General features: G+C 45.1%; 47 protein-coding genes (1 of these 47 running past the window's edge). 32 read left to right on the forward strand and 15 right to left on the reverse strand.

The window, feature by feature from the left end; genetic code table 11:
* The first annotated feature begins 203 nt into the window (after positions 1-203).
* Together RIG66_RS27340 and RIG66_RS27345 are read left to right on the forward strand one after the other, a co-directional pair.
* Positions 204-1,373 (forward strand): esterase/lipase family protein, encoded by a 1,170-nt coding sequence (locus RIG66_RS27340; protein WP_446382244.1) that lies wholly within the window; start codon positions 204-206, stop codon positions 1,371-1,373.
* A 32-nt stretch (positions 1,374-1,405) separates the two neighbouring features.
* Positions 1,406-5,611 carry a tetratricopeptide repeat protein gene (locus tag RIG66_RS27345; RefSeq protein ID WP_446382246.1) on the forward strand — a complete coding sequence of 1,402 codons (4,206 nt, stop codon included), beginning with the start codon at positions 1,406-1,408 and terminating at the stop codon, positions 5,609-5,611.
* A gap of 291 nt (positions 5,612-5,902) precedes the next feature.
* Here RIG66_RS27345 and RIG66_RS27350 read toward each other — a convergent pair whose 3' ends face one another.
* Positions 5,903-7,198, reverse strand: coding sequence for a SpoIID/LytB domain-containing protein (locus tag RIG66_RS27350; RefSeq protein ID WP_446382248.1), 1,296 nt, complete (start codon positions 7,196-7,198; stop codon positions 5,903-5,905).
* A 986-nt stretch (positions 7,199-8,184) separates the two neighbouring features.
* On the opposite strand from RIG66_RS27350, the gene RIG66_RS27355 reads away from it, so the two are divergent.
* The 4 genes from RIG66_RS27355 to RIG66_RS27370 all read left to right on the forward strand — a co-directional run bounded on the left by RIG66_RS27355 (position 8,185) and on the right by RIG66_RS27370 (position 15,187).
* Entirely contained in the window at positions 8,185-8,331 is a 147-nt protein-coding gene (locus tag RIG66_RS27355) for a hypothetical protein (RefSeq protein ID WP_446382429.1), read from the forward strand.
* A gap of 65 nt (positions 8,332-8,396) precedes the next feature.
* The gene (locus RIG66_RS27360) at positions 8,397-11,774 is read left to right on the forward strand and encodes an NB-ARC domain-containing protein (protein WP_446382250.1); all 3,378 of its coding nucleotides are present in this window, start codon (positions 8,397-8,399) and stop codon (positions 11,772-11,774) included.
* Positions 11,775-11,887: 113 nt separating this feature from the next.
* Positions 11,888-12,055, forward strand: a complete 168-nt coding sequence (locus tag RIG66_RS27365) for a hypothetical protein (protein ID WP_446382252.1) — start codon at positions 11,888-11,890, stop codon at positions 12,053-12,055.
* Positions 12,056-12,328: 273 nt separating this feature from the next.
* The gene (locus tag RIG66_RS27370) at positions 12,329-15,187 is read left to right on the forward strand and encodes a COG1470 family protein (RefSeq protein WP_446382254.1); all 2,859 of its coding nucleotides are present in this window, start codon (positions 12,329-12,331) and stop codon (positions 15,185-15,187) included.
* Between the two features lie 174 nt (positions 15,188-15,361).
* On the opposite strand, the gene RIG66_RS27375 is transcribed toward RIG66_RS27370, so the two are convergent.
* The 4 genes from RIG66_RS27375 to RIG66_RS27390 all read right to left on the reverse strand — a co-directional run bounded on the left by RIG66_RS27375 (position 15,362) and on the right by RIG66_RS27390 (position 17,301).
* Positions 15,362-15,583 (reverse strand): hypothetical protein, encoded by a 222-nt coding sequence (locus RIG66_RS27375; protein WP_446382256.1) that lies wholly within the window; start codon positions 15,581-15,583, stop codon positions 15,362-15,364.
* A 194-nt stretch (positions 15,584-15,777) separates the two neighbouring features.
* Entirely contained in the window at positions 15,778-16,410 is a 633-nt protein-coding gene (locus RIG66_RS27380; protein ID WP_446382258.1) for a glutathione S-transferase family protein, read from the reverse strand.
* 193 nt (positions 16,411-16,603) lie between these two features.
* Positions 16,604-16,843 carry a hypothetical protein gene (locus RIG66_RS27385; protein WP_446382260.1) on the reverse strand — a complete coding sequence of 80 codons (240 nt, stop codon included), beginning with the start codon at positions 16,841-16,843 and terminating at the stop codon, positions 16,604-16,606.
* 266 nt (positions 16,844-17,109) lie between these two features.
* On the reverse strand, positions 17,110-17,301 hold the full coding sequence (locus RIG66_RS27390; RefSeq protein ID WP_446382262.1) for a hypothetical protein: 192 nt from the start codon (positions 17,299-17,301) through the stop codon (positions 17,110-17,112).
* A gap of 114 nt (positions 17,302-17,415) precedes the next feature.
* Between RIG66_RS27390 and RIG66_RS27395 the strand changes: the two genes are divergently transcribed.
* The 3 genes from RIG66_RS27395 (at position 17,416) to RIG66_RS27405 (ending at position 20,491) form a co-directional block, all read left to right on the forward strand.
* On the forward strand, positions 17,416-17,661 hold the full coding sequence (locus tag RIG66_RS27395; RefSeq protein WP_446382431.1) for a helix-turn-helix domain-containing protein: 246 nt from the start codon (positions 17,416-17,418) through the stop codon (positions 17,659-17,661).
* Positions 17,662-17,923: 262 nt separating this feature from the next.
* Positions 17,924-19,222, forward strand: a complete 1,299-nt coding sequence (gene eno / locus RIG66_RS27400) for a phosphopyruvate hydratase (RefSeq protein WP_446382264.1) — start codon at positions 17,924-17,926, stop codon at positions 19,220-19,222.
* Positions 19,223-19,507: 285 nt separating this feature from the next.
* Positions 19,508-20,491, forward strand: a complete 984-nt coding sequence (locus RIG66_RS27405; protein ID WP_446382266.1) for a hypothetical protein — start codon at positions 19,508-19,510, stop codon at positions 20,489-20,491.
* Between the two features lie 71 nt (positions 20,492-20,562).
* Here RIG66_RS27405 and RIG66_RS27410 read toward each other — a convergent pair whose 3' ends face one another.
* From RIG66_RS27410 to RIG66_RS27425, 4 genes are read right to left on the reverse strand one after another with little or no spacing between them, the layout of a single operon-like run.
* A complete protein-coding gene (locus tag RIG66_RS27410; RefSeq protein ID WP_446382268.1) occupies positions 20,563-21,330 on the reverse strand; it encodes a DUF928 domain-containing protein in 768 nt (255 codons plus the stop codon).
* A 4-nt stretch (positions 21,331-21,334) separates the two neighbouring features.
* Positions 21,335-23,674: a CHASE2 domain-containing protein gene (locus RIG66_RS27415; RefSeq protein WP_446382270.1), complete on the reverse strand. Its 2,340-nt coding sequence runs from the start codon at positions 23,672-23,674 to the stop codon at positions 21,335-21,337.
* A gap of 17 nt (positions 23,675-23,691) precedes the next feature.
* On the reverse strand, positions 23,692-24,633 hold the full coding sequence (locus RIG66_RS27420; protein WP_446382272.1) for a DUF1822 family protein: 942 nt from the start codon (positions 24,631-24,633) through the stop codon (positions 23,692-23,694).
* Between the two features lie 20 nt (positions 24,634-24,653).
* Positions 24,654-25,304, reverse strand: a complete 651-nt coding sequence (locus RIG66_RS27425) for a sigma-70 family RNA polymerase sigma factor (RefSeq protein WP_446382274.1) — start codon at positions 25,302-25,304, stop codon at positions 24,654-24,656.
* A 345-nt stretch (positions 25,305-25,649) separates the two neighbouring features.
* Between RIG66_RS27425 and RIG66_RS27430 the strand changes: the two genes are divergently transcribed.
* Both RIG66_RS27430 and RIG66_RS27435 read left to right on the forward strand, forming a co-directional pair.
* On the forward strand, positions 25,650-25,892 hold the full coding sequence (locus RIG66_RS27430) for a hypothetical protein (RefSeq protein ID WP_446382276.1): 243 nt from the start codon (positions 25,650-25,652) through the stop codon (positions 25,890-25,892).
* 113 nt (positions 25,893-26,005) lie between these two features.
* Positions 26,006-26,215, forward strand: coding sequence for a DUF6812 domain-containing protein (locus RIG66_RS27435; RefSeq protein WP_446382278.1), 210 nt, complete (start codon positions 26,006-26,008; stop codon positions 26,213-26,215).
* Positions 26,216-26,562: 347 nt separating this feature from the next.
* Here RIG66_RS27435 and RIG66_RS27440 read toward each other — a convergent pair whose 3' ends face one another.
* Together RIG66_RS27440 and RIG66_RS27445 are read right to left on the reverse strand one after the other, a co-directional pair.
* Positions 26,563-27,630: a tetratricopeptide repeat protein gene (locus RIG66_RS27440; protein WP_446382280.1), complete on the reverse strand. Its 1,068-nt coding sequence runs from the start codon at positions 27,628-27,630 to the stop codon at positions 26,563-26,565.
* Between the two features lie 440 nt (positions 27,631-28,070).
* The gene (locus RIG66_RS27445; RefSeq protein ID WP_446382282.1) at positions 28,071-29,195 is read right to left on the reverse strand and encodes a tetratricopeptide repeat protein; all 1,125 of its coding nucleotides are present in this window, start codon (positions 29,193-29,195) and stop codon (positions 28,071-28,073) included.
* 332 nt (positions 29,196-29,527) lie between these two features.
* Here RIG66_RS27445 and RIG66_RS27450 point away from each other — a divergent pair, with 332 nt between their 5' ends.
* From RIG66_RS27450 to RIG66_RS27485, 8 genes are all read left to right on the forward strand, one after another.
* Positions 29,528-29,998, forward strand: coding sequence for a hypothetical protein (locus tag RIG66_RS27450; protein WP_446382283.1), 471 nt, complete (start codon positions 29,528-29,530; stop codon positions 29,996-29,998).
* Between the two features lie 282 nt (positions 29,999-30,280).
* Positions 30,281-30,463 carry a CsbD family protein gene (locus RIG66_RS27455; protein ID WP_446382285.1) on the forward strand — a complete coding sequence of 61 codons (183 nt, stop codon included), beginning with the start codon at positions 30,281-30,283 and terminating at the stop codon, positions 30,461-30,463.
* Positions 30,464-30,653: 190 nt separating this feature from the next.
* Positions 30,654-31,082, forward strand: coding sequence for a hypothetical protein (locus RIG66_RS27460; protein WP_446382287.1), 429 nt, complete (start codon positions 30,654-30,656; stop codon positions 31,080-31,082).
* 20 nt (positions 31,083-31,102) lie between these two features.
* Complete coding sequence (locus RIG66_RS27465; RefSeq protein ID WP_446382289.1) at positions 31,103-31,624, forward strand: hypothetical protein; 522 nt, start codon at positions 31,103-31,105, stop codon at positions 31,622-31,624.
* A gap of 198 nt (positions 31,625-31,822) precedes the next feature.
* Complete coding sequence (locus tag RIG66_RS27470) at positions 31,823-33,415, forward strand: SpoIIE family protein phosphatase (protein WP_446382291.1); 1,593 nt, start codon at positions 31,823-31,825, stop codon at positions 33,413-33,415.
* An 18-nt stretch (positions 33,416-33,433) separates the two neighbouring features.
* A complete protein-coding gene (locus tag RIG66_RS27475) occupies positions 33,434-33,583 on the forward strand; it encodes a hypothetical protein (protein WP_446382293.1) in 150 nt (49 codons plus the stop codon).
* Positions 33,584-34,216: 633 nt separating this feature from the next.
* Positions 34,217-34,816 carry a DUF6272 family protein gene (locus tag RIG66_RS27480; RefSeq protein ID WP_446382295.1) on the forward strand — a complete coding sequence of 200 codons (600 nt, stop codon included), beginning with the start codon at positions 34,217-34,219 and terminating at the stop codon, positions 34,814-34,816.
* Between the two features lie 58 nt (positions 34,817-34,874).
* Positions 34,875-35,228: a slr1659 superfamily regulator gene (locus tag RIG66_RS27485; protein ID WP_446382297.1), complete on the forward strand. Its 354-nt coding sequence runs from the start codon at positions 34,875-34,877 to the stop codon at positions 35,226-35,228.
* Between the two features lie 377 nt (positions 35,229-35,605).
* Here RIG66_RS27485 and RIG66_RS27490 read toward each other — a convergent pair whose 3' ends face one another.
* Positions 35,606-35,773, reverse strand: coding sequence for a hypothetical protein (locus tag RIG66_RS27490; RefSeq protein WP_446382299.1), 168 nt, complete (start codon positions 35,771-35,773; stop codon positions 35,606-35,608).
* Positions 35,774-35,818: 45 nt separating this feature from the next.
* Positions 35,819-37,777, reverse strand: a complete 1,959-nt coding sequence (locus RIG66_RS27495) for a BamA/TamA family outer membrane protein (RefSeq protein WP_446382301.1) — start codon at positions 37,775-37,777, stop codon at positions 35,819-35,821.
* A gap of 287 nt (positions 37,778-38,064) precedes the next feature.
* On the opposite strand from RIG66_RS27495, the gene RIG66_RS27500 reads away from it, so the two are divergent.
* From RIG66_RS27500 to RIG66_RS27540, 9 genes are all read left to right on the forward strand, one after another.
* Entirely contained in the window at positions 38,065-39,858 is a 1,794-nt protein-coding gene (locus RIG66_RS27500; protein WP_446382303.1) for a sodium:solute symporter family protein, read from the forward strand.
* A 51-nt stretch (positions 39,859-39,909) separates the two neighbouring features.
* The gene (locus tag RIG66_RS27505) at positions 39,910-40,074 is read left to right on the forward strand and encodes a hypothetical protein (RefSeq protein ID WP_446369710.1); all 165 of its coding nucleotides are present in this window, start codon (positions 39,910-39,912) and stop codon (positions 40,072-40,074) included.
* A 447-nt stretch (positions 40,075-40,521) separates the two neighbouring features.
* A complete protein-coding gene (locus RIG66_RS27510; RefSeq protein ID WP_446382305.1) occupies positions 40,522-41,013 on the forward strand; it encodes a GNAT family N-acetyltransferase in 492 nt (163 codons plus the stop codon).
* Between the two features lie 144 nt (positions 41,014-41,157).
* Positions 41,158-41,916 carry a HEAT repeat domain-containing protein gene (locus RIG66_RS27515; RefSeq protein ID WP_446382307.1) on the forward strand — a complete coding sequence of 253 codons (759 nt, stop codon included), beginning with the start codon at positions 41,158-41,160 and terminating at the stop codon, positions 41,914-41,916.
* Between the two features lie 380 nt (positions 41,917-42,296).
* Positions 42,297-42,875, forward strand: a complete 579-nt coding sequence (locus RIG66_RS27520; RefSeq protein WP_446382309.1) for a general stress protein — start codon at positions 42,297-42,299, stop codon at positions 42,873-42,875.
* A 458-nt stretch (positions 42,876-43,333) separates the two neighbouring features.
* Positions 43,334-44,839, forward strand: a complete 1,506-nt coding sequence (locus tag RIG66_RS27525; RefSeq protein WP_446382311.1) for a pentapeptide repeat-containing protein — start codon at positions 43,334-43,336, stop codon at positions 44,837-44,839.
* Positions 44,840-44,928: 89 nt separating this feature from the next.
* Positions 44,929-46,719, forward strand: coding sequence for an AAA-like domain-containing protein (locus RIG66_RS27530; RefSeq protein WP_446382313.1), 1,791 nt, complete (start codon positions 44,929-44,931; stop codon positions 46,717-46,719).
* Positions 46,720-46,950: 231 nt separating this feature from the next.
* A complete protein-coding gene (locus tag RIG66_RS27535) occupies positions 46,951-48,132 on the forward strand; it encodes an aldo/keto reductase (protein ID WP_446382433.1) in 1,182 nt (393 codons plus the stop codon).
* A 315-nt stretch (positions 48,133-48,447) separates the two neighbouring features.
* The gene (locus RIG66_RS27540; protein WP_446382315.1) at positions 48,448-49,251 is read left to right on the forward strand and encodes an EAL domain-containing protein; all 804 of its coding nucleotides are present in this window, start codon (positions 48,448-48,450) and stop codon (positions 49,249-49,251) included.
* Positions 49,252-49,390: 139 nt separating this feature from the next.
* Here the strand turns inward: RIG66_RS27540 and RIG66_RS27545 are convergent, their stop codons facing one another.
* Positions 49,391-51,703: a CHASE2 domain-containing protein gene (locus RIG66_RS27545; RefSeq protein WP_446382435.1), complete on the reverse strand. Its 2,313-nt coding sequence runs from the start codon at positions 51,701-51,703 to the stop codon at positions 49,391-49,393.
* A gap of 103 nt (positions 51,704-51,806) precedes the next feature.
* Positions 51,807-52,652 (reverse strand): DUF928 domain-containing protein, encoded by an 846-nt coding sequence (locus RIG66_RS27550; protein ID WP_446382317.1) that lies wholly within the window; start codon positions 52,650-52,652, stop codon positions 51,807-51,809.
* Positions 52,653-53,072: 420 nt separating this feature from the next.
* On the opposite strand from RIG66_RS27550, the gene RIG66_RS27555 reads away from it, so the two are divergent.
* The 4 genes from RIG66_RS27555 to RIG66_RS27570 all read left to right on the forward strand — a co-directional run.
* Positions 53,073-54,833, forward strand: coding sequence for an NAD+ synthase (locus RIG66_RS27555; RefSeq protein ID WP_446382318.1), 1,761 nt, complete (start codon positions 53,073-53,075; stop codon positions 54,831-54,833).
* A gap of 98 nt (positions 54,834-54,931) precedes the next feature.
* Entirely contained in the window at positions 54,932-55,627 is a 696-nt protein-coding gene (locus RIG66_RS27560; protein WP_446382320.1) for a PEP-CTERM sorting domain-containing protein, read from the forward strand.
* A gap of 161 nt (positions 55,628-55,788) precedes the next feature.
* Positions 55,789-57,642 carry a response regulator gene (locus tag RIG66_RS27565; protein ID WP_446382322.1) on the forward strand — a complete coding sequence of 618 codons (1,854 nt, stop codon included), beginning with the start codon at positions 55,789-55,791 and terminating at the stop codon, positions 57,640-57,642.
* Between the two features lie 27 nt (positions 57,643-57,669).
* On the forward strand, positions 57,670-57,671 hold a 2-nt sliver of the coding sequence (locus RIG66_RS27570) for a hypothetical protein (RefSeq protein WP_446382324.1). The gene runs 178 nt beyond the window's last position; just 2 of its 180 coding nucleotides fall inside the window; its start codon straddles the right edge of the window (only 2 of its three bases are visible, at positions 57,670-57,671); the stop codon falls past the right edge of the window.

Raw genomic sequence — 57,671 nt, forward strand, 5'->3', positions numbered from 1 at the left:
CAGGAATTTTGCCACACAAAGGCTGTAGCTTTTGATCGCCTCAAAATAAATTGAAATTCGGGTAAAAACGGTTAAAGCTATTACTGTCCAATACTTGGGCAAATCCAACTAACAATTTAGCACACTAACTACGGAAGACCCCTACTGTACCGGGTATTATAGCTGGACTCATCAAGACAGGGGACTATAAAGCTATCCGGAAAATGTTCACTGAGAACTTTCAGATAATACCCGGTGAGATTGATAGCAATAAGCCAGCCAATTATTTTGAATTTCCTTATGATTGGCGGCGTGATAACCGGGTAGCTGCACGCCGTCTCAAAAAGCTGATTGATTGTAAACTTCGGCTATGGCGCGATCATAGTGGAGCTGAAGATGCCAAAGTGATTCTACTCGCTCATAGTATGGGTGGGCTAGTAGCTCGTTATTACCTAGAGGTTTTAAATGGATGGTACGACTGTCGCCTATTAATCACCTTTGGCACGCCTCATCGGGGATCTATACTGGCACTTAACTATCTATCAAACGGACACAAAATAGGTCTACAGGATTTGACGGCTTTGGTTCGCTCTTTCACCTCTATTTACCAATTGTTGCCCATTTATCCCGTAATCAATGCTAATGGGGCTAGTTATCGAGTGTCAGAACTAGCAGGGCTGCCTTATATCGATCAAAAAAATGCTGAAGAAGCTTTGGCTTTTCACCGAGAGATTGAAGCGGCTGTTGAGCAACACGAGACAGATGCCGATTATTTAAAGAACAGATATGAGATTATTCCTGTTGTTGGGATAGGACAACCCACTCTACAATCCGCTACCTGGTTTCAGGAAAAACTTTTCTGTGATGAAAGTCCTGCCCCTGATATGAGTTTACCTCTGAACACTGGAGATGGAACAGTTCCGAGGGTGTCTAGTGTTCCTATTGAACTAACAAATAAATTTCGGGAAATAGTAATTGGAGAGAGACACTCCTGCTTACAAGAAAACAAAATTTTGTTATCACACATATATCAGCTATTGAGTCGCCAACAAGCCCAGCATAAGATAATTCGAGGACCAGAGGATTTGTTAATTGCTCGAAATCGCCCAATCTTGAGTGTTTCTCTGGAAGATTATTATGTAAGAGAGGAACCTATAGAGTTCAAGGCTTGGCTAAACAAAGATGAGCAACCTATCGAGGGACTTGTCGGACAGATAGATGCTGTTAGCTCAGGGAGTACCATAGTAGAAATGCCTTTCCAAGCAGATGAGGAGGGTTGGCGATTGAGTATTCCTGATCTCGCTCCAGGAATTTACCGTTTGACAGTCTCGCCACACTTGGACAGACGAGACTCACCAAACGCTGTTCACGATTTCTTTGAAGTTGGGCTATAACTATATATTTTGCACTCACAGGTAAGTAACTGATGAACTGGGAATGGCATCCAATTGACAAAGTGGGTATAGCTCGCTTTATTGACCCAGATGTAATTAACCTGCTCCGTTTAGAGCAGAATGTTTTTGATCTCAGACAGCAGTCACCTGATGATTTTACCCCTGTAATCGAACTTCTGTACAACAGATTGCAGGAACAAGGGATTTGGTATGCGGCTGAGAAAGGCATTACTGTAACTGAAAGTCAGAAAATCCGTCGCCCAGATGAGATTCTCCATGGCAATAGAGAGGGAACCTGTCTGGATTTGGCTCTGCTGTTTTGTGGTTTATGCCTTGGGCATCGATTATTACCTATCTTCGTACTACTTGAAGGTCACGCTCTAGTTGCCGTTTCAGTAAGATACGATAGTTCTCAATCAGATAGCTTAGAACGTCCACAACTATTCAAGCTCAAAGAGGGAGCAGTAACTGAGGTTGATGTCCTACGTAAATTAATCGATACTGAAGAATACATTCTTGTCGAATGTACTGGCTTTGACAGCTCAAACATGATACCAGAAAACTTACCAGAGGGGCAAGGACGTGTTGATGGTCTACTGACTTTTGAAAAAGCTGTAGAAGCAGGAGAAAAACAACTCAATTACCAAAATCGTCCCTTAAAATTCGCCCTTGATGTGGATATGGCTCATCGACTCTGGGGAGTTAAGCCTGATCACGCAAGCAGTCAGGAAAAAGCTCATTTTGTACAAGAACAATCCTTAGCTATACTAGACAAGATTAACCAAAGTCTAATTTCTCCAATCGGGGGTACACCGGAAAACCTCACTGATGAAAGGCATTCCCGAATTGAGTATGGGTGCAACTTGCTCAACCAAGATAAACCCAAACAAGCTCTAGAATACTTGACTGACCTCAAGACAGAGCTATGGCATAAAGCGGACGCTATTATCAAGTATCGCCTGCTAGCCAATATTGGCATGGCTAGACAGGAACTTGGGCAGATTGCTGAAGCTGCTGCTGCCTTTCTAGAGGCTCGGCAGTACAACGAAAAAGATGAACAAGCTCTTGCTTTGGCAGCAGTGGGATATATGTTCCAGAAAGAGTACAATCTTGCGGAGAAACTGGTTCAGGATGTCTTACAGAAAAACCCAGCCAATTCTATAGCCCATTGTCTCCGCGTCAAGATGTGTCCTGCCACTGATTCCTTAGAAAATATTATTAATAAAGTTCCTTCCCCATACCGAAATAATTACTCTGTAATGGCAGCTTTGGGTCAGGCAGCTTTGGATAGAAATCTCTATACTCAGGCAGAGGAATGGTTTCAAACTGCCATTAATCAGAGCGAAGGAAATGCCAATACTATTAAGGTTTTATTGGGCATTACCTTGATGAAGCTTGTCGTTCATGATTGTCCTATCATTGGGGCTGGACAGGTTAATGAAGTCAATCGGAAAAAATTGGAACAAGCTAGAGAATTATTTACTGAAGTGTTAGGTCATACTCATCCCATTACCAGTGATTTAACTTCTACAAAGTTTACGGCAATTGTTAATAGAAGCAGTGTTTTAAGGCTTCTCCAAAACCCAGACGAAGCGATACAGGATATTGAGATAGCTTTACAGGTAGAACCGGAAAATCCTAAACTGATCAAGCAGCGTGCTTTACTTGCCTATGAAAAAGGGGACAAAGTACAGGCGATTAAGTATCTACAAAGAATTCTGGCAAATCGGGAAACGTCTGAAGCCTCTTTGCTCGCTGCCAGTTTGATGATTGGAGAAGGTCAATTTACAGAAGCGCAGAATGTACTTGATGATTTTCTGTCAAAAGATAATGATGAATACTTTAAAACCACAGCTAAACAGTTGTGGTTAGAATTATATATAAAAACAACGGATTACGAAAATGCCAAACATCTTTCTAAATCCTTACTTGATGAAGAGCCGAATAACATTCTCTATCTCGTCAGTAAAATTCGACTGTCTCTACGTACTGGTGAAGAGGAAAATATTTCAGAATTAATTGATCGAGCAAAATCCTCGGTCGGTAAAAATAACGATTTACTCGGACAGATGGAATTTGCGGATCTCCTGTTTTATGAATTGAAAGACTATCGCGATGCCGCAGAAGTGTATGAACATTTTGTCGATAAAACCTTAAATAATCCGTTAACCCACAGATTACTCACCGCTTACTACAATGGTGGTGATTATGGGGCTGCTCTTGACCTTTGCCAGCAACTGCTTAACCGATACGGAGCTATTGCTGAAGTATCAGAGATGGCAACAATTATCTATGAGATTATCGATGACTTACCCAAAGCTCGCCAAGTATGTACCGAGTATTTAAGACTATTTTATGATGATGTATCCATGCAATTGAGGTTAGCTTTAATTAACTATTATACCGATTGCCTAGATGATTTAGATCGTTTCCTTGATTCAAGTCCGAGCATCGATAATCTATCACTAGAAGCTTGCCAGAACCTAATTTGGCTCTACAAAGTTAGGGAGCGATGGCATCATTGCTTTGAAGTTCTTTATGAAACAAGGCGACGCTTCTTTAAAGAAGGTCAGGTACACGCCTTTTATGTCATTTCCTACTCCGAGGGAATGCAACGTCAGTTACAAATACCGAATATAGACGAGTCTGATATAAACACGCTACCCGTAAAAATGCTTTTTAGTGGAATGACTATAGCAACGTCTCCGTTGCTGGAAAAATCTTGTAAAGATAGCCTAGAACGGGTAACGAATGGTTGTGGCGTACTCCTAAGAGATGAATTCAACAGTGAGAGATGGTATATCCTTGATGACCGCCCGGATGTTGAACTCGCACGACAAGAGTTGGATAGGAATCAACCACTATACCAGAAATTACTGGATAAAAATCTGGGTGATGAGATTGTTCTGGCAGAAGATGAATTTGGCATTCTGGACAAAAAAACAGTAACTATAGTTGCGATAAAAGACAAGTATTTTGCGGCGGCAAAGCAAAGTTTAGATTTACTCGATACACTTCCTAATATTAAAGGATTTAGATCAGTCCCTGTCCCGATATCAGAGGATTATGGAATTGATCCTAAGTTTTTCCAAGGTTTGCAGGAAATGCTAAAACAACATGAAGAGAATTTCAATAGAGCGAAGTCGGATTATCGCACAGGAAAAATCCCCTTGCCCTTGAATACTTTGGCTATTGTTATCAACAAAAACCCAGTTAAATTGTGGGAGATGTTGGTTTACGGTTCTGAGCCATACATCCATTGTTGGTCTAATTTCCAAGAAAAATTTGATGATTCCCTTGCTCGACTCAAGAAAGGGGGACTCGTAATAATTGATTTAGTATCCTTGTTAACTTTTTATATTCTGGGAATAGCAGATAGTGTTGTACAAACGCTAGGCAAGTTTGGCATTGCTCAGTCTACACTCAATCTCCTACGCCAGGAGGTAGAAAAATGTCAAGGCATTAAGTCAGACGGTGAATCAATCCTTTGTACAATTAACGGACAACTTGTAAGGCAGGAATTTACCCTAGAAAATGCGGCTAAAAGGAAAGCTTATTTTGAGCAACTTATCTGCTGGGTACGAAATAACTGTTATATTTTACCCTGTCGGCAAGCCTTAACTATTAGTAGAGATGAACGGGCAAAGCGTAATGAAGTACTAGGCTTTTCTTCTGTCGATACTCTACTGATTGCCAGTGAACCTAATCGTATTTTGTACTCTGATGACCAGTGGCTGCGCTACTTTGCTTATACAGAGTCAGGTGTAGGAGGAGTTTGGACTCAAGTCGTTCTGAAATATTGTCTACAGCAAAAGTCTATTAATGAAGAAAAGTACCGTAATGCAATCTTACAATTAATCTACTGGGGATATAACTATACTATCGTTGATGCAGACATTCTACTGGAAGGGGCTAGGCAGGCAGAATGGAATATTAAAACTCAATACCTAGCCGTGCTGAAGGTTCTTGAGGATCAACGAACTTCAGCAGATTACGTCATTTTTGTGGCAACGGATTTTCTCGATAAGCTTTACAATGAGGATATAATTCCTCACTACAGAGATTATCTAATTTTGAAATTGCTCACAGCTATTACGGCTAAAAGATCTAAGAGTCGCATACTTAAGAGGCTGAAATTGAGGTTAAAGGATAGATTTGGGTTATTGTATATATCCCGGTATCAAGAACTTTTACAATTGATCCAAATATGGCAAGATACCCAAAATATTGTTACTTAAACAGGACTTACGCAGCACCACCATAAGTGATGGTCAAGGTGCGTTACGCTTCGCTAACACACCCTACATATAGATAGATTCTGTGTGTAAGCCCTATTAACTTAAACAATTTTTATAATTAGCCTTGGCTGTAAATAATTTCACCTTTCGAGAGCAACACTTAGGGCTTGTTGAATAAGTGCTGTGATGAGGGTAGGCAAAAGTTTCAACCCCCAGCCCAATGTGTAGAGACGTTGCATGCAACGTCTCTACAACGGAAATTTATTTCCTGGTTATACAAATCAACGCTCCCTAATTTGTATCCCCTTCATGATCCTCAATCCACGACAACCCCGCACCCGGATAATAATGGGCTAAAATTTGTTTGTAATCATACCCCTGCATCGCCAACTGATAAGCACCCCTTTGGCTCATTCCTTGACCGCCAAAAACATTACTGACAATATCATCTGAAGCGGCGTATAACGATTCCACGACGCCCCCTTTATAACTGAGAAACATTCCCTGGGTTTGTTGAACCGCTTGAGTTGTGGTATTCCACTCCGACTCAATTCCTTTATACACTTGCCAACGCTGAGTATTACCCAAATCGTATAACTGATTAGCCGGTCGAATATAATGCACGATCGCATAGGAACGAGCGGCGATCGCTTGGGCTTTCAGAGCAGCGGGGGGCCAATTGGGATAAATTTCTGCACCGACGACACTGGCTAGATACGTCTCAAGCTCAATATAATTAACGGCAAGTAGACCATCCCCTCGTGATACTAAGAGTAAATCCCCCCGATACCACCGTCCATTGACAAAAACAAATCCGCCACCTGTGGGTTTAAGCCAAACGCCCCCTGGGGTTTTCCATTCACCGATGCGAAGATAAGAACCATTGGGTTGAGCGTTAACTCCTTCGTTCGCCTCAAGTTTTCCTAATGTCTTGCCATTCGCATCCACCACGATTCCGGCGGTAGATGTGCCAACATTTAGGGAACTCACCCCAGTCGCGATCGCAACTCGCATCTCTAAGCTGGCTGCATTGGCTGGAGGAGTTTCTGATTTGGCTGAGTTTTCGGAAGCGGCGGGAGGGGATTGCGGGGGTGGGCTTTGGGCTTGAGTCTGGGCGTTAGGTTTGGGCGGTAGGGGGGTGGGGGGTTTTTGGGCTGAGGTTTGAGTGGTTTGGTTCGCTGTCGGTGATTGAGCCGCCGAGGTTGGAGTTTTGGCGGTATCTTGAGGAGTAGAGGATTGAGATGGGGTTGCCTTGGGAACAGGAGTTGAGGGACGTTGCCAGGAAAGACTTTGGGCAACCAGACGATGACGCCATTCCACTTCAGCCGGGGACGGATTTGGCGGCGGTGGGACTTCCGATTCAGGTGATGGCTCCGAAGAGGGTTGGGGAGAGGATGCGATCGGTTGAGAACCGGAATAAAAGGATTGAGCTAGCATCAAGGGCAATACGAGGGATGCTGAAACCACAACCATTGACCATAGTCTCGAACCCTTGAAAATTGGGTGGTTGTTAGGCAGGCGAATCATCAATACTTGCTCCTGAGCGGGTTGGGAGAGGACGATAACGACAGATGGCGAGTCTTGCACCGCCTCTTAGTTTAATCTGCGATCGCCTGTTTGGATATGGCACTCCCTGGCTGAATAAGGATGGTAACACTGATTTCTCTGATTGGTAGGAACGGTAGAGGTGGGAGGTGGGAGGCTGGTAGCACTGATTACACAGAGGCGTTAGTTCTCAATGGGGAGACGATGTAAGAATTGTTGGGAGATTATTTACCTCTCTGTGTCAATCTGTGTCTCTCACGATTCAATGTTCTGTCTGCGCCAGACTATCGGTGTAATCTGTGTTTTTGTCAAGACTTAGTAATGATTTTTATCTAAAGTTTAAAAAAATACATGCGTCGAAGGGGACATGGGGAGTGAGACGAAAACCAGACGATTATACAAAGTGTTACAAAGCTTCAAGGATTTTAGCCGTGTAGAGATTAATTTTGCCTAAAATAAACCCACCATAGATAATATACCTGAAAATCGCACACTCATCTCACAATGGCTGTAACCCTTGAAAATTCGTAGATAATTTCGCAAAAGGGGTCAAGAAAGAGCAATTATGACGTTTTGTTGAGATGGAAGCATGATTGAAAAATTTAAACCGTTCTGGGGGAAAGAATAGTTTAAATTATCATAGATTGACAAATTTAGCCGAAACGGAATTGAGCCAAGCTAAAGATAATGTCAGTAGCGAAAGATACAGAAATAGGAAAGGGGTATGTCGTGAATCGTGGTTATCAAAAGAAGTGCGATCTAGCTTGTAGTAAGGGATGCGAGCCCTAGAAGAACCCGCAGCCAGGTGAAATGCCGTAGTGGAGAGTTGTTATCCTCACTCCACACCCAGTTTGGAGGGAATACTTAACCGGGGGCGATAACACTTCAACCACGACTTAAAGCTAGACTAGAGGATAAAGATAACGCAATTAATCGATGATTCTTTGGCTTAAATCAAGCTCAATAACAACTCGGTGAGGTTTTAACACGAATGGCAGACTCTAAAAAAGAATATACCTTTGGTGACGATGTTGGCAGTGTTGATAATCAAGGTCATATCGGTAGTTCTGGCAATCAAAACACAATTGGTACGGCGGTTGGTGAGGTTCATGGGAATCAAAACAGCTTCCAGAATTATGGGACTGTTAATTTTGGCACTAAACCCAAATGGGTAGGAAAACCCTTCCAAGCTCCCCCATTACCTCCCAACTTTGTCGAGCGCTCCCAACCGCGTCGGGACGTGAAAAAATTCCTCCTAGAAACGGAAGAAACCACACCGGGAACGTTAGTGGTGAGTGCTATCTATGGACTGGGTGGTATTGGCAAATCTGTGTTAGCCACAGCACTGGCTCATGATCCTGATATTCATCAACGCTTTTCCGATGGGATTCTCTGGGTAACGCTGGGTCAACAACCGGATATCCTCTCATTTCTGGCGACTTGGATTCACGCATTAGGAGACTTTGACTACAAACCAACCACTCCCCAAGCCGCTTCGACGCATCTAAGAACCCTACTTTATGACAAACGTAGTTTATTAGTTGTCGATGATGCTTGGAAATCGGAAGATGTAGAACTGTTCCAAGTGGGTGGGTCAAACTGTCGGGTTTTGGTAACTACTCGTGAGGCTCCTGTGCGGGGAGCTATTCGCTATGACTTGGACATTATGAGTCCAGCCGAGGCGCTGGAGTTGTTGAATAAATGTAGACCGGGAATGCCGATGTCAGAGGAGGAGCAGAAACAAGCTCTAGACTTGGCAAAGGCGTTAGGGTATCTGCCATTGGCTTTAGAACTGGCGGCGGCTCAAATTGCTGAGGGTGTGGATTGGTGGGAATTATTAGAAGATTTCCAGGCTGAAGTTGCACGACTGGAGACGTTAGATAATAGTGGTGCTGGGAGTGCTAGTTGTGAAGAGACTCGTAAGCGTCTGAGCTTAAACGCATCATTTAACTTGAGTTTACGGCAGTTATCTCCGGAACAATTACAGCAGTTTGCTTGGTTAGGCGTTTTACCCGAAGATGTTTCTATTGGACAACAAACAGCCGCCGTTCTCTGGCAGGTGAAACCGCGACAAGCTGGAGCGATTCTGCGAACACTGCGTTCTAAAGCACTGTTGTTATCTGGAGCCGTGCAGCCGGGAGAGAAACCGACTTATCGCATCCATGATTTAATGCATGACCGGGCTAAGGAGTTGTTAACCGATAGTGTTAACCCGGTTTATTCTGAGGATTTACCAGGACTGGGATTAAGATTAAAAGAGGCTCATGCTGCGTTTCTAGAGCGTTACCGTGCTAAGACTGAAAATGGACAATGGTACACGTTATCGAATGATGGTTATATTCATAACTATTTGACATGGCATTTAGAGAAAGCAGGTCAATCCCAAGAATTACATCAACTTTTACAAGCCTCAACACCTCAAGGGCGTAATGCGTGGTATGAGGCGTGCGATCGCATAGGAAAACTGGGCAACTTTGTCACAGATGTGGCACGAGCTTGGCGATTAGCAGAACAGATGTATGAGGAGAAACCATCAGAATCCATTGGACTCCAGTGTCGCTATGCCTTGATTTTCGCATCTCTTAATTCTTTAGCAGACAATATCCAACCTGAGTTAATGGCAGCGCTGGTGGAGAAGCAGATATGGACTCCAGAACAGGGTTTAGCTTATGCTCAACAGAAACAAAATCCTGGGAGACGAGCAGAAGCTCTGGGTGAGATTGCACCCCATTTACCTGAGACTTTACTACCTGAAGCCCTAGAAGCAGCACAGGCTATACAAGATGAGAGATACCTCGCCCAGGTTCTGGGTGATATTGCACCCCATTTACCTGAGACTTTACTACCTGAAGCCCTAGAAGCAGCACGGGCTATACAAGAGGAGCATTACCGCGCCCAGGTTCTGGGTAATATTGCACCCCATTTACCTGAGACTTTACTATCTCAAGCCCTAGAAGCAGCACGGGCTATACATTCTGAGGGAGACCGCGCCATAGCTCTGGGTAATATCGCACCCCATTTACCTGAGACTTTACTATCTCAATCGCTAGAAGCAGCACGGGCTATACATTCTGAGGGAGACCGCGCCATAGCTCTGGGTAAAATTGCACTCCATTTACCTGACATTCTACCTGAAGCGCTAGAAGCAGCACGGGCTATAAACTCTGATTATTTACGCGCCTATGCTCTGGGTAAAATTGCACCCTATTTACCTGACATTCTACCTGAAGTGCTAGAAGCAACACGAGCCATACATTCTGAGAGATACCGCGCCTATGCTCTGGAGAAAATTGCACCCTATTTACCTGACATTCTACCTGAAGCGCTAGAAGCAGCACGAGCTATACATTCTGAGAGATACCGCGCCATAGCTCTGTGGAAAATCGCACCCTATTTACCTGAGACTTTACTATCTCAAGCGCTAGAAGCAGCACGAGCTATACAAGAGGAGCATTACCGCGCCTGTGTTCTGAGTTTAATTGCACCCCATTTACCTGAGACTTTACTATCTCAAGCACTAGAAGTAGCACGAGCTATACTCTCTCAGAGAGAGCGCGCCTTGGCTCTGGGTAAAATTGCACTCTATTTACCTGAGATTCTACCTGAAGCACTAGAAGCAGCACGGGCTATACAAGATGAGGAATACCACGCCAAAGCTCTGGGTTTAATTGCACCCTATTTACCTGAAATTCTACCTGAAGCACTAGAAGCAGCACGAGGTATACAAGATGAGGAATACCACGCCATAGCTCTGGGTTTAATTGCACCCCATTTACCTGACATTCTACCTGAAGCGCTAGAAGCAGCGCGGGCTATACAAGATGAGGAAGACCGCGCCATAGCTTTGGGTAAAATCGCACCCCATTTACCTGAGACTTTACTATCTCAAGCGCTAGAAGCAGCGCGGGCTATACATTCTGAGAGATACCGCGCCATAGCTTTGGGTTTAATTGCACCCCATTTACCTGACATTCTACCTGAAGCGCTAGAAGCAGTACGGGCTATACAAGATGAGGAATACCGCGTCATAGCTTTGGGTAAAATTGCACCCCATTTACCTGAGACTTTACTATCTCAAGCGCTAGAAGCAGCACGGGGTATACAAGATGAGTTTTGCCGCGCCATAGCTTTGGGTAATATTGCACCCCATTTACCTGAGATTCTACCTGAAGAGCTAGAAGCAGTACGGGCTATACATTCTGAGGAATACCGCGCTTATGTTTTGGGGCAAATTGCACCCTATTTACCTGAGATTCTACCTGAAGCGCTAGAAGCCGCACGGGCTATACAAGATGAGAGAAACCGCGCCGTAGTTCTGGGTAAAATTGCACCCCATTTACCTGAGACTTTACTATCTCAAGCCCTAGAAGCAGCACGATCTATACATTCTGAGGAATACCGCACTGAGGCTTTCGGTAGATTACTACCAAACCTTAAACCTTCCTATTTTGACTTTCCATTCTGGAAAGAGAGCCTTGACGTTTTAGCTTACCGTACTCGTAAAGACCTACTAGAAGATATCTCAGCATTAAGTCCTGTTATCATCGCTTTTGGTGGCAAGGAAGCATTAGCCGCCACAGCTCGTGCGATTCAGGAGGTTGGGCGACAGTGGACTTAAAACTGTTTTCTTGCCAAGCTAGAACTCAGATTAGGGATGTGATTGGCTGGGTTTAGGTGAGACTGTGCGATTTTAGCCCGCCTGTTTCCCCTAGAACTTTTAGGCGACTGCTCATGAAAAGAGCGATCGCACTCCCTCCCAAAACCCGTCAAACCCCCAACGCGAAAGCGTTTCAAGTTTTGAGTAAAGTCGCGATCGCATTCCCTACCCCAGACTTTACAATATCTGAGAATGAGAATCTGCGATCGCACTCTTGTACAATGGATCGACTTGTTTCTTAATACCAGCCACTCTCGTTCATCGGTTAAGGACAACCTGCGATCGCGTAGTTTGGAGTAAGCGCTAAAGCGCTTTTGGTACGCTTCGTGCCTACTACTAACCTAGGATAGATGACAATAGCTGACATTCCGTCTCCCTTGCGGTTTAATTGTCAGAGTGAACGCTGTAAACATTAATACAGTTGTCGCTCCACCCATGCTGAACGTAGAAAGAATCGGTTTAGCCCTTGGAAGTCAGCAGGAGGAGAGGTCAAACCCAGAGGGGAAAGGGAAACTATGAATAGCAATCCATCCAATCCTTCGGCAAATGGTGGTAAAACAATAAATATTGCTGATATCTTGGCACTTCCGGAACGTCAACGGCAAATTGCTCTGTTTATCCGTCGCGAGGAAGGGCATACCCTACCCGAAATAGCCGATCACCTGAATGAAGACGAACAGATGATCGCCATAGAACTAGATGAGTTAGTTCAAGAGGGTTTTGTCCGAGAAATACAAGTTGAAGGCATTCCCCGTTACTATCGCAGTGAAATGAGACGACAAGGTAGCCCGTTTTCCGAGATGATTCAGCAAGCGCTGACACCGGGAAAACCTCTGTCCATGATTGTGAATCCCTCTGGGGATGCGCCAATTACACCCGGTTCGACGTTTGAGTTGTGCGTCACGATTACCAATGAGGGGAATCAAAGTGCCTTAATTGAGATTTATATCGATGAAACCTCCCAATTCCTGCACGAGTGGTGTATTTCCCCTTACGAACGTCTGGCATTAGGGCGGGGACAAAGTAGTGAGGTGGTGTTCCAGATTCCGGTACCACTGGATGCAACACCGGGTACCTATAATTATCTGCTGATGGTTGATGCCCAGCAGCATTACCCGGAAGATACACCCATCCAGCATCAAGCACGGCTGCAAGTCTTGCCTTTTGTCCAAGAAGCCATCCGGGTTAATGATCCCACCTTCTCTCTACTCCCGATCACAAGTTCCGCTGTCCCGGCGGTGGTGCAACCGGGAGAACCTTTAGAGGTTCAGGTTCTGGTTCACAACCGATCGGATCGTGTGGATCAATTTCGCTTAACCTGTCCGGATTTAGCCCCGATTTGGTATAGGGTGATTTATCCCGAAGGCTATACCGACACCGGAGTGGTGCGGGTGATGGATGGCTTAGAGTTGAATCCGGGTGAAAAGGGTCTAATCCAGCTCATTATCACCCCACCTGTAGATACCTGGGCGACGATTTATTCCCCCACCGTGCGTCTCTATTCCCTGAATAATCCCGACTTGGTGCTACTCGATGCGATTTACCTCCAGGTAATGCCGATTTACCTGTTAACTGTCGAGTTAGTCACCCTAGTCAGTAAAGTCAGCCATCAGTCTGGTGTTTTCGAGTTACAACTGTATAACGGCGGCAATATTACCCGCGACATTGCCCTCATCGCCAAAAGTGCCGATGGTGATGATCTTTGCACCTATACCCTGATACCCACCCAAGTGCGCCTCGCCCCTGGCGGGTATGCGATCGCGAATTTAGAGGTGCAACCCAGCCAGAAATGGTGGCGTAGACCCTTCTACGGGCGAGTTTTAAACTTTGTTATTGAAATTGAAGATCTACAACAGTTTCCCCTAATTAACAATCGTTTCCAAGGTACTTTAATTTGGGAAGGGCGTCCGTGGTGGCAATTTCTATTAGTTATTTTAGGTATAGTCGGACTGATTGGGGCATTAATATTCCTGCTGTGGTTTTTCTTGCTTAGACCTAAACCTCGCCCGGAAATTATTGAATTTGCGCCAGCAGGAAAAAATTACTCGGCGGCTGATCAGGAAAATGTTCGCCTGAATTGGGAAATTACCAACCCCAAACGCATCCAAACTATAAAAATACAAGGCGTATCGCCAGATGGGGTGGTCACCAGTGGTCCAATTGCCTACAATTTTAGCCAGGGGATTCCCAACGAGTTAGAGCGTTTCTGCACAACCGATGAGATTCTCAATTGCCAGAACGTGCCAACGGATGCTCGCGAACCGGGGGATTATGTATTTGAACTGACGCTAATTTCTGAAGGGAAAAAGAGGGGAGAATTAGAGGAACTGCAAACGAATACAGTTAAAATTACACCGTTTCCAATTCCTGAGATTGAAGAATTTGCCTCAACTCAACCCGTCTATCAAGAAGTCATTCAGCCCAACCCAGAAGCAGCAAACCAAGAAGCTAGTCCAACGGCTAATGATGATAACTCACCTGAAGATCAGCCGCAACCGGAAGACCTAGGTATTTTACTGAATTGGAAAATTAATCACCCCGAACAAATCAGACTCTTAAAACTGGTAGGGCGCAATCCTGAGGGAATTGTCACCTTTCCCATGCAATCAATTGATTTTAGCCAAGGAATTCCTCAACCCCTCCAAGACTCCTGTGAAATACAAGATGAGGCATTAGTTTGCATGAATCTTGCCACAGGTGTGCGCCAACCTGGAACCTATATTTTTGAATTAATCGTGGTTCCCCAACAAGGAGAAGCCGAAGAATTACCCGCTCAAAAAACTGATCCGATTAAAATTGAAGCCCAACCTGTTCCCTTTGATATTGTTGAATTTACAGTTGGTGGTGTAGAAACCCTAACTCGTCCTAAGTTTGTGATACCAATTTCTGGAAATCAAGCAATACCTGTACCCTTATCCTGGAAAGTTGAGGGAGGCAGAGATCTCAAAATTGAACTTCTACCCGCACCCGGAACTGTGCCACCCGAAGGCACTTTGCCTTATGAACTTAGTCCAGAACCAAATACGGAAACAATTACCTTGCAAGTGACGAATGAAGCCGGGGAACAAAAAAGCCGTTCAGTCACTATAGAAACGGTGCAACCGCCGCCTCCAGAACCTGTGGAAATGACTCCCTTATCTCCGCCAGGAGACACAGCTAACGGATTACCAACGTTTGATCCTCCACCTCCACCCGGAGACACTTCTGCTGCACAAACGCAGACACCCCCCTCACCGTCACCGTCACCCTCACCGAGAACGACACCCTCTGGAACAGAACCAACACCGCTACCCATACCACCAGGCGGTTCACCTCCCCTTCCTCCAGGTGCAGATTCTCCGCCTCCGGCTGAACTTCCACCTAAGTTTAGGTAAAACAAATTGGGTTTATTCTTCTCTTGGCACTCTTAATCGTAACTCCTCAATTAGAATCGGTATCTCATTTTTAGGACTTACGCAAAAGCTCTATTTGTAGTGGCGTGGCACACCTTATTTGATGAATTAACCATTAGCCGCAAAACCGTAGGGGCGCAAAGACTTGCGCCCGATTCAATGGTCAAATCTATTCCACAATTTTAGCTGTGTCAATCCAGTAGGGTGTGTTAGCGTAGCGTAACGCACCTTTACCCCCATCAGTGGTGTGTCTGCGTAAGTAGAAGGGCGAAAGTCGTCTCGCAAGACAGAACCGAATAAAGAAAATTCTGTCACTTGCCAGCGATCGCAAAATGCTTTAATCTGCTCCATTAGCAGCTTAATATGTTTAACGTTCATAACTTGATCGTAATCCTGTCGTTCTCGTAGGTTGGGTAGAGCGATGGCGAAACCCAACAGGCTAACTGAGAGTTGGGTTGAGGAACGAAACTTAACCTATGAAGGTGACATACTTCCGTTGTAATTTCACTCAAAACTCTACCTTACCTTGTTAAGAGTTCCTTAACGAAGGGCTGAAGGGCTAAGGACGAATGTTAGTCTTTAACATCGAAATCTGCATTAGCTCCCCTAAAAGCTTCCCTTTGCCTGAGTTTCTCAGCATAAGCTTTGAGAATTTGATGATTGTCCAGGATTCCTAATTGAAGTGCCCACATCAAAACGCCTCCAGTCACAATGTCCGCTGTCGTGAATTGGTTCTCGACCAGAAAATCTTGACCCACAAGCGCGGCTTTTAACGGTTCAGAAACTTGGGCAAACCACGCCAAGGTTTCATCCATCGAGAGTTCTGAACGTTTTTTCAGTGGCGATATCTTTTCAGGCAAATCCGGTAGCGCCTGAAATATATAATGCTCCACAGGTGGCTCTAATGTCACCATCGCATAAAAAAGCCACTGATAATAATACGCTCGTGCTGATGTTCCTGGGGCTGGAATTAATCCTTTGTCTGAGTATTTGTCAGTTAGATAAGCACAAATCGCCGCCGACTCAAAAATGGTTACATCTTCATCCACTAGAACTGGAACTTTGCCGTGGGGGTGTAACTTTTGATACTCTTGTTTGTCCGTTTGAGTGATATCTACCCGCACTAACTCGTAGGGAATACCCATTTCTTCTAGACACCACCGAGGACGCATGGCGCGTGTTTTCGGAAAGTAATAGAGTTTCATCAGACCCCCTCAATTTTTAATCTACCTGGAGTTTAGACTACGATGACAGTACCTGCCTTTCAACGTCTTGATTCAAACTTGATTCAAATTAGCGATCGCAAAATGCTTTAAAATGAACCATAAACCGGAGCTTGTTCAACGGCATAAATCACAACAACCGTGTCAATATATATTCTAGAAGAGTCAGGCAAGTTTAGCTGTCCCATGTATCCCTTTCCGCTTGCAAATCTCGATTAATTTCTTCGAGGTTTCGACTAGAGGGGCGCTGAGAGTGAATTTCTGCCAATATTTCCAGAATCGATGGCTCCGTCGATCTGGTTGACTTTTCTGGCAACAGAAGAATTACTTCAATGGTGTTTCCGGCTGTATTTAATACGGTATCAGGTGGTAAGTCAATTTCGATTTTATTGCCGGGTAAAACTTTAGCTTCCATTCGCAAAGCTGATTGCATTATAGGATTCATTTCTTAAGTTTCATCTAAACTATTTAAAGTTTGTTATTTTCCACTATCCATAGATTACTCTGAGCATAAATACTGATAATTGGCTGGGTCTACTGACCTTCATTGTATTACAAAACAACGTGCTTCAATATTTAGGGCTTCTGGTTTCAATATTCACGTAGGGACACGGCAATGCCGTGCCTTATTTTTGACATTGCTATTGCCTGGGAACGTAACGGATGAGCATCCGCATCAGTTTACCAGGAACGGGCGCAGGCACTACTAGGACTCCATTCACTGATTTGGGCGAAGTGGTGGGCGTACAGACTGTGGATGATGTTGGTAATCCCACTGCTGGAACCAATGACTAAGATTTGCACAGGTTCGCGTTCGGGGTTGGGTGAAGTGGTTGAGGTTTCTTGGGGATCTGGGAGAAAGTCTTTAGACATGAGGGTTTACCTTCTATGGGTATTATGACACCGATTGGACTACATCAAGTGTAGCGCAACGTATGCCAATCGGTGTCATTTACGGTTGAATCCACATCTGACACAATTTTGGGCATGGGAAGAGCAGGAAAAGCCCTCAAGCAGGTGTTAGACAATTACGGCATTAGCCAAAACCAAGTGGCGGTAAAGATGGGGATTGGACGTTCCAATATTTATCGCTGGGTACATGAAGTGAGAGATCCCGGCGCTGAGATGGTGATTCAACTCCGAGATGCGCTGTACCAGATTAATCAGACGGCGGCGGAAGAGTTTGTACGGTTGTATTTAGGGAATCCGCCTGGGGATGGCGATGAGGATTAGTACCAACAAGTTGAGTTGTAGGGGTGGGTTTTACCGTTATCGGCGATTGAGAACCCGCAGGTAAATACCAGCTAATAACCGCTAATATGGATACTTTCGCAAATTCTTTGTGAATTACCTTCTAACAAAACTGCGATCGCATACCCGATCATAAGTCCGGATATGAGCGCTGGGGATCGAAAACATCCTTAAGTCTGCTTGTTTGTCCACGACTTCAGACGTATCCTGAACCCTGGAGTCATTGCAACTTAGAGGAAACAGTATGTTAGATAAACCCGAATCTCCGATTGAAGCCATTGACGCCAGAGAAATCCTGGACTCGCGGGGACGTCCCACCGTGGAAGCCGAAGTTCGCCTCGCCAGTGGTGCCCTGGGACTGGCGCAAGTTCCCAGTGGTGCCTCTACCGGCTCCTTTGAAGCCCACGAACTGCGAGATGGTGATTCTCATCGCTACAACGGGAAAGGCGTCCTCAAGGCTGTCCGTAACATCAAAGAGAAAATTACCCCCGAACTCCTGGACATGGACGCCCTAGACCAAGCAACCGTTGACCAGGCGATGATTTATCGGGATGGAACCCAAAATAAAAATGAACTGGGTGCCAATGCTATCCTGGCAGTTTCTCTCGCCAATGCCAAAGCCGCCGCGAATGAATTGCAACTTCCCCTCTATCGCTATCTAGGTGGACCCCTTGCCAATCTTCTCCCGGTTCCGTTAATGAATGTGATTAACGGTGGTGCCCATGCGGATAATAATGTAGACTTTCAGGAGTTTATGATTGTCCCCGTGGGTGCTGATACCTTTCAAGACGCACTGCGTTGGGGGGCTGAAGTCTTCGCCGCCCTGTCTCAAGTCTTGAAAGAGAAAAAGTTGCTATCGGGTGTAGGTGATGAAGGAGGCTATGCGCCGAACTTAGAGTCCAATAAAGCCGCATTGGAATTTCTGATTGCCGCGATTGAAAAAGCCGGGTATAAACCAGGGGAACAGGTGGCGTTAGCCATGGATGTCGCCGCCAGCGAATTTTACAAAGACGGGCAATATCTCTATGAAGGCTCCTCTCATTCCCCTAGCGAACTCGTTGATTATCTGGATCAATTAGTCAGTCAATATCCGATTGTTTCCATTGAAGATGGCTTACATGAAGACGATTGGGATAATTGGAAATTGCTGACCGAAAAACTTGGATCTCGCATCCAATTAGTTGGCGATGATTTATTTGTCACCAACCCCACTCGCTTGCAAAAGGGAATTGATTTAGCGGCTGGGAATTCGATCCTAATTAAGCTCAATCAAATTGGGTCATTAACCGAAACCTTAGAAACCATTGAACTCGCCACTCGTAATGGCTTCCGTTCCGTTATCTCTCACCGTTCTGGCGAAACCGAAGATACCACGATCGCGGATTTAGCCGTCGCCACTCGTGCGGGTCAAATCAAAACGGGTTCCCTCTGTCGCAGTGAACGAGTTGCCAAATACAACCGCCTACTCCGGATTGAAGACGAACTCGGCGATCGCGCCATCTATGCCGGTAAAATGGGGATGGGACCCAAAATTGCCAAATAATCCCTATTTCTCATAACCCAACCCACCATTCAATCCCTGTAGGGGCGCACCGACGTGCGCCCTTTATTCAATGACGCCTTTGACCCCAACGTTTTCAATCTATTCAAAAATAGTTTCGACCTGAATATCGGTGGGTTACGGCGGATTGTTCATGAAAAGGCGATCACCTCAATTATACTCCCGCCTAACCCACCCTACGACTAATGTATCCCCATAGTGCGATAAAATAGGAGTCTTTCTTTGATAGAATCTTTCCGTACCTAAAGTTGAGCATTTTCAGCGTCCATGTTTAGCCAAACCGTGATTAATCGAATCGCTACCCCAGTCGCTATCAGCGGATTCATCTTATCCATTCTTACCCATACCGCCACCGCCGCCACGATGCTAGACAATAATGATAGCGTTAGGGGGTTTATCCAAACCAACTCTTCCAGCTTCCGCTATCGCAACGATTTAGTACCCAACGCCCCCCTGGAAACCGCCGCTGGTGAAGAATACCGATTTAATGCCCAACAAGGAGATACCGTTCGCATCAGCGTTAAACCCGAAGAAGGTAGTACTCTCTCACCCATTTTAGTCCTGAGTTCCTCACAAACGGGCAACCAAGTCGCCTACAATGACAAAACCAATCTGTTAGTTTATCAAGTCCCCATCAGTGGTGAATATAAACTCCTCGTTTTAGGTGACAATAATACCAGAGGTAGATATACGGTTTCCCTTTCCGGAATTACACCTGGAGTTATCGTTAATAATCCCTCAAATCAACCCTCCTCTTCAAATCAAACCCCAGATAAACGAAAACAACTACTACAAAATGAGTATGGATTGAGAGTCTTGGAAAACTGTCCATCGGCGACGGGTTCGTTAGTGGTTGTGTCGTTTCCGGAATCGGATCAAACCTATACCTATTGCGCCAACCCTAACCGTTTTCTAGCAGCGGGACAATATACCTACGACATGAGTACGGAAACCTTAAAGCCGGGACGTCCGGGAACTCAAACCGCCGCTAATCAAACAACCGATCCTCGCCAAGAAAAATTGGAAGACGAGTATGGATTAAATGTACTCGATACCTGTCCTCCAGCAACCAATTCTTTAGTCGTTATCTCCTATCCCGAAGGTAGACAAAGCTATCGCTATTGTGCCGATCCTAACCGAGTTTTTCCGGCGGGTGAATATACTTACAATGCCCGTACTCAGAGTCTAGAACCTGTGAAAAAACCAGAAGCTTGTACCGTACAAGTCGGGGGTGTTTGTATTGTTCGCTAACGGATAGCACAAGCTGTCCTTGTTTCTAGACGTGCCATGGCGCGTCTGGAAGATGACTCCCCCAGATTCCACTATTCCCGGTTTCCTAAGATTTCATTAGAATCACCAATAGGCTGTACGGAACCTGCGATCGGTTCTTTTTTGAGTTCCTCCAAATCTATCGTTCTTAATAAATAACGCCAAGCCAGAGGAAAGTCATAGATTTGGACTAAATCGGCTGAGATATCGTACCAAAGACGATTATCTTGATAAAACTTCATCTGATCCATTACCAACGCTGTTGTTGTCTGAGGTTCTAAACGCTGAGGATCAAGGCGTTCAATTGAGCCGTTATGCCAAATGCTTTGAGATAAATCCGTCGGATCATTGGATGTACAATATAGGGTGAACTGCCAACGATATTGTTTATTCAATTCTAGGGGAATGGCAGTAATCGGTAAGCTGATTTTGACAAAGCCTGGTGTTTCTGGAAGCTGGAAACTAACCTGATAGTTTCGAGTCTCATCCTGTGAATTTTTTAGAACGAATGATCCTCGATTAATTGTGTTACTTGGATAGGGAATATAAAACCAAAATGTGGGGTAAGCTTTTAATGTAAAGCCAGAAAACTTGACGCCGGAGTCGGTAATGGGTAATAACGGTGTAAACGGTTGTTCTGTCTGTTCACAAGGTCCACGAGTTCCGGCAGGTTTGCGATCATTATTCGGTCTATCCCGAACGGGTGGATCTTGTTTAAGACTTGCTAATTTTTGAATAGGATGTGCTTGAACCAGTGGTCGATGAATTGTCAATTCAAGAACGGTTATCGCCAGGATTAAAGCAAGTTTTAGTGCAATCATAGGTTTAAGGGGTTTCATCGGATCGCGACGTTCTAAATGCCTGGTAAGCCACCAGACTTCCACTTGTGGTAACTACAGCTAGCATTACTGGAACCATCGGTAATATACTCCCAGTTTGAAGAAAAATAAACCAGCTAATACCATTAATCGTTATCATAGTAAATCCCACTGCTAGTCCCAGTCGCAACAGGGACTCTCGATAATGCCATGCGATCGCACCTCCAATAAGTGACCCCATCCACACCCAAACCAAATCCCCCCATAAAGGGAAAAACGCCAGCAAGGGGCGTTCTCCCACAGCCGCATTAATAATCTGACTGACCATTTGACTATGCAGAAATAGCCCCCGCATTTCATGATTACCAGGCGTTTGGAATTCATCTTTAATTGTGGGATCAGTTATGCCAATTAAAATAATTTTATCCTGCAAAAAATCAGAATTCACGCGATTGGCAAAAATATCACTCAAGGTCACTCGTTCTACCATCGTTTTGGCAAATTCTGGAGAACGGTAATTGAGTAAGAGTTGAAACCCTTCCAATCCGACACCGCGCTGGTAAAATCCGGGGTTTGCCTTTAAATTTGTTAACGTCACTGAACCCAATTTCCACCGATCTTCGGAAATAAATTCAGGTGAGATTCCCTCGGCTTGCAGATATCGTAGGGCTAATTGAAAACTCAGGGAATAGAAGGTGGAACAAGAGGATACGGCTGGCGGTTTCATGGCGATGAGATGACGCCGAACAATCCCATCTGGATCAACAACAATATCAGCAAATCCTAAGCGTTCCTTGGGGACTTCAGGGGGCGCAGCAACGCCTTCGGGGATTTGGGGAGAGGGGATGACACAGATGGGAATCACGCGATCGCTCTTTTGTAGGTATTGTACCAATTCATCCCGCCCTTCCCCCTCTGGGCGATCGCGAAAGATATCTAAGCCGATGGCGCGGGGTTGATAGGTGTCCAGTTTTTGTAATAGTTTTAGCAGGGTGCGATCGTGTAGCGGATATTCACCCCCTAAATTGTTGATATCTTTAGCCGTTACCTCAACCATCAATAACCGAGGATCAAGGGATGGCGTGGGGCGCATTTCCAGTAGTTGATCAAAGGCTTGCTGTTCCGTCGATTGCAACCACCCTAGCGATCGCACTCCCATGACTAAACTGGTTACCATGACACTCGCACCCAGTACCAATTGCCAACCTCGCCGTCTCCGCTTAACGGGTTTGGCGGTAGTGTCGCTAATCCAGTCGTTCCAACTGGGCGGAACTTGGGTGGGATTCTGGACAATTACGGGTAACCAACTAGCACAAGGAAATTGACTCTCTAATCCCTGCAATCGTTCTCTGGCGTCTCTTACAGCTAAATAGAACGGTTGACCTTGAGCAAAGGCAGTGAGAAAATACTTTAGGAACTCTTGCGCCACGCGATCGGGAACTAACTCCCGCATGACAATCATTTGTGGAATTTGGACATCATCCAGTTGTCGGGCTAATCCTAAGCCATCGCAGGAGTTGAAAATAGCTAGTTTTAACCCTCGTTCTACGGCTTTTCTTAACGCATACCAGAGTTCATCAATGGTTAAACTATCGGTTTGATTAATATAAATCCGCCCGGTTTCCCCTTCGGTTTCACTATGTCCGGCAAAAAAAATGATGTCCCAATGTTTTTCCCAAAGTTGGTCGTTAATCTCTCGGCGGCTTTTTTCGACTAAAAAGGTAATATCGGTATGGGGTAAACTTTCAAGTAACTGGCGATCGTTCTCAATATCAATTCCCTGACTATGACCGAGAATGGCTAAAATTTTTACCTTAGGGGTGCGCTGATTTGAGGTGAATTGGGACGGACGTTCAAACTGAGGATCAGTTAAGGCGAGTTCCGCTTTCGGATAATGGTCAAAAAAATCCCACAAATGCCAAGGAAGTTTTTGCAGGTGCGGATCAGTGGTGCTGACTAAGAAGCGAATCGTATCCTGACGACTGAGGGATTCCCGTAACCGCCGATCCAGGGGGCGAAACCCTTCCCCGTCTAACCAGGTTCGCAAGCGATCGCCTAATTCATTGGCAGAGTCTTGACAGTCTCTCAGGCGCTGGCTTACTGAACCATCATAGATAATTTTTTTCGGTTTAATTCGATAGGGGGCGCTAATGCACCGATACTTATGCTGCCAATGAGACTGGATGCGATCGGCAAATTCAGGCGCTGCGTCTAATACTCCTTTGAGTTCAATATCTGGGGGTGCGCCATCCCAACCAATGGCTAATGTGACCCGAAATCCATGGCTTTGAAAATCACCATCGAGTTTCAAAATGACTAATTTTTTGGGATAGTGTTCATTGTTCATCGTTCATTGTTCATTGTTTAAAGGATAAAGGTTTCCGTCATGCTAATATCAGCTAACGCTACCCTAACTTTGAAGCATTCTCCGGGTTCTCCACTAAACTGTAATTGAATTTGCTTAGTGCTTCTGGCTTCAGCTTGCATCACGGTTTCCCCCGTGTCATCGAGAATCATCAGTCGCAAATTTTTAGGCAAATAGGTTTGACCGTTCGTTGGATATATTTCAACCGAAATATCGAGTTCTGATACGGAGGTTGGTGTCAAATTTATGACTAATATGACTTGTTCATCATCATATCGTCGTCCTAATGTCAGCCGCTTCCCGCGTGTGATTTTCAGATCAGATGGTTCGGATAAGTGGGTGGCTATTTGCGTATACGTTCTAAAATTAAAAGCGAGTTCTGTTGGCGAGGAATCGAATAATGTTTCGACAGTCTGCCAACCAGCATCAAAAATATTTTGTAGCCATTGACTAAGTTGTATCGGTTGTTGAGATGGGTTAATATGGTCTAATAAATATTCCAGTGATATAAGTTGAGTTAGGGGGACTTCCTCGGTTTTAACGCTGGGTAAAAATCCCAGTAACTTGGCTTCAGTTAAGGCTTGATTCAATTCAACTGCTACATAACCAATCCGGTCAGACCACACTTCTGCGGGGATATGACAGCTAGCGGCGTTGGGTAAGACGGGACGGCATTCTAATTTGCCCAGATCTTTAATCAATAAGTCGGCTGTATTAGTCAGGGTTTGCATAATTGGATTCCAACTATCACTCGCCTGCCAGTTTGTCGGAATTTCTAGGCATTGTAGAGAGGTCTTTACAGCATAAACGGCTAACGTATTTAGGTAAACTTGTTTTGCCTTTTTGGGGCAATGCTTTTGGTGAAACTGTTGAGCGATTTGATGGGCTTCTAACGTTAGGGGTACGGTCAGCATTAGGGGTTCATTCGTGGTGTGGAACATTGTATTCTGTGCCTCAGGGATTATGATGATAAGTATTCTCTTAACTTGGGAGTAAATTTAGTTAAGCAACGCTGGTAGAAACTGCTTAAGGTTGAAATCTTAATGCCTAGTTCTTCAGAAATTTCTTTCCAGGAATAACCGGATAAAAGTTTCAAAGCTAAAAATTGGAAGTTGGCGGCGGGCTGATTTGATGTATAGGTTTGATTAAAGAGTCCTTCGGGGTCAGTTTCTAGATAGTGAATAATTTCTTGCGACAGGGAAGGCGTCAACTGCGGATTAACTTCGGCTGGATTGTTTTTCTCTAAGTCATCCAGGGTTAAACGCTTGACTCGTTTGGCATCGACTCCTTTATGCACGGTTGGCATCATAGAACGACTGGCTTCCATAAAGAACCGTTGCTTGAGCAGAAAGTTTACCCATTGTAAAACTTCAAAACTGGGATTATAGTCGTCAATCCTTTCGCAAATATAACAAAATAGGCGTTGCTTGGCTTCATCATAAATATCCTCATAAAATCCATGGAATTGTCCGGGATAGGGACGAGTCAGTTTACCTGACTGCTGAATGACACCCAATAGCTTGGCTAAAGCTTGCTGTCGTTGTTTACTACGGGGAGGATGCTGCTGTGCTTCCTGTGCCAGTTGCTTTAACTGTTGGTCTATGACATTCATCGATAGCGGTAGGGTTGGTACATCAGTTACATGGGATTGCGTTGATACACCGACTTCACTCTGTTCATAGAGGTCTCACGAACTCAGGGGCGATTTTATGCAAGGTGGAACAAATCTTTACAAAAGTTTAACAAAAGCGGCGGGGTAGAGGTGCAGGGGGAGATGGGGGAGATGAGGGAGATGAGGGAGATGAGGGAGATGAGGGAGCCAAGGACGAATGACCAATGACAAATGACCAATGACAAATGACTTATGTAAAGATTTGTAACAAATATCCGACTTTTGCATAAAACTCACCTGCTGAACTTGAGAACCTAATGAAAGGGTAAGATGGGGACTAGAACCATGTTGATTCGTGAGATTGTTCAACAGGCACTAAAGACACGCTATCTCACCAGAGAAGCCGAAGACCAACTGCGACAGCTACTTAGAAGCAAATACGACTCACAAGACCTCCAAGCGTTCATGAATTTGCAAAATGCTGTAATGGAGGGTCAGGTGCAACAAGAGTCCCGCCCTTTTTCAGACAACCTCTTGATTTTCAGGGATGATAATACGGTAATTGTTGATTTGGCAGGAGTGAGTTAATGAGAGAACTGAGAGTTAAAGTTTTAACAGTCAATAACCTTCAAATTATAGGGATACTGACCCTTAGTACCTCCTTAAATTACTATCGTTCCAGTTCTAACATTTCAAATTTGTTGAATAGTTCTCGTAATTTTATTACTCTCACGGATGTAGAAGTGTATAGTGAGCATCAGCATCTCTTGGCAACAATGCCATCTCTTTGTATTAACAAGCCAGCGATCGCTTGTTTATCGAGCGAAGAATCTGAGCAGAATGGTGTTGCATTATCATTGAACACGGCTGTCCAGCCCTCTGAAATGAACAGTGTGGCTGTTTTTTCATAATTGAAAGAGAGTCGAAACTGTTGACATCTCTAGTTAGTAGCGAATTTATTCGCCAATCTTTTTAACTATTAAAATCGTTTTTATGGTAAAGTAATGGACTAGAAGCTGTAGGGCATACGGTGGTTAAACTTTCTGGGGATAAAGCTACAGCATATTTTAGGTTGATGAAGTACAGCCTTAAGCAAGATCCCCGACTTCTTGAAGAAGTCGGAGATCTGTCTGTGTACCTCACTTACTACCAAAAGCGCTGTAACATCCACCGACGATGTAAAACTCTGGCTTCCTATGACGAAAAAATCATCCGCGTCCCTTCACTTCGTTCGAGGGCATGTTTAACCGAGTGAGTGTCAATAGATTAATTGATGAAACCGCTGATCATGGCGAATACTAGCCAAATCAGAGTCATTTTTGGCTAACTCTCGGTATTGATCAGGATTCAGATTGAGAGTTTTTTGCAGATTTTCGATAGCTAGGTCAACATTACCCTGCAAAGCATAACAGCAAGCTTTGTTGTAAAAAGCATTAGCATTGTCGGATTTAAACTCTATGGTTTTGTCGAAACTAGCCAAGGCTTCTGGGTAGTCTCCTAATTGCAAAAGCGCATACCCTCGATTATACCACGCCTCATATTTGTCGGGCTTAATTTTCAGGGCTTCGTCGTAACTCGCTACGGCATCTTGAAAGTATCTTAAGTTCACAAGGGCATTGCCCCGATAATACCAAGAACTGGGTTGTTGATACTTAAGTTTCAGGGCTTCATTATAACTCACCACGGCTTCTGGAAAACGGTCAAGGCGATACAGCGCCCCTCCTCGGTTATTCCAAGCTTCGTGAGCATCGGGTTTAATTTTTAGGGCTTCGTCATAGCTAGCGATGGCTTCTTGGAACTGTTTTAAGTGTACCCAAGCATGTCCTTGATTGTACCAAGCTTCGTATTTATCCGGCTTAATTTTTAGGGCGTCTTGATAGCTAGCGATAGCTTCGAGAAAGCGTTGTAAGCTAAACAAAACATTACCTCGGTTGTACCAACCTTGATGCAGGTTCGGTTTAAGATTTAGAGCATGATCATAGCTAACTTTTGCCGCTTCATATTGTTTTAAATTCACCAACGCATTGCCCCGATTATACCAAGCCGGATAAAAGTCTGGTTGCAAATTTACAGCCTTGTCATAGCTGGCGATCGCCTCTTCATGGCGTCCCGCCTTATCCAGCGCAATTCCCCGGTTATACCACAGTTGATATAAGTCGGGTTCACGTTCTAAAACTTGGTCAACAGTCGCGATCGCTTCTTCAAACTGTCCAGACTGGATCAGTATAATACCCAAGTTATACCACGCTTCGTGGGTTGTGACTTCCAAGGGGTGGTTGTAGCTAACGTTTGCGGCTTGAGGGTTTTCTAGAAGGAGAGTACTCATCGATGTATTTTTTGCTATGAGAGGCTTTTGACCTGGGTTTACAGGTTGTAGCGTTGAGGGGGAACGTTCTCACGATTCTCGATTGAGCGCAATACATTCGGAGTCAGTAAAGAATGTGGGGTTTAGGGTTTAGGGTAGGGCAATCAGAAGCGCGATCGTTCACGGCTTAGGGTTGTCTCCTCACTTGTTTAATCAACGCCTTTACTTGCTTATTCTTCCCTAACTCCCTTAAATCCGGATCAGTTAATAACTTGACAAAAACGGTATGCACATGCTAAATATTGTCATTCAGCTCATTCTCTTGATCCAATTCGGCTTGATTTGATATTGTTATTTTTTAGGATTTAGATTAATGGCTTGTTTTAAGTGGTTCTTAATACCGTTTAATTAAAACCCGTTTAAACGGGTTTTAGCTTTAAGCCGGAACTTGAGTTCCTGGCTTACTTCCCACCTCCAATCATCTTCTGAAACCGCTTATTTTTCCGCAACCGTTCCAAATCCGGGTCAGTTTTAGCCACGGGCAGATATTTCTGTGGATTCACCTTAATCGCCTGTTCAATATAATTCACCGCTAACGTCACCTTCCCCTGGGCGGCATAACAATACCCCTTGTTATAAACCGCATTCACATGATCCGGATTCACTTCTAAAGCCTTGTCAAAACTTGCCATCGCCTCCCGATAGCGTCCCATCTTGACTAAAGCATAGCCACGATTGTCCCACGCTTCATAATTTTCAGGCATACATTCTAACGCCCGATCATAGCTAGCGACAGCATCTTTCAAACGTCCCAATCGCCGCATAGTAAGTCCTCGATTATTCCAGCAATGAGTTTCGTTGGGGTCGAATTCTAACGCTTTCTCGTAGTAGAGTAATGCCTCTTTTTCACGACCCATTTCTGAAATGACGATCCCTTTATTAATCCAACTTCCAATATGATCCGGTTTGAGTTCTAGGGCTTTGTTAAAAGACGCGATCGCATCGTCTCGTTTCTGGAGTTGCATCAACAAACAGCCTTGGTTGTACCAGATTTCTGGGTGATTGGGACTAATTTGCAAGGCTTTGTCAAAACTCTTGAGGGCGGCTTTGTGGCGTCCGACATTGGTTAAGACGTTACCGCGATTACTCCAGGCTTTATCGTAATTGGGATTACAGGCGATCGCTTGATCGAAACTCGCCAGGGCTTCCTTGTTCCGTCCCAGAATCATTAGGGAGGTTCCGCGAGAGTTCCAGGCTTCGGGATGGGCAGGTTCTCGTTCGATCACTTGATCAAAACTCGCGATCGCGGCTTCATGCTTTCCCCAGTCTGACAGAACGATACCACGATTCAGCCAGATGCGGGTATCCTGGGGATTTAACACTCCCGCTTGGTCAAAACTCGCGATCGCCTCTTCATATCGTTGTAGATGTCCTAGGGCGAGTCCTAGCCCTGTCCAAGCCTCCCCATTTTCAGGGGTAAGCTTTACCGCATCCTGGAAAAGGGCGACGGCGGCGTCAAAGTCTCCCCCCTGCAAACAGCGCATTCCTTGTTGAATGATGAATTTAACCGCTTTGGGATCAGTCATAGAAGTAACCTGGGTGATAAGTAGGTGGACACAATAAAAGCTAACGGTGGAGATCGTCATAAGCTAACCATTTCGCGGTATCGCGTAGGTTCTTAGTCGCCCCGACGCAAGCCTCTAGGATACAGAACTGACGCAAGCCTCAATGGTCACAGTCGATTTCTCTCTATCTTTGCAAATCTTTACAAGTTTGTATTGTTTTATACCTATTCGTTAAGATAGATATACGTTTATAATAATTCTAAAAATCTGAGTCAGAGTAGTGATAATGCCCCAAAGGGGGTTAAGTCTCCTACGCCCTAGCCAATGCCGTTAGAAATTTAAAGGAATTGTTTATGGCAAATAACGCCATTAGCCAAAGAAAAGCTAATAGTAAAACGAATAGCCGTACCCAAAAAAAAAGCGAGGAAACACCCATGGCAAAAGAGAAGGAAACGCAATCAACAAAGCTAGCTATTCAAAAGCAGCAAGCTGGAAAAATTTCTCTGGTTGAACCTTCAATCCCTCTACCGGGAAATCGTCCCATAGCCACCAGTTCGCTAAAAGTGAGTGATCAAGGTTCAATAAGGGGGATACGTCCTGTTGATACCAGCGAGTTACAAATTGTTGGCACACTTTCATCCATGGGTGAGCGCCCGATCTCAGCGAGTAACATGCAAATCCGAGATGTCATGGTTGTGTCTGGAAATCGTCCGATTTCTGTGAGTACCCTGCATCTTGAGAACACAGAAATGATTCTGGGAAACCGTCCCATCGCTTCCAATGTCATGGAAGAAGCTGATGAAATAATGGGTTATCTGGATTAACTGTTAGTAAAAATCTATCGTCCAGGTTGTAGATACGTTGCACACGTATCTACAATTTTGTATGGAAGTCTCTAAAAAATGAGTCGTCAACCCAGAGAAGGTATAACCCATTCCTACTTTAGACATAAAGCGGGGATCAAGCTAATCTATCTGTAGATTGACGATTCTAATAAAAAATACAGATATAGTGGACATCAACGGAAAAGAAATTGTCCCCAAAATTATTCATTCTTTAGTTTAGGGGCGAATTCATAATCATCATAATTCGGAGAATTTCAAAATATGAGTACTGAAGATAGAGCTAAAGCAACTGCCGAAAACCTAGAAGGTAAGGCACAGGAAGCCATGAGTAATGTCACGGGTGATCCTGAAGATAAAGCAGAAGGTAAGGCAAAGCAAAATAAAGCTGAAGCTCGTCACGCTGTTGAAGACGTGAAAGACAAAGCCAAAAAAGCCATTGACTAATTGCATTGTCAGGAATAGTAAGCAGGTTGATAGTTTTGTGCGATTGGGAACGCCAAAAAAGCCGTATCTGATTTGAGTCGGCTGATTAACTTCTACCTGCCTTACTAGAATCAGAAGGTCTAGGCAGTCTTGATCTAGACCTTCTGGTTATTTATTGAAAATCCACTAATAGTTTCATCAGGAGGTTGCTGTGAGTTTAGGTAAAAAAACTCGCCAGTTTTTCACGGCTTTGGCTTTAATTTTAGTCCTAGCGACCACATCGGCTTGCCAAGCAAACCAAACCAAAGCAAAAGCGCCAACGGCATTGAATCCCAGTGTCACCTATCAACAATTAGAACGAGGTAATACGGCATCCGGTCAAGAGTTTGGCAGTTGGGTGGTGCAAACGGCAAAGGGATTAGTTAGTGACGCCTACGTGCGCGATAACAATAAGTTAGGGATTGTAATTACCCCTCAAGTTCGTCCGCCAGAGGTTAAGGATTTAGCCCGGTCTTTAGTTCAAGGGTTCCACCAAAATTTTCCGAATCGAGATCTGAAAGTATTGGTATACGCCCCGGATAAAGAACTTATTGTAACAGCGAATTACAATAATCAGTCCAATCAAGTTACGTATCAATAAAAAAAAGGAGATAATAAAGGATGGCAACAAGCGACCAGTATAAACGTCAGATCATGAAGGATTTGGCGGGTGGTAATACCGAATCTCTGGAACCTGTTCCAGAAACACCAGAACAAGAGTATCAAAACTTTGATGACTTTGCTCAACGTTCTTCGCGAGATGAACGACGCCAATTATTTGGCAAATCCCTGCATCCCGATCGCATACCTCCCAGTCAGATGGAACCTGAACTGCGACAGGCGATCGCTCACATTAAACCCAAGGAACGGGATGATGTGGCGCGTGAGTTTTTCAAGCAACTCAAGAAACGCGGATTAAGCGATCGCGACTTGGAAAAGCAACTGGGACTTTCAACTCATCACGCCAGTCGGATGACGGAGGATGATGTGGCTAAACTTGCCACGTTTACCTATCATTCTCATCCGGATATCTTTCAGGACGTTTTAGCCGATCAACCTGCCATTGTCAAATTCCTCAGCAATCCCTTAGTGGGGGCGGTTATGGGGGCAATTGCCTCAAAATGGTTTGGACATCGTCGCTAATCACTTCAATAGTCTTAAGTGTCATTGCCACGAACCTGCATCAGCAGGTTTTTTTATTAGCCATTCAAGGGCTGATACCCAATCCGATGAAGTCATCCCCTTTCCAACTCCAAGGGTGTAGTTAACCCGGATTCTAAGAGAAGCGCTACAGTAAACAGTATCCTTCTATTTGATACTGGGCAACCCCAGGAGTAAACGATGAGTCAGCTATGGCGAAAACTGTGGAATAAATTGAGTTTACTTGTTTATAAACGAATTATTCCGATTTTAACCATTCTATTTTGCGTTGGCGTTGTGGGAGCTTTATTAAGCATGTCCCATCTTTCCTTTGAACTGGTCGAATCACAGGCACTCCAAAATGCTAAAGTTTATGCACAACTGATGAAGAAAGCCCGAACCCTTTATAGCTCAGAAATCGTGAATCGAGCCGAAATGGTGGATGGGATCAGCGTGACTCATAACTATTTGAATCAAGAGGGTGGGATTCCTCTACCTGCAACCTACTTACTAGAACTGAGTCGTGAAATTCGAGAAAAAAAAACTGACATGTCCGTTCGACTCTACAGCGATTATCCATTTCCTTGGCGACGTGACGAAGGGGGACCCAAAAATCAATTTGAATGGGACGCCATCAACTACTTGAAAACCAATCCTAAGCAATCTTTTTTCCGAGTTAAAATCCTTGATGGTGAGCCAACACTACTCTACGCCGAAGCTGATATAATGACCCAAAGCTGTGTCGCTTGTCACAATACATATCCTGGTACCCCTAAAACCGATTGGCAAGTGGGAGATGTACGTGGGGTATTAGAAATCACCCAATCTTTAGAGCAGTTTCAAACCCAAACTCGTACCGGATTACAGGAAACATTTTTGATGCTAGGGGGTTTATCGATTATTGGCATTTCTGGTTTGACCTTATCCATCCGCCGTTTACGCCAGCACTCTAGACAATTACAGCAACAAGTTAGAGAACAAACGATTGATTTAGTCCAAGCGAATGAAGAGATTTCGCGGCTAAACGAGCAACTACAATTAGAAAATCTGCGGATGAGCGCCCAACTGGATATTGCTCGCCAGATGCAGCAAATGATTCTACCTAAACCAGAGGAACTCACCGCAATTGAGAATTTAGATATTGCTGGCTTTATGAAACCAGCCGATGAAGTTGGCGGGGACTACTATGATGTCCTAAACTATGATGGAATTGTCACCATTGGCATTGGTGATGTCACCGGACATGGGTTGGAAAGCGGTATGGTCATGATCATGGTACAAACCGCCATTAGAACGTTGAAAGAAATGCGAGAAACTAATCCGATAAAATTTCTGGATGTTCTCAATCGCACGATTTACCGTAATGTTGAGCGGATGAACTCAGACAAAAATTTGACGCTAGCTATTGCTAACTACGCAGGCGGACGACTGAGTGTGAGTGGACAGCATGAAGAAATGATCGTTGTTCGCTCATCCGGTAAACTGGAACGGATTGATACGATAGATTTAGGATTTCCGATTGGTTTAGATGAAGAAATTTCTCAGTTTATCAATCAAATCTCTGTTCAGTTAAATTGGCAAGATGTCGCCGTGCTTTATACGGATGGCATTACGGAGTCGGAAGATATTAACGGCACGTTTTATGGACTAGAACGGCTGTGTCAGGTGATTCAATGGAATCGACATTTAAGCGCAACGGCTATTCAAGAGGCGGTAATTGCCGATGTCTTGCACTACATTGGTAATCAAAAAATCTATGATGATATTACGTTGCTCGTGATGAAACAGAAATAGATTTAGGAGGAATTAGATATGGCGGGGTTTATGGAACCTGTTGACGAAGTGGAAGGAGACTATTATGATATTCTTCATTACGATGATGGATGTTGTGACTATGGGGTAGCGGGACATGGATTAGAAAGTGGTGTGGTCATGCTGATGGCACAAACGGCAATTAAGTAGGTAGGGACAATTAAAGTGAACGGTAGGGATCGTCATACTCACTTCCCTTGAGAAGAAAGCTATACTGTTCGCGGTCACAAACTGAGCTTTAATCATGCAGAGCGTAACGGAGTTCAGCTCGCGCATCTGGTGAGATTCTAGGCTAACGCCGAGCTTCGTTCAGAATGACAACACGATAACCGTGCGAAGTATACGTTTTAGGTAAGGGTTTGAGGCGTGTTTACAAAGCTTAATCTAGTTAAGTTTATTTCCACCAACCTGCTTAGAACCCTTCGATAGTATAAGTATTCAACCGGACATAATAGTAGACATTGGGGACAGAATTTTGCTCTGCACAGATAAAATAATCGCCACTGATAATTTTCCACAAAAACGGTATAAAAGTGAGCAATTTTGTGAGATCCTAGAGATAGGTTACTCTGGTAAGGCTGCTGCCATTTAAGGATATGTGAGGTCTCAAGGAGATTAACTGATTAGCAAGTTATACAGATTATCTTTATTTATGAAACGAATCGATTACCTAGTTATCACTGCCTATTGTTTAGTCAAATATCATGCCGACTCTACCGCCAAAATTACTATAACCTTATTGGACGAGTTGTGAAAATAAATAATAACTTTTGATTGGACATAATGGCTATGCATAAGATATTTGGAGAATTTCAAGAAAATCTGTCTGATGAACAAGAGTTTTTAATTCTTGGCTTCTCACCGAGTTCCATTCCCATTCAGCAACGCTGGCGCAACAATGGTTTATCGGCTGATTTTGTCGCTGATTACTTGACTACCTTTTTCCCCGCTATTGACGAAGATCCAGACCCTGAGGGAAAGCGAGTTGAAATAAAAGGAGCGGTGAGTTATATCGCTAATGAATTACTGGAAAATGCGATGAAGTTTAATGACGATCATTCATCCTATCCGATTAAATTTGGATTACATATTTTAGATATAGCGACCGAAATTACTTTAGTTTTATTGGCAACTAATAGTGTTTCTAAACAATCCCTTAATAAGTTCCAATCCTTCATTCATGAATTACTCGAATCCGATCTGGATGAACTCTATATCCGTCAGTTGGAAAAAAGTGCTGAAGATGAAACCGGGGCAGCTTCTGGACTAGGGTTATTAACCATGAAAAATGATTATTTTGCCAAGTTAGGTTGGAAATTTGAAACGGTTCAAAAAGAACCCGAAGTGGTTACGGTGACAACGATGGTGCAACTTAAGGTATAGACTCAAAACCTTCAATAAGTATTATCGGCGATTTATAGTTTTAGGAGCTAAATTATTCATGGAAAACCAAAACGTTCAGGGTGAAAATTACCAAGTAATCGGTGATCCAGAAACAGCCACTGTATATTTTAAAGGGTCACTGCGACTGGGTGGAATGAAGGAGTACGAACCGATTATCAAAATCCTCGATGAGATGATTCAGCAAGACCCTTCCCTGATTACCTTAAACCTGCGAGAGCTAGAATTCCTCAATAGTTCAGGAATTAGCATGTTATCTAAATTTGTCTTGAATGTACGCAAAAAGAAGACGATCCAGATCGAAATTAAAGGCTCCGATAAAATTCCTTGGCAAGGAAAATCGTTAAAGAATTTACAGCGATTAATGCCAGGATTAAAGTTGGAGTTGGAATAATTATAGCCCCGATTTATAACAGGCGTTGGTGTTCTCGTAGGGGCGACCCGCCGCATCCAATTAACACCGCCCAACCCTTAATTTGATCGGGTCGCCCTCCGCCTGGTATGGGGAATTATCTAACACCGGGTACAAATGTAGGGGCGACCCGCCGCACACAATTAACACTACCCAACCCTTAATTTAATCGGGTCGCCCTCCGCCTGGTATCGGGAATTATCTAACACGGGGTACAAATGTAGGGGCGACCCGCCGCACACAATTAACACTACCCAACCCTTAATTTGATCGGGTCGCCCTCCGCCTGGTATGGGGAATTATCTAACACCGCATTTAGAAAAGGGCGAGTCGAGACAAGTTAATTCTCACACCGCCTACTATGTGCAGCGACTCGCCCCTACAACCGCGATAATCGCCCCTACAACCGCGATAATCCCAATAATCCCAATAATCCCAATAATCCCAATAATCCCAATAATCCCAATAATCCCAATAATCCCAATAATCCCAATAATCCCAATAATCCCAATAATCCCGACAATCATGACAAAGGTAACTAAACCCGCCCTTCTTGGACACCATTTTAAGGCTTAAAATCGTTGACCCAAACCAAACTGGACTCGGCTATCTCCTTGGTCATTAAATCCTAAATCGGCGCGAATGATACCCACAGGGGAATTGACGCGCAATCCCGCACCGTAACCAAACCCACTTCCCGGTTTACCCCGCACCACACCCGGTTCTCCCGGTACGGTTTCACTCGAACCCAAATCCGATGCAAAGTCAGCAAAAACAACCGCGCCCACTGGATTGAAGATGGGAATCCGATACTCCGCCGACGCTAACACATAACTGCGCCCTGTTCCGACATCTCCTGTACCGTAGCCTCGCACCGAATTTTGACCGCCGAGGTTAAAGGCGTTGTAGGGGGGTAAATCACCAATCGTGGTTCCTCCCTGAACGTTAAATGCCAAGACTTCTTGACTATTGCCATTAAAGACATCAACAGGAACATACTGGGAGTAGTTTGCCTCCAGCCGATTCATCAAAATACTACCATTACCAATCGGTACAGACTGTTCCGTACTCAGACGCACCAGAGAACCTTGGGTGGGATTGACAGGATTGTCTCGTTTATCCCGCGTCACTCCAGCAGAAACGGTAACTAAATCATCAATTCCGTTATCGCTGAAGGAGAGACGATTCCCGAATTCATCAACTGCATTAATTTTGCCCTCACTATCGCGGATACTGGTGCGGGTATAGTTGACGCCTACCGACGCATCCCATTCCTGATTCACGGGTTTGGATAAGCTTACACCACCGCCAAACTGTCCTTCACGGGGATCATCCCCATTCGCGAGATCAACATCATCATCGAATGTTTGGGATACAGTACGACGCCGAAACGTATTCACGTTATATCCGGGTTGTTCTGGATTACTAGCCCGATAGGGTCTACCATAGTTGCCATCAAACTGGAAATCACGACGGCTAAACTGTATATTCAATCCCAGTTTCTGGTTAACACCACCAAGATTAAAGTCGTTATAGCTGAGAGTGCCAAAAACACCACTGTCATTGCTATATCCTGCACCAGCATTGACGCCACGAGCTGATCGTTCGATCAGATTGTAAATAACATCGACGTTTCTCGCATCACCATTCAGGGAAATGTCTACCTGCTCAAATAATCCCAATTGGTAAAGCTGTTGCAAGTCTTGGCGAACAACCTCTACATTAAAGACTTGACCGGGTTGTAGGTTCAATTCGCGATCGATGAAATCCTCGCGAGTTCGTCCGTCTGTGGGTTCGCCTTCTTCGTCGAGGAAGCGGAAATTAATGTCACTGACGACGCCTTCGGCTACTTCAACCGTAATCACACCATCGGATGTCGATCGCACGTCTAAAACCTGTGCCAAGATATAGCCATTGTCTTCATACCATTGTTCTAACTGTTGTATCCCTTGACGTAGGCTAGCGGGACTAACGGGTTGACCCAATTGCGGATTAAAAATAGAATTAGCCACATCTGGGGTGAGAACCTGGTTACCGGATAGTTCGAGCGATCGCGCGATAACGGGTTCAACTTGATAAACTACCTCCCAGCCAGTGGAGTTAGCGGTTGGCGTGACACTGGCGTTAGCAAAGAACCCTGTATTTAAAATCGCTTGAATATCCTGATCCAATTGACTTTGACTGGTTTGACCCCCTGGACGAGTGCTAATCGTTTTTAATACAAGCTGCTGCAATTCTTCCGACACACCAACGACTTGCACGTCTGTGGCGAGAACAACTAAATCGTTAGACCGTTGAGATTGATTTAGGGTGGGAACAGATTGGGCAAATTCTGGGGTTGGCGTCGCTTCTGGAGAGGCGACGGTTCTAGGGGAAGGCGTGGCTGAGGTGGCTTCTGTGGGTACAACATAGTTTCTGGTTTCCGATGGTGGGTTAGTTGTCGGGGAATCGGGAGTCGCCATCGCTTGCTGAGTTAAATCGCTACCCACCAGCACAGCCAAAGTGGAAAAGGCAACAGCTCTATATAGCATAAAATTAGCCTCAATCGTCCGTTCGTTAGTGAAAATTGTCTTACGTTTGGTTAACCTGACCGAGGCTAAACCTGTGGAGTTCCAACCGATGTGCCACCTTTCTATCTGACACAATCTGTGTAGGGGCGGGTTTCACTATTATCGTTTTTTACCTCACCCAGATATGAATAAACCCGCCCCGACTAAGTTGAGAGAGGTTGATCAAACATGAAAATCTAACCTCTAAAATTATCTGACCTAAAAGCGATGTATCATATCAAATTCAGGTCAAACGTTATCGCAAAAGTATGCAACAGGTTGATTGGTTGATTGTCCTGCTCTACCTGATTGGTTCAATGGGCTTAGGACTTTATCTCTCACGCAAAGCATCAGGGAGTTTGGTCGATTTTTTCGTCTCCGGGCGATCGCTTCCTTGGTGGTTAGCGGGTACAAGTATGGCGGCGACGACGTTTTCTATTGATACACCCCTTTATATTGCCGGGGTTGTGGGTAATCGAGGAATTGCCGGAAACTGGGAATGGTGGAGTTTTGGCATCGCCCATTTGGTGATGATTTATATCTTTGCCCGATTGTGGCGACGTTCGGAAATTGTCACCGACGCGGAATTGACTGAACTGCGTTATGGCGGACGAACAGCCGCAATTTTACGGGGAACCAAAGCCTTTTTATTTGCCGTACCGATTAACTGTATTGCCATTGGCTACGCTATGCTTGCCATGATTAAAGTGGTGGATGCCTTAGAACTTTGGCAGAGTTTGGGGATTGAACCGGGGGAAAACCTGAAAATTTTGAGTGTGGTTGGTGTTAGCATTTTGGTTTTAATTTACTCAAGTTTTGCGGGGCTTTGGGGTGTAGTCACTACCGATTTTTTCCAGTTCTTTTTAGCGCTATTTGGGGCAATTGTTGTCGCGATCGCGGCTGTGAGTCATGTCGGTGGAATTCATGTCCTTGTGCCCAAAGTGCAGCAGATAACCGGACATGATATTTTATCCTTTTTTCCGATAACTGATAATTTCCGCTGGAGTGAAACCGCTGGAATTACCGCGAGTACCTTTTTTGCCTATATCTTTCTCCAGTGGTGGACATTTCGTCGTAGTGATGGCGGCGGGGAATTCGTGCAACGTCTAGCGGCGTCTAAGGATGAAGCGGAGGCAGAAAAAGCCGCGTGGTTATTTAATATTCTCCATTATGTAATCAGAACTTGGCCCTGGATACTCGTGGCGTTGGTGGCGATTGTCGTCTATCCCGATTTATCCGACCGAGAATTGGGGTATCCGAAACTGATGTTAGATTTCCTACCCCCGGTGATGTTGGGGTTAGTGGTTACGTCTCTACTGGCTGCGTTTATGAGTACGGTATCCACCTCGATTAACTGGGGCGCATCTTATTTAACCAATGATCTGTATCAGCGCTTTATCAGACCGAATGCTCAACAGTCAGAGTTGGTATTAGCGGGGCGGATTGCTTCAGTGGTGGTGACGGCATTAGGGGCGATAGCGGCGTTCTTTTCTCAGGATGTGGCAACCGTATTTCGGTTAGTGATTGCCATTGGCACTGGTCCTGGCTTAGTCTTAATCCTACGCTGGTTTTGGTGGCGAATTAACGCCATAGCTGAACTGACGGCAATGGTGGGTGGGTTTATTGTCGGGTTAACCACCAGTATCGTCCCGATTATCCAGATTGAGGAGTTTGGTTTGCGTCTATTGGTGACGACAGTTATTACCAGTGTGTTATGGATTACAGCCATGTTAGTGACGCCGCCAGAATCGGAGGCAACTCTAGATGAATTTTATCGTCGGGTGCGTCCAGCCGGTCCCGGTTGGCAACGTCAACAGGAAAGCACGGGATTACTACCGATTCAAAACCTGGGACAGGATATTAAACGGGTATTTGCCGCCATTTTATTGTTGTTTGGTACTATGTTTGCGATCGGAGGATTTCTGCTGCTACAACCCCTGACGGGTTGGGTGTCCCTCGTCATCGCTGTGGGTGGGGCAATGTTGCTGCGTCAGCTTAATCGGAAAAAAGCTGTACCAATGCCCAGACCGGGATTAGATGATCAAGACGATGATTCCAAGTAGTTATAAGATAGATAACAATGGCGTTACAAATCTTTATCCTATTGGATACCTATGTCTATTTTCCGTCAGTATATTGCCCCTTTTTTGATCGTCTTAGTCTTTGTCGTCGCGTTACTTGCCGTTAGCGCTCGCATCTTTTTGCCCAATGATATGGCAGCGCCTGCACCTATTGAAGATGCAAATTCAGTGAGTATGAGGGGATTGGGGATGTTTTGAGTATTGAGTGTGTAGGGGCGGGTTTAGGGACTTTCGTCTCGCTGTTGATGATATAGCAACCGCCACAACGGTTAGGACACTAGGCATAGCTCAAGACAATACATGGCATTGATCTTAATGTCCTAATGACCCTGGCGACTGCTATAACTGTTGTTCAAAACCCGCTCGTGTTGAATTTTGAGTTTTAACCCTTCGCGTCGCACCGCTATCCGGGAAAATGTATCATTGCTCCCCCAGCTTCCAGACGCGCCATGGCACGTCTCTACATTGCTCCCCCACACCACTTATTCAGCAGCCCCTAACTCCCCCAGCTTCCCCTGCTCGCCATCGTTCCACCTTACCTTTTACCTGAAAAAGGGCGGGTTTAGTTCAGTTGAGGTTGTCTGCGAAACGTTATCGGTAAAACCCGCCCCTACAACCACACCCCTGCTCCCTTATTGCGATCAGATGCGTACATCATTAATACCGGGCTATCAGCTACGAGTTGGCTCTCGACTGGAAAAGGCAACCTTGTTGAAGTTTCTCCAACTGAGTTATCAAGAACTTTTCCCGCAACAGCAGGATTTTTCTCATTTAGACGAGACAATACGGCGGTATTTTTGTCAAGACACACCGTTATGGTGGGTAGACGTAGCCAATCCTGAAGGTGACGCCGCACCATCAAATCAACCTGTCGCTGGTTTATGGCTGGGAAATGCCGTTGATCAGGTAAGCGGCGATCGCCATGCCCATGTTTTTTTACTCTACGTGATGCCAGAGCATCGGCGTCAGGGTATTGGTTCGGCACTGATGTATCATGCTGAAAACTGGGCTAGAGTTCGGGGCGATCGCCAAATTGGGTTGCAAGTGTTTGAGTCAAATCCATCGGCTGTGCGCCTTTATGATAAGTTAGGGTTCCAAACCCAGTCCCTTTGGATGGTGAAACCGCTGTCTGGATAAGAGTTCTGAGTGTTGACGCTTCACTTTTTCCCAAGGCATACTTTTGAGTGCGAGAATGTTCAGATGGATAAGTTGACAAAGGAAAAATAACAAATAACAAAGGACATAGGACAAATAACCGCTGAATAAGATATTTTTTTAAATATGTATGATAATAACGAGCTAAGATTAATCGAGGCGGCAGGTGAGCTAGACAGCCCTCTGGATGAAATCGAGCCAATTGATGACCACGCAGAAGAGACTCAACCCGATCCAGAAGCAATGCTGGCTCTGCTAACCGCCCCAGAAACGCCCCAACGGATGCTGGCGGCGCGTGCTTTTTGTGAACTTCAAGATGAACGGGCAATTCCCCATCTGATTAATTTATTAAACGATGTCTGTCCGTTGGTACGGGTTAGTGCAGCTTATGCATTAGGACGCAATCCTGATCCAACAGCCGTAGATCCTTTAATAGAGCAACTGAACCGGGATTGGAATGGGTATGTGCGTAAAGGGGTTGTTTGGGCATTAGGCAATTGTCGCGATCGCAAAGCATTGCCCAGCTTGATTGATGCCTTATGTACAGATATCTCTGCCGTGCGTTTGTGGGCAGCAAGTTCCCTGGCACAGATGGCAAAGCTAGACTATGAGGATATCGTCGCCTGTGTTCCCCCATTAATTACTGCCTTAAAGCAGGACCCCATGGCAGCAGTACGCAGTAACTGTGCTTGGTCATTAGGACAGCTTTGTCGAGAACTACCCTCTAATGCTATCTATGCAGGTGCAGTTGACGGTTTAATTGAAGCCTTTGCCGAAGATGAAGATATGGGCGTGCAGGAAGATGCAAAAGCGGCTCTGTTGAGAGTGGGCGATCCCCGTGCCTTGCAGATGATTGAGGAAATTGAAATAGACGGATTGTTTTAGGGGATTTGTCATTGGTCATTGGTCATTGGTCATTTGTCATTTGTCATTCGTCATACTCGCTTCCCTTCAGAAGCAAGCTACGTCTTATTTTCTTTGTTGAAGGTGACTTGCACTCTAATCGGGGCGGGCGCGAGTGATATCAGGGTGACAACCTTCCCGTTAATGGTAAAACCCGCCCCTACACGCTCTCCCTCTGCTCCCTCTGCTTCCCCTGCTTCCCCTGCTCTCTATTCCCTATTGCCTATCAACAGCTTCTCTCTACAGACTGATGAACTTTTTGTGTTCTCTTACCAAAATAGAAAGGTGAATAAAAACGCAACAATAATCCGAGTCCTGCATTCTGACAGGTTGATCGGTTTTGAAGTATAGGGAGAAAAAATATGGCTGTAGCACAATCACAATTAAGACATGCAATTGGCGTCTTTCCTAGTCGTCAACAGGCAGAAAATGCGCTCATGGAACTCAGAGATAGAGGATTTGATCTGGATCGAGTTTCCGTGATTGCTAAAGACGCCAGCCTCAATGAGAAAATTGGCGGTACGGATCTCCATAAAAGCGGTGGCAACCAAGCAGGAGAAGGCGCAAAAGCGGGTGCTGCTGCTGGCGGTACTGTAGGCGGTTTCCTCGGTTTAATTGGTGGTCTAGGCGTATTAGCAATTCCTGGAGTCGGTGTAGCTACAGAATTAGGAGTTGTTTTAGCGAATACCCTCTTAGGAGGCGTTATTGGTGGCGCTGGTGGTGGTTTAGTTGGTGCTTTGATTGGTTGGGGAATCCCCGAAGATGCTGCTAAACATTATGATGAACGAGTTTCCGTTGGCGATTATGTGGTTATTGTAGAGGGTACAGAAACCGAGATCCTGAATATGCAACCCATTTTCCAAAATCGAGGCATTCAGGATTGGGCTATCTATAATGCACCTGGCGTCAACACCAATCCTCAAATGGGCAGCAGGGTGTAGGTCGAAGGATGGGCAATGTTCATCATCCAATAAGACTTAAGAAACGGTGGGGATAAGTCCTCACCGTTTGTTTTAATCTGAAGTTCCCTCATACAGATGTACTCTACCCAGGCTAAAGCCTTATATTGTAATGGTTTGAGCGCTCAAGCCTCTCAAAAAATGTACCCATGTAGGGCGGCTAAAAATCGCGGAAAGCCGCACGGTGAGGCAGTTTTGATTTTTTGGCTGGAGGAACTTCAGTTTAATGTAGGGGCGACCCGCCGCATCCAATTAACACCACCTAACCCTTAATTTGCTCGGGTCGCCCCCCGCCCAGTATCGGGAATTATCTAACACCGTGTACGTTGGCATAATTATAGGCAACCCATTCACTAAACCCTTATCATGGAAGCATTTCAGTTCATTGTGTTTCTTTGATCTACAACGGATGCGTAAAGCGGAGCTTGTCTAACGATTTTATGTCTCCACAGACGAATGAAGACTATCTTGCCTTACTCAGGCAAGGGGTGGAGGTATGGAATGCGTGGAAAGCTCACCACCCGGATATCCGACCCAATCTCAGCTTTGCTACGGGTAAGGGCGTTACCATCCAAGGGGCGAAACTCAGTGGCGTTGATTTGAGTCGGGCAAATCTAAGTCAGGCAGATTTGAGTAAAGCGGATCTGATTGGCGCAAACCTGAGTGAAGCATATTTGAGTGAGGCATATTTGAGTGAGGCGGATTTGATCGGTGCAAACCTCACGGCAGCTGATCTGAGAAATGCTGACTTAATTAGTGCCAATCTCATTGGTGCGAACCTGAATAACATCTATCTTAGTGGTGCTGATTTGACGAAAGCCAACCTCAGTGGTGCTGATTTAGTGGGGGCAAAACTGATTGGCGCTAAACTGAGTGGCACCAATCTGAGTGGGGCGAATCTGAGTGGGGCGAATCTGAGTGGTGCCCACCTTGTCGGTGCAAACCTGAGGGGGACGAATCTCAAGGGTGCTAATTGTAGTCAAGCCAATCTGCGGGGCGTCAATTTACAACGCTGCAAAGCCTTCAACACCGATTTTCACCAAGCTATATTCACCGCCGCCTGTCTGGAAGACTGGCACATCAATAGCGGGACAAATTTAGCCGAGGTGATTTGTGAGTATGTTTACTTACAAACAAATCAACACGAACGCTGTCCCCATCAGGGAACATTTGCCCCGGGAGAATTCACTAGGGTTTTTCAAGTTCCCTTAGAAACGGTCAATTTAACGTTCCGCAATGGTATTGATTGGCAAGCCTTCTTTGCCGCTTTCCAAGCCTGTCAAGCCCAGGATGGGAGTAACATCCTCACGATTCAATCCTTAGAAAATCGCCCTGATGGGGTATTAACCATCCGGATTGCCATTCCTATCGATGCCAATCGGTTGGAGGTTGAGCATTTCCTTAATCGTGAGTACGATGCCCAACTTGAGGTGATTGATAAAGACTATCGTTATCAGTTACAGGTGAAATATGAGCAAGTGGCTACCTATCGTCAGCAGAGTGCCAACTTAACCGAGATTCTGCAACGGTTGGCGGAGAAAACCGTGAATCCTGCTCAAACGATTAATGTAGAGGCAAGACGGTTAGTTGAACCCCTCACGCCTTACCCCTCTAATCAGGGTGAGTCTGTGGAAAATGGTCCCTCTGGAAATTCTGCGATCGCACCCGCTTATACTCTAGAACAAAAGCAACGACTGACCGATACCGCAACCAAAATTCAAAAGTTACTCCAACAGCTCGATCAAACCTATCCCACGAATACGCCTCTGGAAAAACAACGGGTAGTGATCGAGGTGCTAGAGAGGATTGAGCAGAATCCGATGCTGAAAGCTTCAGTCGTTGAAGGCTTAAAAGGCGTGCAGACTGAGGTATTAAAAGAATTGATTGATCATCCTTTAGTCAATGTACTGCTGGCAGCGTTAGAAGAGTATCAGAAAATACAGTAAGCGGTTATGCTCCGCAAACAGTGGCTCCTATCGACTTTTACAGAGACTGGCATTTATGATCAATGCAGGATCACAAGCTGGTTTAAACAATGCCGCGATCGCTCCAAGTTCACTCTCACTCCGTTTCCCGCGTTAAATCGTCCCTCTTGCGGAATGGTTTTCCCAGTCAGAAGCTTTTGGCTGAAGCCTTGAGTATTTCCCAATCCACCGTGAGCAACTTCCTCAACGGCAAACCCGTGGATTATATCAATTTCGTAGAACTTTGCGCTGCATTAGGGCAGGAATGGCGGGATATCGCTGATTTGGAGACTCCATCTCCCGCTTTGGAGGTACGGGAAATCAGAGCTAAAGTGCTGATGAGTGGATACCCGCCCCATTTTAATCTGACGCAAACAATACAACAGGCAATTTGTCAAGCGGGTCATGACGTTTTTTTGGCGCAGCAGAATAATGCCCTGGATAACTATTTAAAGCTCTCTGATTACCTGCTGCTGCTATTATCTCAAACCACCGCCGTTAGCGAAATGGTACTGGAACAGGTGCGGCTGGCTAAGACGTTACACCATATCACCCCCCAAAAACCTGCCATTTTGCCCATTTTAGTGGACGTTTGTCAGAATGGAAATGGTATCAGTACCCCCTTACCTTTTGATTTACTCGGCTATCTCCAAGGCACTCAACCCTGGCACTGGCGTTGTCATGATGATCCGACGATTCTCGCCTCAGAAGTTCTCCAAGTTCTCAGCCAAGGGCGCACCGCTTTGCCAACGGATCATCAATTGGCGATTTCTTGGAGTAAACTGACTCCCCAAACACAGAAAAATACATCGCTTCATGCGCCTCTCCCTGTCGCTGCACCGGAATTACCCGAAGGACAAGTCGATCTTGACTCTACCTTTTACATCAATCGCCCGCCCATTGAATCAGTTTGTTATGAAACCATAACTCGACCGGGTTCCTTAATCCGAATTAAAGCGCCGCGACAAATGGGAAAAACCTCGTTAATGGCGCGAATTCTGCGTCATGCTGAACAGCAGGGATCTCAAACTGTGGCATTAAGTTTACAACTGGCAAATCAGCGGATATTGGCAAATTCTAATACATTCTTAGAATGGTTTTGTGCCAGTGTCAGTTTAGCCTTGGGGCGACTTGATCCCGATCAACTGGCAAAATATGCCCAGTTAGCGGATATGATTGGCAGCAATCAAAGCTGTAAAGCCTATTTTGAACAGTATTTACTGCCTCATATTTCCACCTCATTGACATTAGGATTAGATGAGGTTGATCGCCTCTTTGCCTCTCCGGAAATTGCTGATGACTTTTTCGGGTTATTACGGGCATTGCATGAGGAAGCGAAACGGCGCGAGATTTGGCAGAAATTCCGGTTAGTGGTGGTACATTCTACGGAAGTATATGTTCCCTTGGATATGAATAAATCGCCCTTTAATGTAGGATTACCGATTGAATTGCCAGAGTTTAATCAGGAACAGGTGATGGAATTAGCCAGACGCCATGGATTAGAATGGTCGGTTGAAACGGTAGATTCTCTGGTTGCCTTAGTCGGTGGACATCCTTATTTGGTGAGACTGGCACTTTATCATATTGCTCGTCAGGATATGACATTAGAGGACATCCAGCAAACCGCGCCCACGGAAGCGGGAATTTATAGTGATCATTTGCGCCGCCATTTGTGGAATTTGCAAACCTATCCGGAATTATTGGACGCGATGAAAGCCATAGTAATGGCATCTAAGCCAGTCCGTTTACCCTCGCAACAGGCGTTTAAATTAAACAGTATGGGACTGGTAAAACTCTTTGGTAATGATTGCACACCTAGGTGTCAATTGTACCAGCACTATTTCCGCGATCGCTTGGCTTAAGCCTGGGAAAGAGGTGATAATATGTTCCGTTTTCAGTTGATAGCCGTGAAGCGTTTCTGATGAGTAAAGCGCCAAAACCTGCCCCCATCCTAGTTTGTAGTGAGGACTTTAGTCCTCTAGTCAGAGGCGCTAAAGCGCCGACTACGAACCGCCAGATATTTTGATTTTGGCTAAAGTGAGAATAGGTCTAAAATTCACCATTCAAGCACTTGACTTCTAATCATACTTATGATGCAGTACAGACGATTTGGACGCACTGAACTACAAATGCCAATATTCTCCTGCGGCGGGATGCGATATCAATTTAAGTGGAAAGATATGCCCGCCTGGTTAATTCCTAAAGATAATCAACGCAACTTAGAAGCAACAATTCGTCGCTCGATTGAAGTCGGTATTAATCATATTGAAACGGCGCGAGGTTACGGCACGTCAGAAATGCAGTTAGGCAAAATTTTGCCCAAATTTCCCCGTGATCAATTAATTGTCCAGACAAAAGTTAGTCCTAAACCCGATCCCAAAGAATTTCGACGTCAGTTTGAGCAATCGTTGAAATTCCTAAACCTTGACTATGTTGATTTGCTGGGAGTTCATGGGATAAACACACCTCAATTACTCCAGGATAGCATTCGTCCGGGGGGTTGTATAGATGTGGCGCGTCAGTTGCAAGCCCAAGGCAAAGTGCGGTTTATTGGCTTTTCTACCCACGGTGCTACCGACGTAATTATCAAAACTATTGAAACGGATCAGTTTGACTATGTAAATCTGCACTGGTACTATATCAATCAGTTTAATTGGTCAGCAATTGAAGCCGCAACTCGTCACAATATGGGCGTTTTTATTATTAGTCCGTCGGATAAAGGGGGAATGCTGTATAAACCGCCACAGCGATTAGTTGAACTGTGTAAACCCTTGAGTCCAATGGTATTTAATGATTTGTTTTGCCTGTCTCATCCCCAGGTGCATACCTTGAGTTTAGGTGCATCTCGCCCTAGTGATTTTGATGAACATTTGAAAGCCGTTGAATTATTGGATCAGGTTGATGAAATATTACCCCCAATTGTGGCACGATTAGAAGCCGCCGCGATCGCACGACTCGGAGAAGACTGGTTCAAAACCTGGCACATCGGTTTACCCAGCCACGAGGAAACCCCCGGCGGTGTGAATATCCCGGTGATTTTGTGGCTGAGAAATTTAGCGATCGCCTATGATATGGTTGAATATGCTAAAATGCGTTACAACCTCTTAACCAATGCGGGACACTGGTTTCCGGGTGCTAAAGCTAATCAAATCAGAAAAATCAACCTTCAGGCATGTTTACACAACAGTCCCCATGCTGATACAATTCCTAATTTACTGGAAGATGCGGATCAGCGCTTAGGGGGTACAACCGTTAAACGCTTATCCCAACAATAAACCGATAGCGATTCGACTTGAGTCGTAAATTTTTTGGTGAGTCAAAAAAACCTTAACTGGAAACAGACGATTCCATAACTCATTGAGAATTGCTACATCAGTTTGTTTCGCCCCTCATTCACGCTTAAGCTGTTCGGCATTTAAACCTTAATGTCAATAATGACGAAAGGATGGTAGTGCGAGCATCTTGCTCGCTACTAATACCCAATTTAAATGCATGACAGCTTAACTGTTATCCCTATAACCTGTTCTCAAACCACCTTTCTGGTAGCATTTAGGTAAAGAGCATCAGGTGGCAAATTGGAGGTGAAAAATGTGCAACAAAATATCTGTCAAGAATCAACCAGTCGTCAAGCCTTACAAACTGCCCTTATAGAAGATCGGTTTTGCTTATATTTTCAACCGATTTTCCCTCTCCTTCAGGGAGACGAGGGTCATGTTCACAAGGAAATTTTAATCCGAATGGTGGGACAAGATGGTAGAATTATCCCACCCAATTACTTTCTTCCCTGTGCTGAAGAATCAGGATTAATGCCATCCATTGATCGTTGGGTGCTGGAATCCTTTTTCAATGGTATTTACCACCCGAGTAAATGTATGGGCTGTTGGGCAAGGGATTATTATTGTGGGTGTATTATTGCGTTTAACCTGTCCGGTTCTAGCGTCAATGATGACAGCTTCCTCGACTTTCTGGAAAACGCCGTGATTAATCATCCGGTTCCTCCCAGTAGTTTAGTCTTCGAGATTACTGAAACGGTAGCCTTAATCAATATAGACAGAACCCGGCAATTTATCCAGCGTTTACAAAACCTGGGTTGTCAGTTTGCTTTGGATGATTTTGGGACAGGCATGTCCAGTTTAGCCTATCTTAAGCAATTACCGTTAGATTTTGTCAAAATTGATGGCATGTTTGTGCGAGATGTGGTGCAGAATCCTATCTCTGAAGCGATTGTCTCGGCGATTGTACAAATGGCTAAGGCGAAGCAAATTAAGACGATTGCCGAATACGTGGAAAATGTGGCAATTTTGGAACGATTGCAGGCGTTAGGTGTGGATTATGCCCAAGGGTTTTACTTAGGCAAACCTACCCCGATTCTTAAGCGAACACCTATGTTTTAGTTGGCTGGAGATAAGGCAGAGTGCAGAAGGGAAAGAGTAACACTATAGGGACAGGTTTAGCCATTGTAGGGGCGGGTTTAGCCACTCAAGCAAGCTTGTTACCAACAACTGAACAACAAAACTCGCCCTCATTCATAAGTCATAAAATAGAGGAACTTTTATTTTCCTGTTCTCTGTTCCCTGTTTCCTGTTCTTGACTTTCGCCCTGACGTTGACGCAGTAACTTATAACGATTGGATAACATCGTTTCTACAGGGGGCGGTAAAAACGTAAAGTGAATATAAAACGAATGATCATCACTGAGTTTATCTAACACTTTGGCATAGATATCCTCACTCACTGAGATTAATTTATCACCCATAAGTAAATTAATCTTTATATTCGTCAAAGGTTTAATAAATTGTTCTGATTTAATCTCGCCACCTTTGGCAGAAAGTTTGACTAAAGTTCCTCGAAAAAATATATCGCTGACATGCTTGCCTTCCAAAAACGTGTAGTGTAAAGGAATCGAATCGACCAAGGGCAGAAATTGCTCATCAGGTTTAGCTAAAAACAAGTAGTAAGGTTTGCCAATTCCCCCCACTTCATAAATGGGAATAGGTTCGGGTAATCCTTTAGGTTGAACCCGTATCTTGCTATCAATTCTCACCCAAGTTCCCGCAGCATTTAGAGTAGACTGAGAGATAAAAATTTGACTGTCTGTCGTATAGGATTCGATGCGATAGGCTAAATTAACTTGAGAACCTACTACTCCATATTTTGTCCGTTTCGATGACCCAATATTTCCGACCACAACATCCCCCGTATTAATCCCAATGCCCATAGTCAACGGAGGTAAACCCAGATGTTTCATTCGTTCATTAACCGATGTCATCGCCAACTGCATCGCCACCGCACAAGCGATCGCGCGTTGGGCGTCATCGTCACGAAGCGTCGGCGCACCAAACAAAACCAAAATTCCATCCCCAAGAAATTCATCAATTGTTCCTTGGTATTGAGTAATCACATCCGTCATCGTGCCAAAATAAAAGTTGAGAATATTCACCACTTCTTCTGGCGTTAAACGTTCAGTCAGGGCAGTAAACCCTCTTAAATCTGACGTTAAGATAGTGATCGTGCGCCGTTCCCCACCTAATTTAGCCCCTTCAGGATTTTCTAAGACATTCGCAACAACTTCATTGGTGAGATAACGTCCAAAGGTTTCGCGGATTTTACCCCCTTGATGGGCAAGATAACTGGTAATCGCCACCACTGAACCTGATAAAGCCAAAAGAGGCGGAACGACAGGAATCCACCACCCGATTAACAACGCCCCATAAGTACTACCTAACAGGACACTTACTGCCAGGATCAGTCTCAAAAATCGTTGTACAGAGACCCGTCGTTTTTTCCCCTGATAGCGTCCCTGCCAGGTTACAATAGCACCTACAGTAGACCAGAACAAAATCCACAGGCTTTCTTGCCGTTGAGACCAAGTTTGAATCAGGGGGCGTCCTTCTAAAGCTGCACTCAGGATTTGACTGGTAATATTAGCATGTAATTCTACCCCAGACATACGTTCGGGCAAAGCAAACCAACTGCTACTATAGGGTGTAAAAATCCAGTCTTGGAAACTCTCCCCGACAAAGCCGATCAGAATAATGCGATCGCGTCCCCAATCGGGAGGGATACGATCCTCTAGAAGATCATGCAATGAGATCGTTTCAAAGTGTTTCTTGCTCCCTCGATAATTTAATAAGATTTGGTAGCCACCAGCATCCGTGCGGACATAACCCCCATCATTTTTTTTGAAGCGAGAAAACGTGCTTTTTCCCAACTGCCAGGTATTGGGTTCGCCAGGTATTGGTTTGGGGCTAATTCCTTGAGCATCAAGATGGAGAAGTGCTAGATAAAATCCGAAACTGGGAATAACATCTCCATTGGCATCTTCAACTTGTAAGAGTGCCCGTCGGACTTTAGTATCGGCATCAAAGATGACATCATTAGCGCCCACTTGTCCTTTGGCTTTCAAGGCTGGGGGGGCGGCGACAGCATCCTGGCGCTTATCGCCAACCACTTTCTCAATCCCCACCAGATTGGGGGTTGTTTCAAAGACTTGGACTAATTCCTGATGACCCGGTTGTACGGGTAAATCCCGATAAACATCCAGACCAATGGCTTTAGGGTTATGGGTTTTGAGTTTAGCAATAGCTTGGGCATAAATCTGATCGGGAAGAATCGATCGAGAAAGTTGCCCAATTTTTTTCACATCCGCCTCATCAATCCCCACGATCCCAATTCGCTGATCCAAGGGTTCAGAGGGACGCCAACGCATATATTGGTCATAAGCTGTCCATTCCCAAGTTTGCAGCATCCCAGTCCACCGCAGGAGAATGATCAAACCCGTAATCGTTGGGGTCACTATCCAAACGCCGCGCCATTGCCAAAGCCACCGCTTACAGGATTTGTACATTTGACCCTTCACTTCGTTGGGCATGGTGCATGAGTGTGTAGGGGCGGGTTTCACTATTATCGTTTGTTGCCACTCTAATGTCACTAAACCCACCCCGACTAAGTTAGAGGGGTTTATTCAGTTCTCTCATCGCCTCAACATCTTGAGTCTCCTCAGCATCTTGAGTCTCAACCGAACAGGAGTGAACCCAACAGTTAATTGGAATATTATCCAACTCAACCGAGGTTAACAATTCTTGCATCTCATCTGCGATCGCGGAGTCATTAGGAAATTGCTGATAGAGTCGAGCTAAAATCATCAGCGTTTCTGCCCAAATCCTTTCTTGAGCATAGTTATATCCTTCCTCTTGGAGACGTTTTTTGATCCCTTCGGGTTCATAAACGAGTTGATCAAGAAGAGTGTTCAGTTCTTCGGGTGGGGCAATTCCCGTCTGCAGGGGTTGACGCTGAATCCACCCGCGAGCAAAATGATCCTGACTGCGATCATCGATATTACACACTAAGGCAAATGTCCAAAGATACCGTTTTTCCGTTGCCAGAGATATGTAATCAGGAAGCTTGAGTTCTACGATACCGGGTCTATGGGTTAGGGGTATCCTCGTATAATAAATTTCCTGGTTTTGCTCGTCCAAAAGTAGAAAATCGGCTGACTGGGCTGTCGTGGGAGGAACATACCAAAATAATTTAGGGTTGGGGGATATGGTGGTAATTAGATTATTCGTTGGCGTTAGCGCCGTTAATCTTCTATTCCCGGTAACACAAGGTATATTCGGTATACCTCTTTGTCCTCCCCCGCCAGTCCTCTCTGGGGCACCAATATCTTCTCCTTCAGGAAACTCTAAACTAATATCGAACGACTGTGCTTTGAGTCGAGGTGCGGCGAAAACCAACGCTAACCCGAACGTTAGCGTCATCCCACCGAGGTAGGTAAAATGCTTGAGACCACCCATGCTTTAATGTTCTCCTAATCTAATCCTGAAGTCTATTGCCACAGTTACTTTCAACATGATTCGCGGGAGTCCAGCGTTAGACTCGATCGGGTAGACAATGCTTACGTTGGAAGCTGACTCTTCCAAGTCCTCGGTTTAACGGAGTAAGCGAGGGTCATTGACTCCAATACATGACAGCTACCGCCACCGCCAGTTCCTGTCATCAGGTTTGACAGGTCAGCAAAAGCCTGTGATTCAATTGAGTTTTACCCACCCCGGGCAAGACTGTTTCAATGTACCTGCTTGTCTATATTTTATTTTGTGGCGGAAGTTTGAGGGAAATTAAAAAAGCCAGATTGACACCAGATTAGACCAAAGACGGAATGACTAACGACGAATCCCATGTTAGCTTGAACCTAGCTAGCCTATTGTGTGTTTTCCATGAAACTTGCGATCGCACAACTCAATCCCACGATTGGCGACTTAACCAGCAATGCCCAAAAAATCCTTGATGCGGCAAATCAAGCAGCGCGTCAGGGTGTCCGCCTCTTATTGACGCCAGAACTCTCCCTCTGTGGGTATCCGCCGCGAGATTTACTCTTAAATCCCAGTTTTATGGAGTCCATGGCAGACTGTCTGGACAACTTAGCCGAACAGTTACCCTCAACCCTAGCAGTTTTGGTGGGAACGGTGACAGCGAATCCTAAAGCGGAGAGTTCGGGAGGTAAACCTTTATTTAATAGTATTGCCCTGTTGGAGGGCGGTAAGGTGCAGCAGGTGTTTCACAAGCGCTTGTTGCCCACCTATGATGTCTTTGATGAGAACCGTTATTTTGAAGCTGGAGTCCAGAGTAATTCCTTTACCTTAGAGGCAGAGTCAGCTACCCCGATTAAAATTGGTGTGACGATTTGCGAGGATCTCTGGAACGATGAGGAGTTTTGGGGAAAGCGCACGTATCAGTTCAATCCGATTACCGATTTAAACCAGCAGAATGTTGATTTGATCGTGAATCTTTCCGCCTCGCCCTATAGTGTAGGCAAGCAACAACTGCGGGAAGCTATGTTGCAACACAGTGCCAAGCGTTACCAGCAACCGATTCTCTACGCTAATCAGGTGGGGGGGAATGACGACTTAATCTTTGATGGGAGTAGTGTAGGATTTAACCGCGCCGGGGAAATGGTTTGTCGCGCCCCAGCTTTTGAAACCGATGTTTTGCTGGTAGACTTTGATCCAGTCCAAGGAGATTTACTCAAGAGTGCGATCGCACCCGCCCCCGAAAGTACCAATGCTCAAATTTGGTCTGCTTTAGTTCTAGGAATCCAAGACTATGCCCGCAAATGTGGCTTTAAACGAGTGGTGATTGGGTTGAGTGGGGGAATTGATTCATCCCTGGTTGCTGCCCTTGCCACGGAAGCCTTGGGCAGGGACAATGTACTCGGTGTGCTTATGCCATCTCCCCATACTTCTGAACACTCGATTAATGATGCCCTAGCGTTAGCCAAAAACTTAGGGATTAAAACCCATACCTTGCCCATTGGCGAGTTGATGCAGGGGTATGACCAAACCTTAGACCCCCTATTTGCCGGAACTGAATTTGGCACCGCCGAGGAGAATATTCAAGCCCGGATTCGGGGAAACTTGTTAATGGCGATCGCGAATAAGTTTGACTATCTGCTGATCTCGACGGGGAATAAGTCAGAGATGGCAGTAGGATACTGTACTCTCTATGGGGACATGAACGGTGGATTAGCCGCGATCGCAGATGTTCCCAAAACCCGTGTCTATTCCCTCTGTCAATGGCTGAATTCCACTAAAGTGAAAAAACAGGAAAGCCAAGCCACCCCAGAACAATTACCAGAGCAATTATCGGATACTCAACCAGAAATTATTCCTGCGAATGTCTTAGCCAAACCGCCCAGTGCTGAACTCAAGCCGGATCAAACTGACCAAGACTCGTTACCGTCTTATGACATCTTGGATGATATCTTACAACGTCTGATTCATGACCATCAATCTGTCCAACAAATTATCGACGCCGGACATGATCCAGAAATTGTCCATAAAGTGATGCGAATGGTAGCGCGGGCAGAATTCAAGCGCCGCCAAGCACCACCAGGATTAAAAATTACGGATCGGGCGTTTGGCACGGGTTGGCGCATGCCCATCGCCAGCCGTTGGGTTGCTTTTAAAGAATCTACCTAAAGATCAACAAAAAACTTTACATCAAGATAGATGTATATTACCGAATCTATCATACACTGAATGGCATAGTAATCTTTTGGATAACGACCACGAACACTATGGATCTCAAAAAAACATCAACAGTTCTCGGATTAGCCGTTGGCAGTGCGTTAGCCCTGTCTGCCATGCCAGCCGAAGCAGCGACAGTCGAGTTTGGCAATAACGGCATCTTATTTGATGAGGATACCACAATCGATTTTGAATTCCTCCAGTCTCAAGGTAAGTTCCAGTCGGAGTTGTTCATTGTAGAAGCGGCTAATCCGACAGACCCAGTATTTACGTTGTTTACGGAGAACGAGCCGTTTGATGATACAAGTCCTGACTTTATTGGGACTTGTCCAACCAGTGTCACAGTGCCTGGTAGCTCTTCTTGCACAAACTGGTTCACCTTTGAAGCTAATGTCGAATATAGCTTGGCTCTCTTCTCTGGTGAGAATACCCCAGCCGGAACCAATGGATACGTTTATTCCACGGATGCTTTAAATAATCCGGCAGGGCAGCAGGCGTTTGTTTTCGATGGCGTCGTTCTGCCTCCATATACTGGTCCTGGAGACATTTCCGCCGATCCAGCGTTAGGGAAAGTGACGATTGGTTTTGATGACAAAGGCAATGCGAATGATGCAGATTACCAAGATTTTATCGTCACGGCTATGGTAACTGAATCTGTCCCTGAACCAGCCACATTAGCTGGACTAGGATTAGTGGCTGGCTCATTAACGCTGATCCGTCGTCGCCAAGCGAACAAGAAGTCTTAGTTAGATTTTCGCTGCGTTTGTCGTCCGTAGGGGTTTGGTTCCCAAACCCCTACTATTAAATTTTATTGAGGATTATGTACGTTTCATTCAAGAATCCATGAGAAAAAGGTGAAGATCAAAGGGAATACAGCGTCATCCCATTTCCAATTTCTCCTTTTCCCATGAAGATTCTGATAGTCGATGATGATCCAGCGACAGCTTCACCCTTAATTGAAGCCCTTACCCAGCATAACTATATCGTCGAAACGGGAACTAACGCTCAAGATGGACTGGAACTCGCTCAAACCTCTCACTATGACTTAGCTGTCTTGGACGTTACCCCCCAAAACCTAGATGGTATTCATCTGTGTCAAAAACTGCGCCATCAAGGTTCTCAAATGCCGATTCTCCTCGTCAGCGCCAAAGGAAGTAGCGCCGATCGCATTCGTGGATTAGAAGCAGGTGCGGATGATTATGTGATGAAACCCTATGATCTCTCCGAATTGATGGCGCGAATTCGGGCATTATTGCGGCGGCGTAACTCCACGGTATCAAAGGTGTTGACTTGGGAGCAGCTACGGCTAGAACCCGATACAGGAGAAGTAACCTATAAAGGCGAATCATTACACCTAACGCCCAAAGAATACGGATTGTTAGAACTATTCCTGCGTCATCCTCGACGTATTTTTAGCCGTAGTGCGATCCTCGATCACATTTGGTCGAGTGATGAATTTCCCGGTGAGGAAGCCGTAACCACCCAAATTAAAGGGTTGCGACAAAAGCTGAAAGCGGCTGGGATCAAAATTAATTTAATTGAGACGGTGTATGGATTAGGGTATCGCCTCAAAGATGCACCCCTTCAGGAACAAGAGAACAAACAAGTCACGGAAAAAGTAGCAGATGGCACGTCTGAAGCGAAACTCATGGCGGCGGTTGCCAAAATTTGGCAAACATTCAAAGAAAGCCTCCCGGAAAAAATAGACGTATTGAGGCAAGTGAGTGTAACTCTGGCGACAGGAAGCCTAAATCAACAACTCTGTGAGAACGCCAAAATGGAAGCCCACCGATTAGTGGGTTCATTAGGATCGTTTGGTTGTGCAGAGGGTTCTAAAATCGCCCGCGAAATTGAACAGCTTCTGCAGACTCCAACCCAAGCAACGCCGCAAGATGCCCATAAGCTAAAGGATTTAATCGACTCCTTGCAACAGGCGATCGCCACCAAATCCACCCTTGATCAGGTTACACCCCCTACCAGTGATCTGCCCTCGGCTTCTACTTCCCCAGCCCGACTATTAGTCATTGATGATGATCAGATCCTCAGCCAACATATCGAAATCGAAGCAAAAGCCTGGGGATTACAGGTAGATAGCGCCCCCCATCTCCAAGCCGCCAAACGAGCGATCGCGCTACATCCTCCCAATGTGATTTTGTTGGATCTCACCTTTGCTGACACCCAAGAAAACGGCTTTGAACTCTTAGAAGAACTTGCTGTTCAACACTCCAACATTCCCGTTTTAATCTTTTCCAGTCAAAATCATTTAAGCAGTCGAGTCAAAGCCGCCCGTCTCGGTGCTGCTACCTTTTTACAAAAACCTATGACTCCCCCAGAAATTTTGCAAGCGGTGACTCAAGCGATTAATCAGCAGAAATCGGGAGAATCTAACGTCTTAGTCGTGGATGATGACCCACAAATCCTCGCCCTGCTGCGCCATTTACTACAACCTTGGGGACTAAACATCACCACTTTGCAAGATCCCCAACGCTTCTGGGATGTCCTAGAAGCTGTATCTCCTGACTTACTAATTTTAGACGTAGAAATGCCGGAATATAGTGGAATTGAGTTATGTCAAGTTGTTCGTCATGATTTACGCTGGAGTAACTTGCCCGTGTTGTTTCTCTCCGCCCATACCGAAGTGCAAACAGTGCAGCAAGTTTTTACCGTTGGTGCAGATGATTACGTGAAAAAACCGATCGTCGAGGCTGAATTAATTGCCCGTGTTTTGAATCGGTTAGAACGTCGCTCTTCCCAGAACTAATAAAGGTCAGGTTTTTAAAGGGGCAGGGT

This window comes from Coleofasciculus sp. E2-BRE-01 (assembly GCF_040221695.1).
Taxonomy (GTDB): Bacteria; Cyanobacteriota; Cyanobacteriia; order Cyanobacteriales; family Coleofasciculaceae; genus Coleofasciculus.

Bases quoted from the DNA above. Each gene is read 5' to 3' on its own strand.
- RIG66_RS27340 (WP_446382244.1), top strand. From the start codon at position 204: ATGTTCACTGAGAACTTTCAGATAATACCCGGTGAGATTGATAGCAAT.
- RIG66_RS27345 (WP_446382246.1), top strand. From the start codon at position 1,406: ATGAACTGGGAATGGCATCCAATTGACAAAGTGGGTATAGCTCGCTTT.
- RIG66_RS27355 (WP_446382429.1), top strand. From the start codon at position 8,185: ATGTTGGCAGTGTTGATAATCAAGGTCATATCGGTAGTTCTGGCAATC.
- RIG66_RS27365 (WP_446382252.1), top strand. From the start codon at position 11,888: ATGAAAAGAGCGATCGCACTCCCTCCCAAAACCCGTCAAACCCCCAAC.
- RIG66_RS27370 (WP_446382254.1), top strand. From the start codon at position 12,329: ATGAATAGCAATCCATCCAATCCTTCGGCAAATGGTGGTAAAACAATA.
- RIG66_RS27375 (WP_446382256.1), bottom strand. From the start codon at position 15,583: ATGAACGTTAAACATATTAAGCTGCTAATGGAGCAGATTAAAGCATTT.
- RIG66_RS27380 (WP_446382258.1), bottom strand. From the start codon at position 16,410: ATGAAACTCTATTACTTTCCGAAAACACGCGCCATGCGTCCTCGGTGG.
- RIG66_RS27385 (WP_446382260.1), bottom strand. From the start codon at position 16,843: ATGGAAGCTAAAGTTTTACCCGGCAATAAAATCGAAATTGACTTACCA.
- RIG66_RS27390 (WP_446382262.1), bottom strand. From the start codon at position 17,301: ATGTCTAAAGACTTTCTCCCAGATCCCCAAGAAACCTCAACCACTTCA.
- RIG66_RS27395 (WP_446382431.1), top strand. From the start codon at position 17,416: ATGGGAAGAGCAGGAAAAGCCCTCAAGCAGGTGTTAGACAATTACGGC.
- eno (WP_446382264.1), top strand. From the start codon at position 17,924: ATGTTAGATAAACCCGAATCTCCGATTGAAGCCATTGACGCCAGAGAA.
- RIG66_RS27405 (WP_446382266.1), top strand. From the start codon at position 19,508: ATGTTTAGCCAAACCGTGATTAATCGAATCGCTACCCCAGTCGCTATC.
- RIG66_RS27410 (WP_446382268.1), bottom strand. From the start codon at position 21,330: ATGATTGCACTAAAACTTGCTTTAATCCTGGCGATAACCGTTCTTGAA.
- RIG66_RS27415 (WP_446382270.1), bottom strand. From the start codon at position 23,674: ATGAACAATGAACACTATCCCAAAAAATTAGTCATTTTGAAACTCGAT.
- RIG66_RS27420 (WP_446382272.1), bottom strand. From the start codon at position 24,633: ATGTTCCACACCACGAATGAACCCCTAATGCTGACCGTACCCCTAACG.
- RIG66_RS27425 (WP_446382274.1), bottom strand. From the start codon at position 25,304: ATGAATGTCATAGACCAACAGTTAAAGCAACTGGCACAGGAAGCACAG.
- RIG66_RS27430 (WP_446382276.1), top strand. From the start codon at position 25,650: ATGTTGATTCGTGAGATTGTTCAACAGGCACTAAAGACACGCTATCTC.
- RIG66_RS27440 (WP_446382280.1), bottom strand. From the start codon at position 27,630: ATGAGTACTCTCCTTCTAGAAAACCCTCAAGCCGCAAACGTTAGCTAC.
- RIG66_RS27445 (WP_446382282.1), bottom strand. From the start codon at position 29,195: ATGACTGATCCCAAAGCGGTTAAATTCATCATTCAACAAGGAATGCGC.
- RIG66_RS27450 (WP_446382283.1), top strand. From the start codon at position 29,528: ATGGCAAATAACGCCATTAGCCAAAGAAAAGCTAATAGTAAAACGAAT.
- RIG66_RS27455 (WP_446382285.1), top strand. From the start codon at position 30,281: ATGAGTACTGAAGATAGAGCTAAAGCAACTGCCGAAAACCTAGAAGGT.
- RIG66_RS27465 (WP_446382289.1), top strand. From the start codon at position 31,103: ATGGCAACAAGCGACCAGTATAAACGTCAGATCATGAAGGATTTGGCG.
- RIG66_RS27470 (WP_446382291.1), top strand. From the start codon at position 31,823: ATGAGTCAGCTATGGCGAAAACTGTGGAATAAATTGAGTTTACTTGTT.
- RIG66_RS27475 (WP_446382293.1), top strand. From the start codon at position 33,434: ATGGCGGGGTTTATGGAACCTGTTGACGAAGTGGAAGGAGACTATTAT.
- RIG66_RS27480 (WP_446382295.1), top strand. From the start codon at position 34,217: ATGGCTATGCATAAGATATTTGGAGAATTTCAAGAAAATCTGTCTGAT.
- RIG66_RS27485 (WP_446382297.1), top strand. From the start codon at position 34,875: ATGGAAAACCAAAACGTTCAGGGTGAAAATTACCAAGTAATCGGTGAT.
- RIG66_RS27490 (WP_446382299.1), bottom strand. From the start codon at position 35,773: ATGATTGTCGGGATTATTGGGATTATTGGGATTATTGGGATTATTGGG.
- RIG66_RS27495 (WP_446382301.1), bottom strand. From the start codon at position 37,777: ATGCTATATAGAGCTGTTGCCTTTTCCACTTTGGCTGTGCTGGTGGGT.
- RIG66_RS27500 (WP_446382303.1), top strand. From the start codon at position 38,065: ATGCAACAGGTTGATTGGTTGATTGTCCTGCTCTACCTGATTGGTTCA.
- RIG66_RS27505 (WP_446369710.1), top strand. From the start codon at position 39,910: ATGTCTATTTTCCGTCAGTATATTGCCCCTTTTTTGATCGTCTTAGTC.
- RIG66_RS27510 (WP_446382305.1), top strand. From the start codon at position 40,522: ATGCGTACATCATTAATACCGGGCTATCAGCTACGAGTTGGCTCTCGA.
- RIG66_RS27515 (WP_446382307.1), top strand. From the start codon at position 41,158: ATGTATGATAATAACGAGCTAAGATTAATCGAGGCGGCAGGTGAGCTA.
- RIG66_RS27520 (WP_446382309.1), top strand. From the start codon at position 42,297: ATGGCTGTAGCACAATCACAATTAAGACATGCAATTGGCGTCTTTCCT.
- RIG66_RS27525 (WP_446382311.1), top strand. From the start codon at position 43,334: ATGTCTCCACAGACGAATGAAGACTATCTTGCCTTACTCAGGCAAGGG.
- RIG66_RS27530 (WP_446382313.1), top strand. From the start codon at position 44,929: ATGCCGCGATCGCTCCAAGTTCACTCTCACTCCGTTTCCCGCGTTAAA.
- RIG66_RS27535 (WP_446382433.1), top strand. From the start codon at position 46,951: ATGCAGTACAGACGATTTGGACGCACTGAACTACAAATGCCAATATTC.
- RIG66_RS27545 (WP_446382435.1), bottom strand. From the start codon at position 51,703: ATGTACAAATCCTGTAAGCGGTGGCTTTGGCAATGGCGCGGCGTTTGG.
- RIG66_RS27550 (WP_446382317.1), bottom strand. From the start codon at position 52,652: ATGGGTGGTCTCAAGCATTTTACCTACCTCGGTGGGATGACGCTAACG.
- RIG66_RS27555 (WP_446382318.1), top strand. From the start codon at position 53,073: ATGAAACTTGCGATCGCACAACTCAATCCCACGATTGGCGACTTAACC.
- RIG66_RS27560 (WP_446382320.1), top strand. From the start codon at position 54,932: ATGGATCTCAAAAAAACATCAACAGTTCTCGGATTAGCCGTTGGCAGT.
- RIG66_RS27565 (WP_446382322.1), top strand. From the start codon at position 55,789: ATGAAGATTCTGATAGTCGATGATGATCCAGCGACAGCTTCACCCTTA.